This is a genomic window from Petroclostridium sp. X23, from assembly GCF_030013905.1.
Lineage (GTDB): Bacteria > Bacillota > Clostridia > SK-Y3 > SK-Y3 > X23.
Genome location: NZ_CP124862.1, coordinates 3,575,628 through 3,633,298, shown reverse-complemented (window position 1 = coordinate 3,633,298; position 57,671 = coordinate 3,575,628). Strand labels below are relative to the sequence as shown.

The following is a 57,671-nucleotide window of genomic DNA, read 5'->3' as shown; positions in this document are numbered from 1 at the left end:
CTTTCCCATCCATTCACTATCACGCTTTGCAAGATAATCATTTACCGTAACAATGTGTACGCCTTTACCTTCCAACGCATTAAGGTAAGCGGGTAATGTGGCAACCAGTGTTTTACCTTCCCCTGTTTTCATTTCAGAGATTCTGCCCTGGTGTAAAACAATACCTCCAATGAGCTGTACACCAAAGTGTCTCATGCCAAGCACTCTGTATGACGCTTCCCGAACTACCGCAAAAGCTTCGGGTAATATATCATCAAGGGTCTCTCCAGCGGATAATCTTTGTTTGAATTCAAAGGTCTTGTTCTTTAACTCATCATCATTCAATGCTTTAATATCCGGTTCCAAACTGTCTATCTTATCTACAATAGGCATTATACGCTTTATTTCTCTATCACTATAATTCCCGAAAATTTTTTCCAATAACTTCATTTATTCTCACCTCTATAATGAAAGTCTCTCCTAATCTATAACATTTTATCATTAACCTACCTTGTATTCAACAAATAATTTTCAAAACAACAGCCGAGACATTTGTCTCGGCTGCCACACTCTTCTTTAATATTAAAATTCAGGCTCAATTAACCCGTAATCACCATCTTTTCTCTTATATACCACATTTACTTCATCAGTGTCCGCATTGAAGAATACAAAAAACTGATGCCCTAATAAATTCATTTGTAAAATTGCTTCTTCAGTATCCATTGGCTTGATGGCAAATCTTTTAGTTTTTACTACATTAAATTCTTTTTCTTCTTCTACAGGTTTATAATCATTAGGCATACCGCCATTTACAGTTTCAATAATAAATGCGTCATCCTTAAATCTCTTTTCCAATCGAGTCTTATTTTTTCTGATTTGTCTTTCCAAATGATCTACTACTTTATCAATTGACGCATACATATCGTGATTTACTTCTTCAGCTCTAAAAATAATTCCTTTATACGGAACTGTTACTTCTACCATTTGCCTATCTTTTTCAACTTCCAGTGTCACATGTACTTCTGTGTCTTCATCAAAAAACTTATCCAGCTTTCCAAGTTTTTTATTAATCCTGTCTCTCAATCCATCAGTTACATCAATTTTTCTTCCTGTAATAATGAACTTCATAACCTCAGCTCCTTCATATAAGTTAACTGGTAGAGTACTCGTTTTGCTAAGACCGATTGTTAATATTATGACCTAATTTACATTGTAACATTACATCATTCTTAACAAAACTTTATAATATTATATTCGACAAGATTTTTGTCATTCCTGCTGTACTAGCCTAAATTTCCAACAATTTGTCCAAAAAATTTATTAAAATGACAACTTGTCCAATATTTTATATTATAAGTATATTTACCCCTTTATAAAGCCCTTAAACAGGATTAAATATATATTTTTCGTCCATCAATGAATTTTCATTAATTGTACACTATTCATTATTCATTATTCATTATTCACTAAATGGCCGTTTCCGCATGTCTCGTTGCATGACAGCTTACATTTACCGCCACCGGCAGACCGGCAATATGGGTAGGATATACTTCAACATTCACCGCAAGCGCAGTAGTGGTTCCTCCTAATCCTTGAGGCCCGATGCCTAACCCGTTAATTCTATCCAGCAATTCTAACTCTAAATTATTGTAATATTCATCCTTATTATGCTGGTCTATCGGCCGCAGCAGTGCCTTTTTCGCCAGATACGCAGCCTTTTCCATCGTTCCTCCCAGTCCAACGCCTATAATCATCGGCGGACATGGATTCGCACCGGCCTGGTCTATGGTGCTCAAAATAAAGTTCTTCACCCCTTCAATGCCATCCGAAGGCTTTAACATCTTCAAGCCGCTCATGTTCTCACTGCCAAATCCTTTGGGCGCTACGGTTATTTTTATCTTATCCCCTTGGACCATATCATAGTGGATAATGGCAGGTGTATTATCGCCGGTATTTACTCTGTTGATAGGATCTCTTACTACCGAGTTTCTCAGGTAGCCTTCTTTATACCCTCTTCTTACCCCTTCATTGATTGCTTCCGTGATGCTTCCGCCGGTCACATGAGTATCCTGTCCCACTTCTATAAAGACCACCGCCATCCCCGTATCCTGACAGATGGGCATATTTGCTTCCCGAGCCAGCTTCGCATTATCAACTAACTTCTCCAGTATGTCCCTTCCAATGGGCGACTTTTCTTGGGCAGCACTTTTTTCAAGGCCACATTCAATATCATTATTTAAGTAGTAATTCGCATTTATACACAGTTTCTCTACTGCATTTATGATTTCATCAACATGAATCTCACGCAATGTACTCTCTCCTTCACGCTTTTTTAATCATTATATTATAAAGGAGCTATAATCTCAAGAATAAAGTGTTTGCGCAGCGTAAAAGTACTCCATGTATGGAATAAGACATGAGAACCGTCCCCTTGTCTGTGCGTGGCGCACACAAAAGCCCTAGCCTCGCAATGAGACTAGGGCTTTATAACTATTAAATTATTGTACGAATAGTTTGCTTGTATCAAGCATAAAGTCTAACAGATCTAACATTGCACTGATGTCATCATTTTGTTGACCTTCAACAATTTTCTTTAAGTCTATTACTTTTGCACCAGTCAAATTGTCAAATTGGTACACATCTTTAATCAAATCAGCAAGATCGCCCAGCTTAGATGCATAGTAGTCATAAGCTCTATCAAATGCATTAGAAACCACTGTTTCAAGATTAGAATGTTCAGAATTATTTCTTAATACATCTAAAGCTTCATTGTATAGATATTCTTCATAATCTGCATCGCTAACACTTGAAATATTAGGATCTTGCAGCAACGCATCATATACATCTATTGCATAATCATAGATTTCTTCCTGATTAACGCCGTCTTGTATAAGTTTTGTGACCTGATTACTGTAAGCAGCCTTTAAATCAGCAATTTTAGCTGAAATGGTATTTATACTTTCACTTGCATTATCTCTTCCCAAGTCTGCAAACGCTAAGATAAGATTTACCGCAACTCTTGCCTGTTGCTCCGAAATATTATCATTAATAAGCGCTTCAAATGGTCCAACTAGACCGGCTTGCTGCATAGATGCTACGATTTCATCTACTGAAGAACTAGTAAGATTTGCCTGTAACTGTTGTAAGCTATTCCACTCTTCATCTGTCAAGCTGCTAAACGCATCTTCAATTGCGTCTAACAATGCCGGTAATGTATGATCTACCGGTGCAGCTACAAGCGCTCTTTTTACAGTAACAGTAAACTGTTCTGTATCAGTTGTATAATCGGCCTTAGTCGCAGTAACAGTAATGGTAGTTTGACCTGCACTTACACCAGTAATAGTAAGCTTGTTACCAGATACTGAAACAGTAGCTATACCTGTATCAGCAGACTCTGCAGCAATTGTTGCATCTGCAGGCTCTACTGAAGCAGTTACATCTATCGTTTCTTCTGCTCTTACGGAGACATCATTAATACTAGTGATTGTTATACTTTTAGTAGAGCCGCTATTGCTATCACCGCCAGTAGGACCTCCACTGCCAGATGTTGTTCCAGGCCCAGGATTAAATTCCACATTATCTCCCTTCTGTACATTATCCGGCTTCTGTTCCATGGTTACTTCATTAACGTTTACTATCGCAGTTCCAATTTCACCTTTACCTGTAACTGCCACAGCAGCATTAATTGTCATGGTTGTAACTTTTGCGCCAGCACCCAGTGCAACTGTCGCACCTTTTGCTTCTGCCGCTATTTCCATTTTGCCAATTGTCCCGCTTACAACATTTACCTTCACGCCAGGTGCCGCTACTTTAACTTCAGCGAAATCACCTACAAATATTACTTCTTCACCTTCAGGAATATTCAAAGAAAGATCGACATTGCCAAACCCATCTCCGGTTACACCGTCTTCTTCCAATTTTGCACCGGAATTAAGTACTACTCTACCTACAGATGAGTTTCCTTTTGCAACTACTCTAACGGTACCTGTCTTTGTGTTAACAATAACGATTCCTAACTTAGAGTTTAAAACAACAATACTGTTAGGTCCGCCACCTTTTACAAGGGTTTTACCAGCAACTTCAACATTATCCATCGTAAAGTCACCGTCTCCGATTCCTTCGGTGAGGTATAAGTTACCCTTGATTTCCATGTTTTTAAGAACAACGCCGGTAGTTGATATGGTAACGTTTCCTTCAATCACTGTCTTTTCGGATTCGGAACCATATGTACCTGCTGTTTTATATAAAGCTCCTACTACACGGTTCAGCATACTTACTGATTCTGCTCTGGTGATATTTCTTTCGGATTTGAATGTTCCGTCAGGATATCCACCCATGTATCCTTCTTGCGCGATCGCACCAATATATCCTTTGCTCCAATCGGCAAATCTAACTGAATCGCTGAATTTATTCAGTACACTTGCATCTTTTGCTTCGCTTAAATCCATTATTCTTGTAATAATGGCTGCCGCTTCTTCACGGGTGATGTTATTATTAGGCTTTATTGTACCATCGGTATAGCCTGCTACATAGCCAGTCGCTTTTGCTTTCGCGATTTCACTGTAGAACCAATTTTCTTTTGAAACGTCGGAATAGTCTACATCAGCTTTCTCAGTATAGCCGAAAGCTCTATTTACCATCGTAAAGAACTCTGCTCTGGTGATGTTGTTATCAGGTTTGAAAGTGCTATCGGCATACCCTTTAATAAATCCATTTGCCACACCGCTTTCAATCTGAGCCTTTGCCCAGTGTCCGTTAATATCCCCAAACTGTCCGCCGGCTGATAGATCGGCTGCAAACCCAACGGAGATACTGCCTAGAATCATTCCAGCAATAAGAATAATGCTGGTTAGAAAATTTAAATACTTTTTACTCTTCATTCGGACCACACACTCCTCTTTAATAATATTTTTAATACATGCTTAGTTTATAACTTTTGATGCCTAAACTACAATGCGTGTATTCATACACCTCCTAAGATAAAATATCCTATGCCTTAAATCAAAACTTATAATAACTTGGAACTTCATCATCGTTATAATCGATGAGAACCCCATCAAATGTGATTATGGATTTTAGCTCTTTGATGATGCTCATTGAAACTCCATCTTCACCTGTTTTAAAATGTCCAATGCTTGTTTCATGTCTTAATTATATCTCATTACTCGATAGTAAAGGTGATGGATATGGGATATCTATTATTCTGGTCATCTACCAAGTCGCCGTCAACCATCATTAATGATATATAACCTTTTATTTCTGAGAAAGTGATCCCATCATTATTGTTATCTTCTCCACCAAATGCCGCCAAAATATCTCCTGCTGTGATATACGCTTGACCATTTGATAACGTTACGGTTTTAGACCTACTCTCACTTAGTATACTAACCCTTGCTTCAATTTGTTTTGCATTCTGTGTTGCTTCAATAGAAATATGTGTAAATTTATCAGAATCATTTATATTTGACGGAATAGAGATGATAAACGAATTATCGCTACCGTCAACCTTTTGAGCGACTATACTTGTGCTGCCGATCACCGCGCATGCGGAATTAATTCCTGCAGGATTAACAGTTGTTACCGGCGCTGCTACGCCACCTCCTATGCTAGGAGTCTTCTGGGTGATTTGCTCCCCGTTAACAGTGGCTGTAACACCTTCCGCAAATTCTACAGCAGCCGGCATCTTTTCCATTGTCACACCATCTACTTTGATTACCGCATTTGCGATATTTCCCTGTCCTGTGATGGACACGGCCGCATTTAGTATCAGTGTAGATACTTCTGCATCGCTGCCAATATTTAAACCGATGGGCGCATTCAATGTCATATTTGATACCTGCGCCTTATTTGCTACATCTATCTTAGTTCCTTCAATCCCTTCACCTACTTGGAGGTTATTCACTTTGCCTCCCTGCAAGCTGATATTCACATTGCTTGATGCAACATCCATCATTTCGAACTCTCCGTCAAATATAACCTCTTCACCTTCGGGAATATTCAATGAAAGTTCACATTCTTCAAAACCGGTTCCTGTTAGATCGCTTTCTTCCAGTTTCGCACCGGAGTTTAAAGTCACTTTGCCAATTTTCGTGCTTCCCGATGCGAGTACGCGTACATTTCCTGTCTTTGTATCTATAATGGTGATTCCTAACTCTGAATTTGTTACTACTATACTATTAGGTCCGCCACCTTTTATGAAGGTTTTCCCGCTTACTGTTACATCATCCAAACTGACTTCACCATCACCAATGCCTTCAGTTAGATATAAGTTTCCTTTAACGTCCATGTTACGCAACTTGACTCCTGTGGATGCCACGGTTACATTTCCCACAACAGTAACTTGTCCTTTTTCAGGACCGTAGCTGCCCGGCTTATTGTATAAATTGCCCATAACTTTGGATAACAGCGCAATGGACTCTGCTCTTGTGATGGGCTTGGTTGGTTTATAGGATCCATCCGGATATCCTCTCATATACCCTGCCTCAACAATCGCACCGATAAAACCTTTGCTCCAACTGCCCATTCGTACTGCATCTGTAATACTGTCCAACGCTTGAGATTCATCATTCTGCTCAAGTTCGATAATCCTTGAAACCATTACTGCCACTTCTTCACGGGTAATAGAGCTATCGGGTTTGATGGTACCGTCATCATATCCGGTCACATATCCCGCCTCTTCGGCTTTAGCAACCTCACCATAAAACCAATCACCGGTTTTAACATCCGTGAAATCCACTTCGGCTTTTTCGGTATATCCAAAGGTTCTGTTAATCACCGCCATAAACTCTGCTCTGGTAATTTCCTTCTCAGGTTTGAACATCCCGTCCCCATAACCTGATATAATTCCCTGCGCCGCACCGGCAACGATTTGCTGCGCTGCCCAGTGACCCTGTATATCGTCAAAACTCACAGCTGTTTCTGCTTTTACGGCAGGCGTCCCATTCAGCAAACTTATGCCAATAAGAACCGCACTCATGACACAGCCTAGCTTTCTTTTTCTCTTATTATTCAATATACCACTCCTCAACAAATACATTAAAACACATATTAAAAATAATATACCATAATTTAACTAAATCCGCTATATTTTTAGTGATAAAATTATATTACGATTTGATTACTTTACTGTAAAATCCATCTTATATAATTTATTGTAACAACAACTCGTCATATTTATCATATAATTCTTTCAACTGCTGCTTCTTTTCTTCTGTCAACCGTTTGCTCAAAATCTCTTTTGCTTCCCGCTTCTCTTGTTGTGTCACGCCATCCTTAGACATTTCCAGTAATCTTTTGTAATCCTCTTTCGTCAAGCTCCCTAATACAATAGAGAGTGCTTTTGACTTATCGGTAAATGATACTTTCTTCTCAATTTCTTTCATTTTTGTTTCATCTACAACAACTTTTTCAACCGGAAGCGGTTTCTGAGCAGGCTGAACGGAAGGTGTATTCTCCTTGATTTGTGTCGGTTTACTCTGTTGAGGTCCTTTTTCACTTGAAACATCGGTCTGCTTATCGGCACTTTGGGAAGGGGATTTTATAACAGGTTTATTCTCAGCTTCCTGCTTTACATCCGGCGTTTGTTTGCTTTCTTCAATATTCTTGTCAACTGCTTCATCAGTATCAACGGTATTTACTTCAACTTGCTTATCCGATTGTACCATGTCCTCTGCTTGCTGCTTTTTTTGATCGGACTGCTCATCAGTTGCATTGCTTATAGAAAACTCCTGTGTTAAAAGCAAACTGAAAGCGTTATTTAATACAAATACACCAACAGCACCAAGTAAAACGATAATTGCCAGACTAATCAACAATGCTCTTCTTCTCATCTAATTTCCTCAACTTTCTTCCTCAACCGTGTGACCCAAACAACAATGCTCCCAGCTTTTTCAAGTCCCTAAATGTAAAAATACCTTTGTCCGTCTTTCCTTTTAGCGGCTCCAATACGGTTATATCTTCTCCATTTAACAAGGACCGGTTATTATACATCAGCATATCCGCCGTTTTCGCGCCCAGCTGTGTTTGTATCACGTTTAACGCCCTGTTCATCTTCGGTGATCTTCCTCTTGCAGTGTGCGCGTCAGTGGCCATAAAATGCACCATATTGTGCTTTAACAAAAACAAAGCAGTCTCTTTCACCTTTTTACCAAAAATTCCACTGATACTTGTGGAATTAACCTGTGCAAGCGCACCACGGCTGATAAACTCGAATAATTTGTCAGGCTTTTCAGCAACAATCATATTACGCTCCGGATGAGCAATGATAGGTGTATATCCTTCTATTTGCAAGTCATAAAAAATATCCTGGGCATAATCCGGTATGCTCATCATAGGAAACTCGACAAGTATGTATTTCGTGTGATTCAGACTGCTGACATGCCCATCTTTTACAAGCTGCACAAGATTTGGCGTAATAAAGACTTCATTACCGGGATGAATGCCGACATTAATATGCAGCTCTTCCAATACGCCCATGAGTTCCTTCACTTTTTCCTGCACAACTACCTTATCATTATGCAAATCTCCCTCAATGAAGTGGGGTGTTGCAATAATCTCTTTTATGCCTTCTTCTTCGGCGATCCTGCACATTTCCACAGCATGATCCATATCTTTGGCTCCATCGTCAATCCCCGGCAGGATATGACAGTGAATATCTACAAACATGTGTACCTCCCCATTGGCGATCCTTTATCCTATGTTCTCTATTCTTTATCCTTCGGCTCTTTGGGTTTTTTCCTCTTCTTCTTGTCGTTTCCGTCGTCTTCCCCGTAATAATAGTAATAATAATAGTAATAATTCCCTTGCTCATTCTTGCTGAGCTTATTCAATACTACACCGATAATATTTGCATTCACCTTTTCCAATAGCTGCTTTGCTCTCTGTGCCGCCTCTATCTCCACTTGTCCCGAAGCTGCCACCAATATCGTACCATCTACAATGGTTGATAATATCGCCGCATCCGTAACAGTGCCCACAGGAGGTGCGTCGATCAGAACAATCTCGTAGTCCTCACGGAACCTCTCCAACAATTTCTTCATAGAATTAGATGAAAGCAGCTCCGAAGGATTTGGAGGGATCGGCCCCGATGTCAGAATATCTAGATTATCGATATCACACTGCTTTACATACTGCTTGTAATCCGCATGCTGCGCAAGCACATTGGTAAGGCCTGTCTGGTTATGGGTATTAAACGTCTTATGTACCTTCGGTTTTCTCAAATCACCGTCAATCAATAAGACCTTACTCCCTGACTGTGCAAAAGTAATGGCCAGATTGGCAATGGTAGTCGACTTCCCTTCTCCCGGCCCCGCGCTGGTCACAACCATGATCTTCAACGGCTTATCCACACCGGAAAACTGAATATTCGTTCTCAAAACCCTATAGGCCTCGGAAATAGGCGACTTTGGGTTGTTATGCGTAATCAACGACGGACGCTGTTCCTGCATTAATATCTTCCTTTCCTAGTTAATAATTAATAGTGAATAGTGAATAATTAATTTTAAATTAGCAGTATACTCACCATTAATTACTTAGAGTTTGTTTAGCAGTTTTTATACTAGAATGCAATAACTTAAGTATTTCACTTATATCTAGTAGCAATGAATTTCCTGTTTGTTCATCTATATATGTTGTTGCAATCAGTAACTTAATCCAGTACTCTGTCTCAGCTGCTTCTTTAAAAGCGATATAGTATTTACTAACAAAATCTTTTTTACTTTGTGCTTTACTAGCTTCACTTATATTGGCACCTATGCTGGTTCCACAACGCAGGATCTGCTTAGATAAGACATATTCCTTTTTATTCTCACATAGATATTTATATAAATCAACAATCCTAATAGCAAACTTAAAAGCTTTGTCAAATGTAATGCTGCTGTCTACTCTCATAATCTGTCATTCCTTTACATCAACGCTTTACACTATTCATTATTCACTATTAACTATTCACTAAAATGCTTTACTCCGGAAACACCGGTATGGTGCCTATGACCGGCAGCTCCAGATGTCTTTCGACGTCCGTCGGGGTTTTTAGGGTGTTATCCAGATACTCAATCAAGAAGATGATTCCAAATCCCAGCATCAGACCTATAAAAGCCGCAATAGCGACATTTAAGTATTTTTTAGGTTTTATCGGATTGAGAGGTATTTCTGCCTTATCAATCACCTGCACATTTTCCACGTCCATGATTTCAACTACTTTTACCTGAAATACTTCCGCTACTTTATTTGCAATCTGTGCTGCCAACTCAGCCTTTGTATCTTCCGCGGTAATTTCGATCAATCGTGTGTCATTTTTTAAATTAACACCTAATTTTTGAGACATTCTTCCGGTAGTCATATTTTCTAACTTCAATTCACTAATAACCAGGTTGGCAACTAGTCTGCTCTTTACCAGCTCACGATAGTCTTTTACGAGTTGATTGCCTAAAAGCAAATCCTGATATGCAATAGCACTTTGCCCATCTATCTTTTTACCTACATAAAGACTGGTATTGGACTGATAAACAGGCTCTAAAACAAAAAAACTGACAACTGCTGATGCGATTGTAGAAATCAGCGTAATGATTACAACCAGCCAAATTCTTTTTCTGATAATCTGCAAATATTCCCTTAATTCCATAATTAACCTCACTTCTACATTTGTTGGAAATATACCACTTTTTACTGTGCAAATAACACAGCTTTAAGACAAAAAAATTTTAAATTATAAATAAAGATTAAAAAAGCTCAATGGCAATAATCCCGCATCGAGCTCTGTTGACAAAAATATTCGCGGCAACCTGGCAATCATCGCATGATCAGCATTAGACCCATGGCTTTGCGTCCTCACCTTTCGATAAGTTTGCCTATATATTTATAATTATTCTCGTTATGTATCCTACCATAAAATAATAACTTAAATAGTCTATTTCTGTCAAGTATTAAGAAGGTCATTTTGGGTGTGATTATTACTGTAAATCCGTATCAAGCTGTTACTTTCTTTTATTATATATCAAGGTATAAAAGATACCTATACTGCTAATTCTTTTATAATTCACCACAAACCATTATATCCCAAAATTGTATCCAAGTCAACAATTTTACTTCTCTAAAATCACACCCAAAATACTGGCTTTTACGGTATCCAGTATTTCCTTCACCCGCACTGCTGTGGCTACCGGTGTTTTTCCGACTGCCATTACCAGTACGGTTCCATCGGCAGCTGCGGACAATTTTACTCCTTCAGCAACCTGTCCTGCCGGCGGTGCGTCTATTAAAATCAAATCATATGCTTCTTTAATGGTATCTAAAAACACTTCTATCCTTGCAGTATCCAACGTGTATTGTGGGTTTTCTACCTTTGGCCCGCTGGTGAGAACATGCAGTGTAGGTAATTCAGAAAACTTGAAGACAGCCTGCTGATAATCCGCAGCTGCCTTCAAACGTGTAAGTCCGTTATCATTGGAAACTTCGAAGAACTCATGCACCTTAGGGTTCTTTATATCACAGTCCATTAACAGAATCTTTTTCCCTTCTTGTGCCATGGATATGGCAATATTGCACGCATGCTTTGTTTTGCCTTTTCCGTCAATGAGGCCGGTAAATGCGATGACTTTAATCTTTTTATCATGTATCATTGCGTCTACGCTAGCCTGCAGCATACGGTATGTTTCTATGATATTTGCCTTTGTATCTGTACGAATCGTACACCTTTCTTTTATCATTCGCTGACCCCTCTTTTCCTTTGTGTCTATCGTATGTTTAAACTACTTTGCATTTAGTTTGATTTCACAATAATCTTCATAAGAACCGGAAGTGGAATCCTTCACCATTACAATCATACGGTATTCCCCTGTATTTTTAGGATAAATAGGGATGTAATTTGAAAAGGTATATGGAGACACTTGATAATAATGTTCTTTTGCCACCACACATACTTTGTACATGAGCCTATTCCATTTTATAGGAACTCCAAATATAGGTCCCTCCCTCTCCGCATCGATTTCAACAACATTAAGCTCACGTGCACTGATCTGATTATTATTTGGTGCATTGGTGACTTTGCCATTTTGTATCGTCCATTTTTCCCCACCGATCTTTACGTTTCTAATATTTATATATTTGTCTAAATCTCCAATACGTATAGGAATACATACTTCTTTTTCATAAGAATTTTGCAGAATATTTCCTTCACTTCCTGCTTGACGGATACGTGCATAGATTTTGTATTCTCCCGGGTCAGCAGGATGCCATGTGAATTCGGTGCCCGGGGAATAATCCTTCACCCGCCTTTTCCCCCTCGCGTCCTCCAAAAAGAATGCGTACTCACAACCTTCCTGCTCTTCTTCTACATAAAAATTAAACTTCAATGGCTCACAAGAATTAAAGAGATATCTTCCGTCTCCATCCGGCTGCCGATTGGCATCATATTTGACTTTAAAATTTATATTCTCCAGTCCGCTCTTTTTATAATGTACTGAAATCTTATCTTCCGGCTCAATAGAATAATCGGGCTTAATTGCCGCATATATCCTGTAAATCCCGGAACCAAATGAAAAACCGTCCCGCCCTTCTTGGAGTTCATAGGCTCCATACACCTCATTATAAACAATCCCATCATTGTTATAGTCTTTGATGGTTCTAGACCAAACATAGGGCTCGGAAATCACAACCTGCAAACTTTTTTTGATATCTCCATCAAAATCTTTAGGGCGCGTGCCGGCTACCGATAGTCTTACCGATACGGTGTCGTTTTCATTTTGAACGGACAAGTCATCTAACTGAAGATACTTGTTATCCTGGGATTTTACATATACTTTTCTTTTTAAAATCATTTGAGATTTAGAATCATACACTGCAATATAAAACGTACCGCTTTTTTCCGGACTCCATTTAAAAGCTTTCTTGTTTTTAGAGCCTTTTTCTTCTACGGTTTCTTCATAATTATTATCCCCTACTATTTTTACGGTGTACTGCTCTTCCGGATGTGTGATAGCATCCAAATACAGTTCAATATTGCTTCCTTGTTTCGCTACAATGGGAAAATCATAACTAATGGGAGCATACTTTTGTTCTTCATGATTGGTAGTTAACTGTACATCCTGCTTAATGTTGCCCAGATAAAAGGTTTTATACAGCTCGATGATCTCATCATTCAATACCCTCTTATATCGCACATAGAGTTTCAAACGGTCCGTATTTCCCGCTGCATAGGATCTAAGCACTTCACTCTCGTTTCTATCATCCATTGATTTCAGATCCCATACAAATTTATTTCCGCTAAAGCTGATCTCATAGTCCTTGATTAAAAACCATCCTTTGCCGTAATCCCCCCATATCTGGGTTCTATTCATGGTATTGGCTACTTTCTCCATCCATGGACATCCGGCATTCAAGTCTGCCCTTACTATTATATTGTCATTATTCTCCTCATCAAAAGACGCGCTGATAGAAACGATACTATTGGATGAGCTCTCTTTGGCATAACTGGGTGTAATACTGCCCAAAGTCATTAAAAATGAGCAAACTAACATGATTGCTGCTATTTTTTTTAAATTTATTATTGTAATTTTCATAACCCCCTCCCCTTTTTCACCCCGATGATTTTTATATTTTATGCCTTATTATTAAACAACTTATTCGTGATTGTCCTTTTTTATTCCACTTTTATTTGAAATAGTTTATTGCCTTATAATCTCAATATGGCTGTTCCACGCCCCTTCTTCTCCCACTCCTAATCGGTCTGTCAACAGCACACTGGGTTTCAGATTGATGATGGTTCCGTTAGGAATATCCTTAAAATCATAGATCACTCTCCGCCCTTGCGCAGTCTCCTCCGTTTTTGTAGTATAAGGAATATTCGTAATAACACTCAGATGATCCTGCAAATGATCGTTTGAATCACTTCCGGTAATAGTTCCTTTTTTCAAAATTTCAGAAGGGAGGATATCCTTGTCTTGAACAACCTCCGCTAAAATAATATGTGCAGAAGTATCGTTAATATAAAGAATATCTTTAGTTACTATTTTCCCGTTTAATGTTAAGATATATTTCCACTGCTTTTGCGCCAAAAAAGATAACTCCTGCTCACTCATCAATTTTTGTAATTGCTGCGCATAATATGAATCAAGCTGTGCTTTTACTGCTTCATCCATTGAATTTCTGTACTTGTCCAGCTCCACTTGTTTCTGTTCAATATCTTTTTCATATGAATGCGATACTATCCACTGCCTGCAAAGGGCCCCTGCAAGGATAATATTAAAAACCAAGCATGTTATGATCATCACTACTCTAAAATTACTAAATGTATTAACCAGCCACTGCTTTTTCAACATAATATTTCTCCTCACTTTTATTGCGGTACAACACCCAAAACAGGAAGATTCAGATAGTTCTTTACATCCTGTTCCGATTCAATGGACCGATTTATAAATTCCAGTAACATGACAATTCCAATAGAAATCATCATCCCTAACACAGACCCGATGGCAATGTTCAATTTTCGGTTGGGAGAAGAAGGCTGCTCAGGCCGTTCTGCCTTATCCAATATCTTTAACTGCCCGGCCGGCAGTACTTCCCCTGCTACCTGAATAAAATTCTCTGCTAAAGCATTTGCACATACTGCTGCCGCTTCAGCAGAAAAATGAGAGATCGTAATAGTCAGAACCTGAGTACTGGATTTGGATGCCACCTTTATATTTTTGACCTGTTCAAAACTACCGTCTTGCACCGCCTGCTCCGTCCTATAACGTACAGCTCTTGACTTTGCAATTTCCTCGTAGGTTTTTGCCACTTGGAGATATAACGCGATATCACTATTCGTATACTTGTCCTCCAAAAAATACTGCGCCTCTTCCTTACCAATGATGATATTGACATTAGCTTCATAGACAGGTTGTACAACAAAAAAGCTAAAGATTGCAGATATGATTACAGCTATCAGCGTTATAAATATGATGATCCATTTTCTCCTCATCAATATGTGATAAAGTTGAAGCAAATCTATTTCGTTTTCCATATTCACCCCTCCTTGTCTACTCACTACATTTTATTAGCACAAATCGGAAAATATTCCTGACTTGTCCTAATTTTTATATGCTATCAATGCTATTTGTAAAAAAGCTACATCCGTAGCGGCAGGCCTTGTGTCTCCCCACAAGAATATATGAATACTTTATAGAAGGATGTGATAAAGTGCTTCGTCGGTCAGTCGCAAAGCATGGGGACGGAGCTTCAGCTTCACCAAAACCAGGTGCAGCAGTAGCTCCGTCCCCATGCTTCACTCCTTCTATGTGCTAAATTTGACTTTATGACAGTCTCCTATATAGGGCAGACACAAGGCCTGCCACTACAGTAAATAGCCTTATATCATTTAATCCTCTCTTGCATCTTGTATCTTATAAGGGTATAATACCAATAAATCTGACACATTAAGGGATTCAAGGTGACGATATGAATAAAAAAGTATTTATCTTTATTGCAATAATTATAATAGGTATATATAGTTTGTGGTCTTTCAACCCCCACATCAACAACGATAATAGTGATATACCTCAAATGAAAGCAAACCCTCAGCCCGATACTTCAAAAGATTCTAAAAATAGCAATGATATTGTGGTGAACACTCAAGACAATGAGGAAAGTTACGATATATCTGATGATACAAATATGAATGTAGATAAAGATATAAAATCAACCCAGGATGTGAAGGCCGATAATACAAACGAAGATACTATCAGTGATGTAGACAGCAATACAAGTAATAATCTTACAATTTCTTCACCGGATCAAAAAAATTTTTCACCGCAAAAAACTGTGCCTTCCCCTGAACCTTTAGAAAGTGAAATTGTAAGTAGATATAGTACTAAATTTTTAAGCTTAAAAAACGAAAGTATCTCCAAACTAAACACTTTAATCTCTCAAGGAAAAGCAGAATATCAGAACATCTCTGACTCAGAAAAGATGTCCGCTAAAATAAAACTAGGGCTGAAATATCTATCTTTAGGACAGAGCTTGGAAAATGAATGCGACGCTAAATTTAATAGCATCCTTAAAGAAATGGAAACGGAACTGAAAAATAATGATTTGTCGACCACTGCTGTAAAAGAAGCACAAAATCAATATGAGGCAGAAAAAAAAGCAAGACGAAGTGCCTTGTTAAAAAAATTTAAGCAATGACTCAGCACCTGGCTCTTTTCACTCGTATTACGATGATGCTATAAAAGATAGAGGCAACTATCAGCCCCATTACAATACCGGTGTTATCTACAAACACATCTCGGACTTCTCCGCTGCGGCCCGGAATAAATGTCTGATAAAATTCGTCCAGCATCGAGAATAAAGTCCCTGCAACCCAAGGCAGATAATACGACTTATGTCCCTTCACTCCCGATACTTTCCAGCATAAAGTTAATAACATCCCCAAAACGAAATAATTAAAAATATGGGCATTTTTACGAATATAAAAATGAAGACTGTCTTTATCGAAGAATTCCAACTCAAAGTGTCGTTCAACCCGCTCAATGGCCGGCTCAACTTTCTCTAAAATCAAAGCGCTTTTCTGCTTGGAAATCTCAGCAGGATCACTTGAAAAAGAGAGGATCACTACAAACCAGAGGATCGTAAGAAGATAAAGCAAGCTGCGTTTTTTTACCATATTGAATACTCCTTTGTTTATTTCTTCTCTATTGTTACAGCTTATATCTTACCATACCCTCTAGAACATGTAAATATTTTACATATAAACTTTTCAATAACTCAAGAAATCAAGTGCCCGGCACCTTCACTTAATATCCGTTAGGATTTTTCTTTTGCCATCTCCAAGAGTCTCTACACATATCTTCGAGGTTCTTTTCTGCTTTCCATCCTAATTCATTCAGCGCTTTAGTGGCGTCGGCAAAGCATTCATCAATATCTCCCGGTCTGCGGTCCGTTAATATATACGGAACCTTTTGCTCTGTAGCTTTTTCAAAACTATTCACCACATCAAGCACACTGTATCCTATACCTGTACCAAGATTATATGGCTCTATACCTGTAGTATTCATCACTTTTTCAACTGCCTTCAAATGCCCTTTTGCAAGATCTACCACATGGATATAGTCTCTGACCCCAGTACCGTCATGAGTATTATAGTCACTTCCGAAAACATTTAGTCTCTCTCTTTTCCCTACAGCAACTTGCGTGATATAAGGCATTAAGTTATTAGGGATCCCATTCGGATCTTCACCAATTCTGCCGCTTTCATGGGCTCCAATAGGATTAAAGTATCTTAGGAGTGCAATGCTCCAAGATGAATCGGAATTAAAAATATCTTGTAGAATCTGTTCTATCATTAGCTTAGTACTGCCGTAAGGATTAGTTGTACTTAACGGCATATCTTCCGTTAAGGGAGATTTATTGTTCATCCCGTACACTGTAGCGGAAGAACTAAACACTATTTTCTTTACCCCATATTTCTGCATTACTTCACACAGGGTAAGGGTTCCGGTAATATTATTATGATAATATTTCAGTGGAATTTGAACAGATTCTCCTACCGCTTTAAGACCTGCAAAGTGAATAACACCCTCAATACTATTTTCTGCAAATACCTTTTCAAGACCTTCTTTATCTAAAAGGTCTGTTTCATAGAATGTGAGATCTTTGCCTGTGATCTCTTTTACTCTTTCTAGTGCCTCCGTCTTACTATTGGAAAGGTTATCCACTACGATAATCTCATAGCCTTCATTTAATAATTCTACACATGTATGGCTTCCTATGTATCCAGCCCCTCCGGTGACTAAAATACTCATATGATTCATTCCCCTTTTCGATTTATTTCTTAATACGTTATATGTCTATGCTAATGATAATTATCCGGTGATTTGTATTTTATCATGTCTCTCTTATCCTGTAAATCCATTATATTCCACATTCTATACATGCTGATGTACAAATTTTTCTATAATTTAAATTGCTCATTTATTATACAGCTATTATACAGCTTAAATATCGCCAACAACTCAAGTGACTGGCTCTTATGCCTTTCTACTCATATTCAGAAATTAAATCCTGGCACTCATTTTTTGTCATACCGTTTTTTATTGCGATACTGATTTTATTGCTGTTTTTTGTATCACCAATGAGTATAGCACCCATAATCTTATTGTTCTTAAAAAACAGCTTTTGATATAGATAGTCTTCTTCGTTCACACACTGTATAGTCTCATATGCAGATGACATATCTCTTCCAATATCACCGATTGAAAAAATTTTTGTGTCCATAGAATTTAAGAAATATGGAGGTGTTTCCAATTTATATTCCATTTGACCCCCAGCAGCATTTGTACCGGCGATTTTCCCTTGACTCATCGCAGCAGACCATAAACCGAGCCACTTATTATTGTATTCCGCTACATCTCCGGCAGCGTAGATATCGGCATCACTCGTTCGCATGAACTGATCTACTATGATTCTTTTATTTATATTTACATGTGTACTTTTAACCATACTGAGATTTGGGCGAACTCCGGCTGCGGAAAACACAAGCTGTGCATCAATGATTTTACCTGTATTAAGAACTACTTTTTCTACTCTTTCAGTTCCGATTATAGACTGCACCGTACTTCCAGTTATGATGTCTATTCCCAGGCTCTTTACTTTACTTGCAAAGATTCGAGACCCATGCTCATCCAGCTGGTTAGGCAGCAAACGGGGCATAAACTCAATGATGGTAGTCTTTATACCTTGTTTGTTCATGTGATAAGCCGCCTCCAATCCTAATAATCCACCGCCAACAATCGCTGCATGTCGTATATGTTCTACCTCATCGTTCAAGCCATACACATCATCCATATTCCAAAGTGACATGATCACATTCTGAGGTGTATCCGCCACAGGTGGAATGAAACTAAAGCTTCCGCTGGCAATAATAAGCTTATGATACGACAATTGTAACCCATCATGCAATTGAATAAGCTTTTCAGCCGCGTTCACCAGCATTACGGTTTTATTCAACAGCACTTCTATATTTCTATCTTCATACCAACTTAAAGGATGAACATTTAGACTGTTTGAATCCAACGCTTTACCGATAAATTCACATAAACGGAGGCGATAATACGTTAAATACTTCTCGTTTGAAATGATAGTGATAGGGATATTCTCATCCTGCTTTCTCGCCGCTTCCGCAGCTGACAGGCCTGCAATGCCGTTTCCGATAATAACGATGCCCTTTACTTCCGTTTGCATATAAGATGCCCTCCCGATTGATTATTAACACTATATTCATACCTTTGCTCAATAAAAATCACTAATTGCTTCGGAATGTAGATTACCGTTTCATCTATTCCTTCATATTTTGCCAACTCTTTTGCTTTCTTAAATCCATATTCAAAAAGTCGAATCACCATTGTCGCATCATTTAGTGTCTGCAACTCTATATGATAGTGATAAGGTTTTTCATCTTGTGAAATCTTCAAAAATACATCTCCCCGGATAATATCATATTCATTGGATATAAATTCATTATTTTCAAATGTCACTTCTGTCGTATCCACATCAAAGTCTTCATGAAACAAGCTATTCATCATCGTGACTAATACCTTCTTTGATACCGCAAACAATGATTTTAAAATCTCATCCAATTTGACTCTTTGTTCATTTACTTCCACCCTATCACCACCTACTACCTATGTCTTAATTATATCAGAGCTGTTCTTTATTTACAATAAATTATGGAGTGACGAGCATCAGTTCGTGTAAACATAAAAAAATAATCAGCTATCATGCTTACTCTGTAATCTATCTCAAACAACCGTTTGATAGAGTTAAGCTAAGTGACCGATACAGACTGCGATAAATAAGTTAATAACTCAAGCGACTGGCACATTTGCTTTGAAAAGGTATATTCAACAAGGAGTTACTATTCATGGTAACAATATAATACGCTTATTCATATTATGTAAATATGTGCATACACTTACAGCGTTTTCACATTCATATATCATTCGTATTGTATGGAAGTTATTGATTACGTTTTGATTTGCAATGTAGTGATTCACTCACTCATTATAAACTTATTTAGATAGGCAATTGTTAAATGGGAGAAAAAACAGATGGATAATTCTAAAATAGAAAAATGCAAATCTGACCTGCCTGTAACATTAGAGGATTTGAGCAAATTCATTTTGGTTGGAAGAGAGAAACTGGCCTCCGTCCGGGCAGAAATAAGAGCTATAGAAAAATTGAAATTGGCTCAGGCGGTAAGGGATCAAAAAAAAGAAGAATGCAGGATGCTAGCCGAAGCATTATTGGATGCTGAAGTTAAGATTGGTGAATTATTAAAAAACATCCCCACTGCCCAAGGAACCAGAAACGATTTAACTTCAGTGCACCGGTGCACCGAAGTTGGAAATGCCTCGAATCATACCTGTGAAAATCTATCCCCACCTCAGAAAACCAAATCACAGATTGTGAAAAACCTTAACTTTACTACAGATCAACAAAAACGCTTTGAAATTTTGGCAGATAATAAGGACTTGGTTGAGCAGGTAAAAGCAGAAGCCAGAGAAAACAATAAGCTTCCAACCAGATCCAAAGTATTAGACTTAGCGCAGGAGAGAAAGAAAAACGAACAGGAAAGAAGACTTAATGTCGCGGCTAGCCATGATTATCACACATTTTGCACAGCAGCCGCAAAAAAATTCAGTAATATATTATCGGAGATTCGAAAGCTAGAGGTGGATGACAAACACCTTAAGGCTTGGGCTGATCATCTTAATGATCCTCTTAATCTCAAAAATGAACAAAGAAAATCCAATGAAGCGGTAGCAAAGATAATGAAAATAAATAATTTTCTGAAAGGACTGAGTATATGAGCAAAACCATCACATTGGAGAAACAAGCAAGGAACGAAATCCTGAAGCAAATGGCAGGGCTAAATGAAATTACAACAGATGCTGTTGTTGACCTTATAGAACCATATTTTCAATTCGACGTTACCAATGCCAGAGAGCAAGCATTAAGACGAAAAGCGAATAGCCTGATGGCTCAATTCAAGGATGAATGTGGTCAAAGAACCTGCTTCAGCTATAAAGACAATGGTCAATCAAAATATATCAACATTGATGAAACCACCGATTCTGAAATACTAAACCGCTTGGATGACCAACTCTACAAGAAACTTGATACCATGCTCATGATCAGAAAGAAACAGGCTTGAATTATTCATTCTTGAATAATGTTGATGTATTCCTGTTTTCCTTTTCCCGATTCAAATACTTTTTCTCCATTGTTTCCTCTCACCATTACATGATATAAAGCACCTTCATAATGTATCCTTGGTTTTCTTGGTATCTTATCACCTATTACTATTTTTACCTACTATATTCTTATTTTGTCAATTTGTCAATCCTGACCCCTTTTTCCGAATTTTTATAGGCTTTTTTCGGTGGTTTCACTGGCACCCACCCTTTCATTCAATGTTTTATTGCTTTTTTCAACTCTTCAATTTGCTCTGGGATTAACTTTGTATATTTCATTATTTTTTCAATTGGTTCACCATCTGCTAACATTTCCTTTGCTGTTTCAATCTTTCCCTTTTCTATTCCTTTCTCCTCAACTACTGGATCATATAAAGATTTAGTCATCTTCCGAACCTCCTCTTCTAACAATTCATTATCTCCATACCTTTGATTTAGATATTCAAATAAATTGGAAATGGCCAGCAATATTCTATGTAGATCATCTCCATTTATTTCCTTATTATCATATAACTGTTTGCCTGCTCTTGCTATAACCTCTGCCACTTGCTTTGCTTCTAGAACGGCTTCTTTCATATCCTCTTCATTGTTCCCCTGCTTTCTCCTTAAACTTTCCATTTTATATCTAAGCTTAAATACTTGCAGCGGCAACAACGGATACATCTTACACTCTATAATTTTCTGGTCATCATACTCCCAATATTTCATTACTGGAACAGTGTATTTTACTTCCTGTCCATCTGGGAATACCAATCTCATTTTTAATTCATCTTTGATATTTTGATTCTGTTCAACAAAAATAACCAACTGCTTGGGAATATAGATTACTGTTTCATCTATTCCTTCATATTTTGCCAGTTCTTTTGCTTTCTTAAAGCCATATTCAAAAAGGCGGATTACCATGGTAGCATCATTCAGTGTTTGAAGTTCTATGTGGTAATGATATGGCTTGTCATTCTGTGAGATCTTAAGAAACAAATCCCCACGGATAATATCATATTCATCTGATATAAATTCATTATTTTCAAATGTCACTTCTACCATATCCACATCAAAATTTTCATAAAACAAACTGTTCATCATTTCAATCAGTACTTTCTTTGAAACTGCAAAAAGTGACTTTAGAATCTCATCTAACTTGACTCTTTGATCATTGTCCTGCCCCATACCACTACCGCCTTCCTTATACCTTATTATATCAAATGCCTCTTTGATTTACAATGAACTAAAAAACAATCTTCCAAGAATATCTTCTCAAAAGATTGCTCTGTATGGAATATTTTAGTAGGACGCTTCACCTGTCCCCATGTCTCTCAAAGACATGTCCGGTTCTCCTGTTTTTATGATTATAGTACTTACTGTATTTATTATTGATTCTATGCATGGTTTTCTGTAAGGGTTAATCTATTATTTGTATTATGAAATCATAGTGATTATCCATTATAACGAAACCATATACTTTATACCCCATCATTTCTTTATACTCTTCTACTAATTTTATTAGACACCTTTTATCTTCGTCTCTTTTAAATATGTATTCCTTATTATTTCCCCTCCGAATAACTCAAGTAACTGGGAAACCTCTGAAAAAAGCCTATAAAAATAGGTGATCGTGTTCGCCAAGCTCGTTATAAATCTAAGCCTAAAGTCACTCAAATAGACTTGCTGGCCCGTCTTGCTGTCCGTGGAATTGAACTGGAAAAAACCACAATATCCAAAATTGAAGCAAAGACAAGGCCGGTAACTGATATAGAGCTTGCCGTCATAGCTGATGCTTTGGGAGTAAGTGTGCTTTGGTTGCTGGGTATGGAATGATGTATATATGACGGACATCCGAATACATGTTCTATCAAAAGACAAAAAATACCCACTAGACTAAACTATATCTAATGGATATCATATATTATCATAATAACTCAAGAACTCGAATATGCCTACTTCACTCTATAGTATTCAACATACCAATCCGCAAATTTCTGTAATCCTTCCTGTATCGGTGTTTTAAGCTTAAACCCTACTGCGCTTGGTCTGTACTCTCTAAAAACATTCATAATCATATCCTTGTCCGAAATAGCGCCTTGAATAAAGGTAAACTTCTCAAAGGGCTTAAGCAAATCCAAACGTGAATACTTAAGATTCACATCATAATAATCATTAATATTATCCATCCCAATCACTCGGCAGCCTTGCTCCAGAAGTTTCTTAGACAAGAAGTATCCAACTTCGGGGTCAAACTTCGGGGTCAGGCTTGAATTATTCATTCTTTAATAATGCTGATGTATTCCTGTTTTCCTTTTCCCGATTCAAATACTTTTTCTCCATTATTTCCTCTCACCATTATATAATATAAAGCACCTACACCTTAAAATATTATACTTCAAACACGCTAAACATATTAACAAACTTATAGTTTCTTGTTATAATAATTATAGTTTTTGCCAAAATTAAAGTTTTTGTCTGGAGTAGAAGCATGTTATTTAATTCATTCGAGTTTATTTTCTTATTCTTGCCTATAGCTGTGAGCATCTATTTCTATCTTAATAAAAAGAAGCTAGTTGTTCTTTCTAAGGTTTGGTTAGTATTAAGTTCATTATTCTATTATTCTTGGTGGAATGTTATATATCTACCCCTGATGTTATCTTCAATAATTATTAATTATGGGATTGGCTTACTATTGAGTTGTGGACACTTTAAGTTCAATAAAAAATTTGTTTTATTTATTGGAATCTGTATCAATATAGGACTATTAGGATATTTTAAATATGCTGATTTTTTTATTTCAAATATAAATAGTTTAACCAAGAGTAATATTCCTTTTTTGAATATAAGCTTCCCCTTAGCAATTAGCTTTTTTACATTTCAGCAAATTGCTTATATTGTAGATTCTTATAGAAAAGAAACTAGTGAGTTTGATTTTTTAAATTATGCATTGTTCGTTACTTTTTTTCCACAGTTAATTGCCGGACCTATTGTTCATCATAAAGAAATGATGCCGCAGTTTGGAGATATCAAAAACAAAATAGTGAAATATAAGAACCAAGCTTTAGGGATATTCATTTTTTCTATTGGATTATTCAAGAAAGTGATACTGGCCGATACATTTGCTGCATGGGCAACACAAGGCTTTGACCACTTAAATATTTTATCGCTAATTGAAGGGTGGGTTGTATCATTATCGTATACCTTTCAAATATATTTCGATTTTAGTGGTTATACGGATATGGCTATGGGAGCAGCCTTGTTATTCAATATTATTTTGCCAATGAATTTTAATTCTCCTTATAAATCACTAAATATTCAAGAGGTATGGGATAGATGGCACATTACATTAGGTAGGTTTTTATATAGATATATTTATATTCCCTTAAATAAGTTTATGCTGAGGAAAGTTTTTATGCCTTTTGGTTTAAAACGCTATATGATGCTGAGAACGAATTTATGTTTATTATTATTATTTCTTATAAGTGGTTTCTGGCATGGAGCAGGATGGACATTTATCTTCTGGGGATTTTTACATGGAGCAGCAACAATAACACATAGATACTGGAAATCTACAAATTTTAAAATGAATAAAATATTGGCATGGATATTAACTTTTAATTTTATAAACTTTTCACTTGTATTTTTTAGAGCAGTTCATTTTGGCGATGCAATAAAAGTGTTAAAAGGGATGTTTGGATTTAATGGGATTATTCTACCTTCCAAATTTATTAACATTTTCCCAAGCATAACTTCAGAAGTAGTAACTTTTAGCACTTTGCCGCTTAAAAATGTAACATCTGCTGTTAAGTATATTTTATTAGGTTTTTTTATTATACTTTGCCTTAAAAACACAGTTCAATTAAAAGAGAAATTTCATCCTACTTGGTATACATTATTATTTACTTTTGTACTATTCTTATATTCAATTTTGCACTTAACAAGGATAACTGAGTTTTTATATTTTAATTTCTAGAGGGTGTTTATATGAAAAGTTGTAAAATATGGTATTTTACTGTACTAGTGTTGATTGCTTTATCTATTTCGCTAATAGTTGTAGTTAATTATCTAATTGATCCATATAACGTTTTTAAAACACCTACTGTTAATGGATTTAATCTTAAAAAAATAGAAACTAAAGAGTATTTAATGAAAGCTAGAGAAATTGTTCTTTACAAACCAGACATAATTTTTTTAGGTTCGTCAAGGACTCGAAATGGCCTTGACCCAAGCTATTACTTTGAAAGTACCGGTGAAAGGGCTTATAATTGTGGCCTTTCCAGTGCTGGTATTTATGAACAAATGCGGTATTTAGAATATGCATTATTAAATAATAACTCCTTGAAAAAAGTAATAGTTGGTGTTGATTTTGCGGCATTTAATGAACTAAAAAATGATAATAAGAAATTTGATGAGAAACAATTAAACTCCAGTTTTTTTGCCAAGGATGATATGATACGAATTTTGTTAACAAAACAATCTATTAAAGATAGCATACATGTATTACTTGACAACAGTATGAATGAAAATAAATATACTGCAAATAAATATTTGCAGAATGGAAGTGCAAATGAAGAAGAAATCATTCTCCAAAGTGAAAAGATGATGAAACAAGGGAAGAACCGTTTTTTTGAGCACTTGAAAGATTATCTTAAAGAAGAAGGTAATTACGGGAAATTTGCACTTTCTAAACAGAAGATAAGCTACTTCGAAAAGATTATTTCTATATGTGAAGAAAATAGTATAGAATTAACAGTTTTAATACATCCCGCTCATGCTTTACAATGGGAAGGGATTAAAAAAGCGGGTCTCTGGAGTGAATTTGAAGAATGGAAAAAAGAAATTGTGAACATATATCCTGTATGGGATTTTTCCGGATACAATTCAATTACGACAAGCCCACCTGATAATTTTATAAATTACACCGATCAGTCTCACTATCGGAAGAAAATAGGTAACTATGTATTTAATAGAATATTACATGTGAATGAAGAAAGCATTCCTGACGATTTCGGCGTATTTTTAACAAAAGACAATATGCAAGAACACTTAATAAAGATAAGAAAAGAGCAAGAAACATGGGAAATGAATAATCCAGATATTTTGGAAAAAATAAAGGATTTATAACATTAAACATCACTTGCATCTATTCCTAAACAAAATACTTGTAAAATCAATATTAGTATATTAAAATTAAATTACTATATAAGTCCCATTAAGTATTTTACATTCTAAGGTATAACCTTTTTATGGTATTTTCTATTAGCACTAATAACTCAATAACTCAAGTAGCTGGGAAACCTCCGAAAAACTGACACTATACAAACACCTTAAACCCCTTAGGTCGTACAAAAACGTGATCGCCTTCTGCTACCTTCAATTCCCGGTAGATTTCCTTATTTAATTCTACTTCTATATATTCTTGCGTGTCCAATCTCTGCAGTTCCATATGTACAATCGGTCCAACGGATCTAATAAAGCTAATCTTTGATTGAATAAAATTCTCATCGCCGGGGTCCCGTCTTACCTCTATATCATGCGGACGGGCATAACTTGTCGCTTTTTTGTCCATAATATTGCGATGCTCCGGCACATCCATCTGAATAGACCCTATGTGTATTTTTCCACTTTGAATCCTTCCATGGAACAGATTTACATTTCCTAAAAAGTTATATACAAAAGGATTTACAGGATTATCATATACCTCTTCCGAAGTGCCTACTTGTTCGATTCTTCCATCATTCAATATAACGATCCGGTCGGCTACATCTAAGGCTTCTTCCTGATCGTGGGTAACAAAAACGCTTGTAACGGGATATTCATCATGAAGCCTTCTAATCCATCGACGAAGCTCTTTCCGGACTTTGGCGTCCAACGCTCCAAACGGCTCATCCAACAGCAGAACTCTCGGCTCTACGGCAAGCGCTCTGGCAAGTGCAACTCTTTGCCTTTGTCCCCCGGATAGCTGCGCCGGGAAACGATTTGCCAATTCTTGCAGCTTGATCAGTTCAAGCAGTTCCATAACCTTTTTATGAATTTGCTCCTTACCGGGGCGGTATTTACGTGGGCGTACCCTTAATCCAAAAGCAATATTCTCAAAAACAGTCATATGTTTGAATAAAGCATAATGTTGAAAAACAAATCCGACTTTTCTATCTCTAACATGTTTTTCCGTATTGTCCTGTCCATCAAAAAAAATACTGCCTGAATCAGCTGTCTCAAGCCCTGCGATGATCCTCAAAAGCGTTGTCTTTCCAGACCCGGAAGGACCTAATAGAGCAACTAATTCTCCGGTTTCAATCTTTAATTGAATATTATCTAATACAGTGAACATATCAAATTTTTTAGAAACATTTATCACTTCAATACTCATGTTACCCTCCTATACGCTTATACTTTCTACTAATTTGCTGATTAATTTTCCACTCCACCATATTCTTAATAATTAAGTTGATTACGGCTAAAAATGTTAAAATAGAAGCTACCCCAAAAGCACTTACAAATTGATATTCATTATATAGGATCTCTACATGAAGCGGCAGTGTGTTGGTCAAACCTCGTATATGCCCCGACACCACTGATACGGCACCGAACTCTCCTGCCGCTCTGGCTGCGGTTAAGATCATCCCATATAAAAGAGCCCATTTTATATTAGGCAAAGTAACAAACAAAAAAGTTTTCCAACCGCTTGCTCCAAGAGTTAAAGCTGCCTCTTCCTCCGATGACCCTTGTGATTGCATCAATGGGATAATTTCACGTGCAACAAAAGGGAGTGTAACAAAAGCAGTGGCGATAATAATCCCCGGCGGAGCAAAAATAATTTTAAACCCATAATCGGATAGCCATTGGCCAAGCACACCATGGGTCGTACTGAATAGCAGCACAAAAATCAACCCTGCCACAACCGGTGATATCGCAAAAGGTAAATCTATCACCGTGATTAAAATATTCTTTCCTTTAAAGTCGTATTTCGCAATCGCCCATGCTGCAGCAACACCGAACAAAGTATTGACAGGTACGACAATCAATATGGTGAGCAATGTTAGCCTTAATGCCGCTATTGCGTCAGGCTCACTAATAGATGCGATGTATACCGAAATTCCTTGTTCAAATGCTTTAGCAAAAACTGCAACAAGAGGTATCAGCAGTATTATTGCTAAAAAAAACAATGCGATCATTGTGAGCGCCCATTGCGCTATCGGCAATTCTCCTTTCACATTCTTACGTAAGGAATGATTTTTTTGACAATTCATCGATGCAGTTCCAGCCATTTTCCCCCTCCTATCAGCCTCTATTTCTATCGAAACTCCACCACTGCAATATATTAATCGTTAGCAACATAAAAAAAGAAATCATCAGCATTACCGCGGCAATCGCCGTTGCTCCCGAATAATCGTACTGCTCAAGCTTTGTTAGTATAAGCAGCGGAGTTATTTCCGTCTTCATAGGCATATTACCCGAAATAAAAACAACCGACCCGTATTCTCCTAAAGACCTTGCAAAGGCTAGTGCAAATCCCGTTAGCAATGCCGGTAAAATTTCAGGCAGGATGATTTTGAAAAATATTGTTAACCTTGTCGCACCAAGGCTTGCTGCAGCCTCCTCTACTTCTTGCTCAAGTCCTATCAGTACAGGCTGGACAGTTCTAACCACAAAAGGCAGTCCTACAAACACAAGAGCAATAATGATGCCTAGTGAAGTATAGGCAGCCTTGATCCCGAATAAAGCCAAATATCTGCCCATCCACCCATTTTGGGCATACAATGTAGTGAGTGAAATACCCGCCACCGCGGTCGGCAATGCAAAGGGAAGATCAACTAACCCATCTATGATCTTATGCCCTTTGAAAGGATACCGTACCAAAACCCACGCAACCAACAATCCAAAAACCGCATTCACGGCAGCTGCCATAAAAGCAGCACTAAACGTGACGCGATAAGAAGCTAAAACCCGCTCTGCTGTGACAATACTCCAGAAGCGGCTCCATCCCATTGTAGAAGAATTGATAAAAACCATTGACACCGGTATTACTGTCAAAAAACTCAGATAAAATATTGTAAATCCCATGGTTAACCCAAATCCCGGAATGATACTCTTTTGTTTTATCATAAAAGGTTTTAAAGATAGGTACATACAACACCTCTTTTTTATGCTTGACATTGCATATAAAATGTAAAAAATCCTTTTTCAACTCAAGAAATTATTTAGTATATATCCGATCAAAAATACCGCCATCGTCGAAATGCTCTTTCTGGGCTTTTGACCATCCACCAAACACTTCATCAATCGTAAATAACTCCATCTTAGGGAATTGATTTGCATATTTTTCTGCAACCTCTTCATTTCTGGGACGGTAATAATTTTTGGCTGCAATTTCCTGTCCCTGATCCGAATAAAGATACTCAAGGTAAGCTTCCGCAATCTTACGCGTTCCCTTTTTATCCACTACAGAATCTACAACCGCTACCGGCGGTTCAGCAAGAATGCTGATTGAGGGAACCACGATTTCAAACTTTCCTTCACCAAATTCTCTCTTCGCTAAAAACGCTTCATTTTCCCATGTAATCAAAACATCTCCGATACCACGTTCAACAAAAGTGGTAGTAGCTCCCCGGGCTCCCGAATCCAGAACCGGGACATTGTTGTAAATCGCCTTTACAAAATCCTCCGCTGCATCTTGATTTTGATTATTCTTCTTCAATGCATATCCCCATGCTGCAAGATAGTTCCAGCGCGCCCCTCCTGAAGTTTTAGGATTAGGAGTGATCACAGATATGCCGGACTTCGCCAAATCATCCCAGTCTTTTACGTTTTTCGGGTTACCCTCACGCACAAGAAATACGATGGTAGAAGTGTATGGTGTTGAATTGTGCGGCAACCGGTTCTGCCAATCTTTTCGGATCAGCTCTTTTATACTATTGATTGAATCAATATCATAGGCTAATGCCAAAGTCACCATATCCGCTTCCAAACCATCTACTACTGCTCTGGCCTGCTTTCCCGAACCACCATGCGACTGCTTTATCACCACATCCTGCCCCTCTTTTTCCTTCCAGTACTTAGCAAAAGCCTGATTAAATTCCTGATACAACTCACGGGTAGGGTCATATGAAACATTCAGAAGTGTAATGGATTGGGCGGCTGCATTCTGATTTAAAATATCTTGTTGCCCGTCTGAAGCATTCTGCTTTTCAGAAGTATCGGCACCGCAACCGACTAAGGCGGCTAACGTGATGAATAAACTTATAACAAGTATACGGTTCTTTAAACTACTTCCCTGTAACCTCATTTTTGCTTTTTTAAACATAAGATCTCTCCTTTTTGAATAAGATAATGAGTTATATGTCAACTCAACGTTGATCCCCTTAAGAATCCTAATTTCCAAAACACTATATTCATTATATTCTATATATACTTAGTATACATTATGGGAATTTTTTATATTTCTTCATTGCTAAAGCTCCCCGATAACCTCATCAATATCTGCAAGTATTCTTTTTATATCTTGCTTTTCAAAAACACTACTTTTTGTATATTTCTTTATTTTTTGAACTTTTTGCTCCACTTCCGGATCATCAAAACGATATTTGAGGCTGGAATACAAAAAATAATACAGTGCTATATTTTCACCGAAATTAGAATGCAGGCAATCATTTCTTAATTGGGTGTACTTTTCTTTAAATCGATTGGTCCATTCCTGAGTATTCTCCAAAGGCAGTATTGCTTCATCTTGATTTTTCTTACCTATAAAACCGGATAAAACCATTCTTCCCCCATCCTTTCATTCTTAAATAAGCAAGCAGTTTTAAATACCCGCTACATGTTCTTAAAATAAAAACTCATTAACATACATTAACAAATAAGCTATGATAAATGCGATAATCGGCGCAATAATCCACACTACAAATATTCTTTTTACTGTTTTCTTGGTAAACATATTTTTAAATCCGACTTTATATACGCCAAGACCAATGATCGAACCAATATTCAGCTGCGCCAAGGCCGCCGGTATGCCTCCGTTAACTGAAGCATAAATTAATAAACTCCCTGTAATGACCGATATGACCAAAGCACCTAAAGGGCCAAAACTAATAATTTCTTTTCCTGTTGATTCCAACACACGGCTGCTAAAAATAGAACCGCCTATTCCGAACCAAGGTGCAATCAGCAATGTAGCCATCACGATTAAAAGAATTGAATTCCCATCATTGTCTATATTCATTATGTTTGCAAATAAAGATAAAATCGGCCCACTTGCATTTGCCACATTATTAGCTCCTATTGCATAGGCCACATAGCAAGAACCGAGTATTACCGCATATTTAATCACCGGGTGGTCCTTAATGGTACCAAAGTCAATGAATCCCTGGTCACGGATAGGTTTATATATGAATTTTCCAACTATAAATGTAATAAGAAAGGAAAACACCGGTAAGTAGAACCACGTCGGAATAATTTCTAGAAAGAGTTTTTTTGTATTAATATCATTCAAGTAGGCGCCTATTCCCAATATAGCAAAAACAGTTGATTGGCTGGTAGACTGAGGAACCTTTAAGATATTCGCAAGCAGCATAGATAAGCCAATAGATAAAAGTAATATTGTGGTGACTTGAATATTAAGATACGTTTCGTTAATAATATCATTTCCAATGGTAAGCGTTACTTCCATCCCGGAAAATACAGCACCTAATAAGACAAAAGCTCCGAATAGGCCGGGTATTAAATCCTTACGTATTAAATTGGCCCCATAAGAAGATGAAAACGCAGCAGCTATACCACTTCCACCCATATTCACTGCTAAAAAAACAGCTGCAACTAATGGAATTAAAATAATATGTATCATATCGTTTTTCCTCACTCAAATTATTAGAATAAAACCGCCAGCTTTACTTAAAACTTTAATATTTACTTCTATAGTTATTATATACTATTATAAATATATTGTCTATATACTTAGTATACATTTTGGTAATTTTATGGAATCTATAGTAATTTATCAAATGTAGTATTTTCTAATTTCTCAGATATATAATCTCTGATCTCTCTAAAGCATCCTATTAACTTCTCACTTTGCTCGATAGGCGTATGCTCAAAAAAGTATTTGCTAACGGATTCCACAGGTGCAAGCGGTCCATCTATAAGCCGTATAATCTCTGCCACATTGATTTGATCAGCCGGTTTTGCCAGCTTATATCCTCCCGCCGCGCCTCTGACACTTTTTACATATCCGCTGCCTTTGAGCAGTATCAATATCTGTTCCAGATATTTTTTAGGAATATTCTTACGAATACATATGTCTATAATCTTTACCGGTCCTTCATTATATCTTTGAGCTAAATCTATTAGAGCTAAACAAGCATATTCACTTTTTCTAGACAATTTCATTACTACACCTCATTGGGTTCATAACTGATAACTATATTTATTCGTTATTGTATCATTTATTTATCATGAATACAACACCGGGATCCCAATACTAATATCATATAATGATCATTGCTAAAAGTATCCTTTGGGGGTTTATAGTAAATTCAAAAATATTATACTGTCTAAAGCTGCTAAATTATCATTAAGAGTTTAGCAGCTTTAGACCTTGTTACTATAAAATTGTTAATCCATATATTTCAGTATTTGCTTCACAAGGATATCTGTCGCTTCCTCGATCGAATGCTTGCTCGTATCTATCTCAATAGCCGGATTATCCGGTTTTTCATACGGGCTCGATATACCGGTAAATTCAGGGATCTCCCCGGCTCTAGCTTTCTTATATAACCCTTTTATATCTCTTCTTTCACATTCTTCCAAAGGTGTACTCACAAAAACTTCAATGAACTCATCCCCAATAATTTCTTTTGCATTTTCTCTATCATTCTTATAAGGAGAAATAAACGAAGTAATTGCTATAATCCCCGCATCATTCATGAGTTTAGATACTTCTGCTATCCTTCGGATGTTTTCAACTCTATCCACTTCTTTGAACCCTAAATTTTTATTAAGCCCATGCCGGATATTGTCACCATCCAACAGCATGGTATGCTTGCCCATCGCAACCAGCCGCTTCTCTACTTCATTGGCAAGGGTTGATTTTCCTGATCCCGAAAGCCCTGTAAACCAAAGCGTCAACGGTTTCTGTCCTTTTTGCCTTGAACGTATTTCCCGTGTTATATCGGTATCTTGCCATACTACATTGGTTGACCTGCGAAGGGAATGCTCGATAACACCGCAGGCAGACGTCATATTGGTTACCCGGTCTATTAAGATCAATTCACCTAAGGCTTTATTCCTGTCAAACTTATCAAATACCATTTTTTCTGAAAGCGCAATATCACAGACTGCCATTTCGTTCTTAAATAGTCTTTCGGCCGCAATATGCTTTCCGGAATTAATGTCTATTTTATGCTTGATTGACATTACCATCGCGGGGAGTATTTTAGTACCACATTTAATGAGATAGTTTCTGCCTGCAACAAGTTCAGTGTCATCCATCCATAGTAATGCTGCCGTAAACATATCCGCCAATTCCAGCGTTTCATCTTTAACTAAGACACAACCCCTGGATACATCCACTTCCCTGTCAAGCTGGATAGTAACCGGCTGACCCACAAACGCCTCATTTCTTTCAGTATCTGTAACATAAATACTTTTAATCTTCGCTTTCTCATTACTTGGTAATGTGATGATCTCTTCTCCAACACAAATACTGCCGGACTCAATTTGCCCTTGGAATCCTCTAAAGGTATGATTCGGCCTGCATACTCTCTGAACAGGCATTATAAATCCGCTATTATCAGTATTACTACTCACATCTCTTTGCTCGAGATAAGCAAGTAACGGCAAATCATTATACCAAGGCGTATGTAACGACGGTTTTGTAATATTATCTCCTTCTGTTGCTGAAACAGGTATAACTTGTATTGTTTCCAGATTGAAGTTGGCTGTAAGACTTAAAAAATCTTGTTTGATCTCATCAAATCTATGTTTATCATAATCAATTAAATCCATCTTGTTCACCGCAAGAACAAAATGTTTTATTCCCATTAAAGCGCATATCCTGGCATGACGTCTTGTCTGAGTCAAAACCCCTTGTGATGCGTCCACCAGAATCACTGCAAGATCCGCAAAAGAAGCGCCTACCGCCATATTTCTGGTATATTGCTCATGACCGGGACAATCTGCTACTATAAATGAACGATGATCTGTTGTAAAATAACGGTAAGCAACGTCAATGGTGATTCCTTGCTCTCTTTCGGCCATCAATCCATCTAATAAAAGAGAATAATCTATCTTGCCCTCACGGCTTCCTATCTTACTATCAAGCTCTAATGCCTTCTCTTGATCGGCAAAAAGCAATTTAGCGTCATAGAGCATATGCCCTATGAGCGTTGATTTTCCATCATCCACAGAACCACAGGTAATAAATTTTAATAAACTCTTCATTTTAGAAATACCCCTCTCTCTTACGTCTTTCCATACTGGCAGCTGCTTCTTGGTCTATTACCCTGCTTGTTCTTTCAGAAGTAATAGAACCTAGTGTTTCTTCAATAATTTCATCCAGTGTGCTGGCAGTTGACTCGCAACCGCCTGTGAGGGGATAGCAGCCTAACGTTCTAAAACGAACCATCTTCATCTCCACTTTTTCACCCGGCAGCAGCCTCATCCTATCATCATCTACCATAATGATATTGTTATCTCTGCAAACAACAGGTCTTTCTTTCGCAAAGTATAAAGGCACAATATCAATATTTTCACGTCTGATATACTGCCAAATATCTTTCTCTGTCCAGTTAGACAAAGGGAACACTCTCATGCTTTCACCTTTATTAATGCCGGTATTATATAATTTCCACATTTCAGGCCGTTGGTTTTTTGGATCCCATGCATGGGCTGAATTACGGAAAGAGAAAATCCTTTCCTTTGCCCGTGATTTTTCCTCATCACGCCTTCCCCCACCAAAGGCGGCAGTAAACTTATACTTATCCAGCGCATCCTTCAATGCCTGCGTTTTCATAATGTCCGTATACGCGGGGCCATGGTCAAAAGGATTCATCTCCTGTTTGACACCTTCCATATTTGTATAAACAATCATTTCGATGCCTAGCTCTTTTGCTTTTCTATCGCGAAACGCTATCATTTCTTTAAACTTCCATGTCGTATCAATATGCATAAATGGAAACGGCGGCTTTTCAGGATAAAAAGCCTTCATTGCAAGATGCAGCATAACTGAACTGTCTTTACCTATCGAATAAAGCATCACAGGTTTTTCACATTCTGCTGCAACTTCCCTGATTATATAGATTGCTTCAGCTTCAAGCTGATCTAAATGTGTTAGTTCTTTCACAGATATCTCCCCCTCAGACCCATATGTTTTCTTTTTTATTGACTATATAAAAACCCTTTTCATTTAGGTTATTTTGTCGATTATAAAGCATATCGGTACCATCCATTTGTTTGAAGATACCGCCGGCTTCTTCAGCAATGCATTGCATAGCGCCTGTATCCCATTCGCATGTGTAACCAAAACGATAATATATATCTGCCTCTCCTTTTGCCACCATACAACCTTTTAAAGAACTTCCTGCCGACTTTGTCTCTTTAATTTTTTCTTTGTTATCTTCTATTAATTTAGCTTCCTTTTCTGTAGAGTGAGACTTGCTTCCAACCATGATCAGATCTGTTACTTTATTTGTAACTTGAAGGCGTTGATTCTCACTTCTAGTCTCACCATTCTCAACTACTGCTAAATAAGCACCTTGTCCCTTACTTGCGTAATAGAGCTCTTTCGTAACAGGAACATAGATGACTCCCATAACAACTTTATTCGTATACGCTAATGCAATGTTAACCGTGAATTGTCCGTTTCTTTTAATAAACTCTTTGGTGCCGTCAAGGGGGTCAACGATGAAGCAAAAATCATTCTCCATCCGGCTTTTATCATCTTTAGATTCCTCCGATAGAATCGCGTAATCCGAGAAGTGGTCTTTTAATCCTTTAACTATAATTTCGTTTGCGTTGCGGTCAGCTAAAGTCAGAGGTGAGTTATCCTCTTTTTTTTCAATATTAAAGTCAGTCTCATAGATTTCTAAAATAGCAATCCCGGCTTGTACCGCTAAGTGTTTTGATATATCCAACTCCTTATTATACATGGGTTCTCCTTCCAACATTAAAATATAATTCGGCAATATCCCTATCTCCGCAGCTTTTTTTACTTCTTCAGAAATTAATTGCCTGACATCAATGTCTTTACTCTTTCAGCAGATAATTTTGTTGCCTGAGCTACCATTTCAACAGTCATTCCCATTGAAAGTAAATTCTTAGCTACTTCTTCTCTTCCTTCTTTCCTCCCTTTATTTAAAGCAGTTTTAATAGCAAGCCTCTTCATCACGAAGCCATTTTAACTTGGCTTCGTAGAAATCTCTTTCCTCTGCCAGTATAGCATTAAGAAAATCAATGAGGATATCCTTACTTTCTTCTTTTCCGAATAATAATTCAAATGCAAAATCTACTCTCGGATTTACTTTGCACACTGTAATCACCTCCATAGAAGCTAACTATCTTTTCTTGTATTGCGCATATCATTCTGCAAAATCCATTATATTCCATATTCTCATCCCAGTCAATGTAAAGATATGCCTATGCTCTTAATCATTCATCTACTATACATCTTAAATACAGCCGATTCACTTACCTAAATCAAGCGACTGGCACCTATGCCTTGTCTCTTAGTGCCTTTACTTTTTCAATAGAAAGTGCCGTTTTTAATGAAATAAGTTCATCATCTAGAATATCCAGCAAATTTTTAGCAATTTCTATCGCCTTTTCTTCTCTTCCTTCTTCTCTTCCTTCTTCTTTTGCTGTCTCTAGAATCCCTAGTTCCTGACCTAAATAAGCTAAATAATCATCATATGCGCGTCTTTCTTTTTCACCCATCATCATATAATCCAACTTTTTTGCAGCCAGCAAGATTCCAGGCGATTTAAAATCATCACGTATTTCTCCATGCTTGAAGAAATAAACCCATTCATCTATATCTTCATTGACCATATCATTGAATTTCTCTACATAAATCATGTAGTACTCCGGAAATACATCCTTACTTGTAACCAGCGGCACTTTCTCTCCTTTTGCGATGGACTCATGAAGTACCAATGGTTTTTTTGTATGCAGTCCAACAAGTTCTGTGGAACCATAATAAATAAAATCCGTGTTTTCTTTCTCATCAAGCCTCATAGTATGGTACAGAATACTTATGGATATTACTTTTACAACCCCGCTGAACTTTTCCCCTAATTCGATACTCTCTACAACTGCTTTCGATGTTCCCCAAAGCAGCCTTTGCAGGTAATCCGCTTCACGTTGGTTTTGTACTTCTATGATAATCTGTTCCCCTTTAGAATCTTTACACTTTAGATCAACGCGGTTAAATTTACGGTTTTCCGCCTCCTGATTACTTTCACTCTCTAAAATTTCTTCTATAATAATTTTTTCTCTTAGTAAGTTCGAAAGAAAAGCTTCCAATACATCAAAATTAACTTTATTGCGAAGCATATACTTAATGGCCCAATCAAAACGTATCAGCTTTTTAGTACCCATGTCTTGTCCACCCTTTCCACAATTACTTTATAAATATAGTCTATCACTTTTCTTTTCATTATTCCATCGAATTTTGTTTGAGAAGTGTAATTACCACAGGAAAAATACCGGATCATTCAAAACATATATTTGACGGAACCATTAATATTCTGTAGCTTTGCACTCAATGTTAATAAGTCAATAACTCAAGTAACTGGCACCTTTGCCTTTGACGGACATCCGAATAGATGTTCTATCAAAAGACAAAAAATACCCACTAGACTAAACTATATCTACTGGATATTATATATTATCATAGTAACTCAAAAACTCGAATGTGCCTACTTCACTCTATAGTATTCAACATACCAATCCGCAAATTTCTGTAAGCCTTCCTGTATCGGTGTTTTAGGCTTAAACCCTACTGCTTCCTGAAGTAAATCAGTAGACGCGTAGGTAGCTGGTACATCTCCTGGCTTAATGGGCTCAAATATCTTATCAAAAACTATTTGTCTGCCTGCAGCTTTACTCAGACATCTTTCCAGTGTTTCAATAAATACCATCAATCTCTCTGGGCTGTTATTTCCAATATTAAAAACTTTATGCGGTACATCATCATTAGATGGATTGCTCAGAAGTTTCTCAATACCTTCCACAATATCATGAACGTATGTAAAGTCTCGATAAAGGTCGCGATCAAAATCTCCGTTATTGAAGATCTTAATAGCTTCGCCCGCAAAATATTTGTCAGTAAATCCAAAGTACGCCATATCCGGCCTCCCCATAGGACCATAGACTGTAAAAAACCGAAGCCCTGTAGCCGGAATTTTGTAAAGATGGCTATAAGTATATGCCATTAGTTCATTTGATTTCTTGGTTGCCGCATAAAGCGAAACCGGCGTATCTACAAAGTCTGACTCTTCAAATGGAACTTCTTTATTAGCTCCATATACAGAGCTTGATGATGCATAAACGAGGTGGTCTACCGGATGATATCTACACGCCTCAAGGATATTAAAAAAGCCAATAATATTGCTTTGCATATATACATCCGGATTCTCTATCGAGTACCGTACCCCTGCTTGGGCCGCCAGATTTACTACGATGCTTGGTCTGTATTCTCTAAAAACATTCATAACCATATCCTTATCCGAAATATCGCCTTGAATAAAGGTGAACTTCTCGAAGGGCTTAAGCAAATCCAAACGTGAATACTTAAGATTCACATCATAATAATCATTAATATTATCCATCCCAATCACCCGGCAACCTTGCTCCAGAAGTTTCTTAGACAAGAAGTATCCAATGAACCCGGCAGCTCCAGTGATGAGATATGTTTTTCTCATATCTAAGGGCTTACAACTCAACTCCAAACATCTCCTTTCACCTATCTGCCAATGGAATAATACTCTACACCTGCTTGTTTCATATCTTCCACTCCATATATATTTCTTCCGTCATATACCAAGGGTGTTCGCATTAGCTTTTTATAATCTTCCGGCTTCACGTCTTTTATCTGTCCCCATTCGGTTAAGATAAAGCAAACATTAGCACCTTCCAAAGCATCCTCGATATTCTCAACATATGTTATACTTCCATTGCTGTTTAATCCCTGGGGATACTTCTTCATAAAATTATCAGCCCCTACAGGGTCATAAGCATAAATATCTGCTCCTTGCTGCAATAGTAAAGGTACATTCTCAAGAGACGCAGCTTCTCTTAAGTCATCGGTTCCCGGTTTGAATGTCAATCCAAGTACTGCAACTTTCAAGCCGTTAAAAGTAATGAGTCTTTTGCAAGCTTTCTTATATAATATTGTCTTTTGATCTTTATTTACATCAATAGCTGCTTTGACAGTTCGCAATTGATATCCATGCTGTTTTGCCAGATACTCCAGTGCTTTTGTATCTTTAGGAAAGCAGCTGCCACCATATCCAATACCTGCATTTAAAAACTTGCTGCCGATGCGTTCATCAAAGCTCATGCCTTTAGCCACATCCTGAATATCAGCACCTACTAGTTCACAGAGATTTGCTATATCATTCATATAAGATATTTTGAGTGCAAGGAAATCATTAGACGCATATTTAATCATCTCGGCTGATCTTCTGCTTACAGATACAATAGGAAGATTAAACGGCTCATATATCTTCTTCAGTATTTGTTCAGCCCATTCGCTTTCAGTTCCAATAATGATTCTTGCCGCACGTAATGTATCTCGAACCGCTGTACCTTGAGCCAAAAACTCGGGATTAGACGCTACTTCTACTCTAATCTTTTTACCTGCACCATTTCCGTTGCCGGTACAATTTTCCCCGTCATGGGGTAAAAAGTCTTTTATAAACTGTTCTACCTTATCATTGGTACCGACAGGAACTGTTGATTTAACCACAACAAGACAGTCCTTTTCTATCGTCTCAGCTATTTGTCTTGCCACTGTGGCTATATAGCAAAGATTCGCAGAACCGTCAGGTTGTTCCGGAGTACCAACACCAATAAAGATAGCATCTGCAGCTTTGTAAGCTGCTTCATAGTCAGTAGTATAATCAAGCCTGCCCGCAGCATAATTCTTCTGCATGAGTTCTTCCAAATCAGCTTCATAAATTGGTGAAATCCCCTGTTTCAGTAAATTAATTTTACTTTCATCAATGTCTATGCATGTAACCTGATGGCCGACTTCAGCAAAACATACCCCTGCTACCAGACCAACATAACCCGTTCCCGCTACTGCTATTTTATACACCTTAACACCATCCTTTAACCAAATATTTTTTGAGCTTGTTCATAGCTCTCTAGAGTTCCAATATCGTATCTCTTGCCTTCGAATTTGTACACATAAACATCCCCATGCTGAATTAGCCAAGGGATAAAATTCCCCGGTGCATCAGGATTATTTCCTTCTTGAAGATATTTGTCTACTAGTTTTAATGTATCTTTTGCATATATGTAAAAAGGTGGTACTGCTAGATTGGATTTTGGATTCTGCGGTTTTTCTTCAAATGATATGACTCTGTACTCTTCATCTATTTCAATCACACCGGTTCTTTTTAATTCATTAGTATCAGTGAGTTCATGAGCAGTGATACAGTCGCTTGCTACCGTCCGGTAAAAATTCCAAAAGTCTGTCAACTTAAAATCAAATAAGTTATCTCCTGCCATTACAAGAATGTCATCAAAAATATTCTCTCGCTCAATAACATATTGTATATCTGCAATCGCCCCCAGACGATTATCATTGTTCGTGGTTCCATCATTTAATATTTTTATTTTTTTTAACGATCTATGCTGCTCCATCCAATCTAAAAACTGATGATAAAATCTATCATTTGTTACAATATAGATATCCTCTACAGTATCTATTCTCTCAACTTTATTAATGATATGTTCCAGAATTGTCTTTCCACCAACCGGCAGCAATGACTTCGGTTTGTCCTTGGTCAAAGGATACAACCTCGTAGCATAGCCGGCCGCTAATAATATACATTTCACGCATCGCACCCCCCAACACCCATTACTCATCGGTAATAATCCTTGTTCCATCATCAGTCTTGCAGAAATAAACTTTATATACCTCTGCATATTCCGAATGCTTGACCGGATATTCTGCATTAATTCTACTCTGAATCTCATCTTTATAAGCAGGATCAACTAAACCAATACAGCAACCCCTATAGCCGGCGCCACTAAAACGCGCACCATATATTCCCGGGCAATCTCTCAATATATTAAATATAGTGATTAACTCAGGACATCCACATTCATATTGATGGATAGAACTTTCTCCCGACTCAAACATTAATTGTCCAAAAGTCTGGAGATCGCCCTTCCTCCATGCCTCTACACCTCTTTGAACTCTATCATTTTCACAAAAAAATGATCCGCTCTTCGCCTGAATCTTCTGGGCAATTGTTCTCTATATTTTTTATATGCGTCTATATCTACATCACGCAGTCTTACATCCTTAATTCCCGATATTTTACCGTAAGCCAACTCTTCTAAGATACATGCTGCAATCTTGCATTCATCCACCCTGTTATTATAGTCAGTACCGATTAATGCCGTACTTAATCCCGAATAAACAACTACCACTTCAAAATCCGGCATATCATATGATTTTTCAATCATCTTATATCCACCAGTCTTACAATCCATATACATTAAATATCCATCTTGACTTAGAATATTAGCTGATTGATCTAATATACCGTTTTTCAAATGAATATTTCGGTGCGGCAGAGCCATCCGTACGCACTTCGCTGAGCCATAGTCACGCTAAAAATGAGCCACGCTCTTGCTTGCTGAGCCACTAATTTACAAGTAGCAGTCAGTATAAAATGTATTTTGAAGGTCTAGCCGCGCGGCAATGAGCGCCGGGGCTTGGGGCAGCGCCCCAAGGTTTACCTACTAACTTATCAGTAATCTACTCTGACAAAAGGTTAGTATGCCTGCAAATTTCCCAATGGCTTACCATGCGTAACTGCGGCTCAATTCAAGCGTCTCAATGGCTCTGAAAGAGCACATTATTCATCAAACCAATGAAGTCTTTTTCTACCCAATGACTGTATTGAATCATCTGTTCTTTTGAAATGTGTAAACTATATCCATAATTCTCTTATAAGTTTAGGTTATTCCAGTAAATTATTGCTATTGATTTTTCTTAAACTTTTTTATGTAACACTAATGATTATCAGTAATAAGTTAATAGCTCACGAATAACTTATTCAAGTACCCGACACCTATGCCTCTAACTTCTATAGTTTCTTTAATTTTTTATTAATTTTACTTTTAAATATAATTAATTCTTTTTCACTCATTACGAATCTATAAACTAATATCAAAAAAATAGTACTATATATAACACAACAAATAATTAGCCTAACAAAATAATTAGTATGAATAATATTGGATATGAAAAAAATGCTAACCACTGATATTACAAAAACTCCCACCAACTTTAAATAACTAAGATCGTACGGCTGCAATCGTAAGTTCTTATACATAAAGATAAAATTCATAACATTTTTTATAAGAAGAGCAACCGCTGTTGCTATAGCTGCTCCATTAATCCCATAACGAATAATCAAAAATAAGTTTAGAATTACATTTAAAATCATTGCCGTACTTCCAGAAATTAAATCAAAGCGTGGATGTCCTGTCATGATATTAATATAGCCTACCGAACCAACTAGAGAGTTTATAACTTGTCCTACTGAGATAAAAATAAGAGCCGCTCCACCAATGATGAACTCTTCTCCAGCAACATGCATAATGTCTTTAGAAAATACCAATATCATTCCAAATATCATTAAATTAATTATCGTTATCCATTTTGTTGTTAATCGGTACATTTTTTCAAGGTCATTTAGACGATTATCATGATATAAATTAGAAATCAATGGTGCAAATATTGTATTCACTGATACCAAAGCAATACTAGATATTGTGCCAAATTGAACTGCAATCTTATATATACCAACATCCTTAGAACCTAATAAATACCCAATCATATACCGATCTGTGCTCTGGGTCATAATAGATACGATTCCAGTAAATAATAAAGGTATTGAAAACTTGATTATCTGGCTATTATCTAAGTCTTTGATAACTTTACCGAGTAGACCTAAATTTTTTAATTTAACTATATAGTAGGTAATTGTAATAAATTCACTAACATATGCCGGTATCACTAGACTATAGTAATTTTTTAAATTGAACACTATTACTAATCCAATAACTAGTATTGCTTTACTTATCGGATTGAATAGATTATCCATAAAAGTGATTTCTTTAATATTTCTCGTAGCTCTTAATGAACTTCTTAGAATTGCTTTTACCGGATCCAAAATGACCGTTGGTAAAAGTAATAGAAATAGATCTCTAAATTCTACTCCATTTAGTAACTTTTTGTATATAAAATTTATATTTAGATAACTTATAACAATAATTATTATACTTAGTACTCCTGCAATAATTAAACTATAGGTTAAAATACTTTTTTTTTCTTCTAAACTAAATGTATTTCTAGATAGGAATGATATAATACCATTTTCCATTCCTAGTTTTGGAATGACCGTGAAGAATAGTAAGAAACTTGTTATATAAACAAACTGTCCATATATTTCTGCTCCTAGTAATCTTCCTATGACTATAACAGAAATAAACGAAATAAACTGTCCAATCATACTTCCAGTAAAAACCAATGTGGATTTTTTGCCCAATTCTCGAATCTCATTGCCCATAAAATATTCCTTTTCTAAATTTATTTGAAATTGGTAGTTATTATGGATATTCTCTATATGCACTATTCTAGCTAATAAAATTGCTTATTAGCAGTTTTAAGGATTGCCCATATCTTTTTAATAGATATACTTACAAAGAAATTAAGCTCTTGATTTTATCCGAAACTTATGAAGTTTTCTAACCAGATTTCATAAATAATATTATAAATTCAAAATAAATATAGTTTCACTTTACTAACAGTCTAATATAATATGCCAAAATATTAATTCCATCTATTTTTAAATAAAATTACTTTTATCACTCAAGTAATTAAGTAATTGTTGATATTCAATTTTATATTCAAACACTTCTATATCTTTTGTATACTTATCATAAACTAGTTTTGCTGTCTCTAAATTATAATAGTCCATCCAATTATTTTTAGTGGTTTTGTTGAAGTGTGGTAAATTTCCTAAATTATACTTCTTCTGAATGTCACTAAAGTCCTTAGACAGGTTTTCATATTTCCCAACAAAATCTACTAAACATCTATTTTTTTTATCATAAATCAACTTATACTGCGATTGAAAATGTCTATCTGCTAAAAAATCTGGGATTAGTATGACCTTTTTAAGAAATATTTCAAATCCTTTGTCTTCTCTTAAATAACCAAACAAGTAATCATCGAAATGCAGCTTTTTTTTTCCCAATTTCCTATCTTGCTTGTATTTACTCTCATAGCATGATACTAATCTATCAAATGGATTCCTAACAAACGTAAACTTAAAATACTCTCTTTCTTCATGCGCATAATATTCTCTACTTAGATCCTTAACTTTACTATGAATACTATAGTCATCAGGAGTTTCATCCAATATAAATGTGCTTTTTATTGATGAACATGCAACTTTTGAATTATTTAAATAAACTATTTTTTTATTTGGGACAATAATATATTCTTTTTTTTCAATGGCCCCAAATAAAATTAAATTCTTCATGTCTACGAAGAAAAATCGATAGATATAACTTAACATTTGATATATTTTAGGTTTTTTCTTTATAAATTTTTTCATCTTTTTAATCATTTATATAACCATTCCTTTCGCTACACTCAAGACACAAAACGGTATGAAACCGTTAGGCTTAGTGCGTATTTTTTATATAATATCTGTATTGAAATGACAGACCACTACAAATCACGCCGTGGTGCGTGTGCTACTCCATTTGGAGTTGACCGGATTTATATATGTGTAGATTGTTCTTTCGTGAGTAAGCAGAGCCGTTACCGACTTTGCTCCTCTTTGAACCGTACGTGCGCAACTAACGCATACGGCTCCCCAACAACTTTACGCGTTATTTGCAATTAGGCTTACATATATCTTTGGATTAGCTATTGGGAAGGTTTTTAACAATCCATCCCGAAATGCATCCCAAGTATAGCTTTTCCTCTCGCTTCTTCGGTTCAGCCACTTAAACAGTAGATTAACTATCATGAATCGGAATTTCGCAATACTTTCAAAGTTATCTGTAACTCCGTAGTAATGATAGTGCCCCAGCAGCGATTGGTTAAATCTGGTAATTATATCTTTGACAGACCAATCTCGGTGCTCCTTTAACCACAGATTCAGCTTTTTCAGTTTTGCTGTAGTTTTCTTGCGGCACGATATCACCTTGACACGAAAGAATCTTTTCTTAGTGTCCATGCTACAATAGAAAGTAAAACCAAGGAAATCAAACGTTTCTGGTTTTCCCTCGCTCCTTGCTGCCCGGTCTTTTTCCGCAAACCTACCAAATTCCAATATCCGTGTCTTTTCTTCCGCTAATTCAAGTCCGAACTTCGTAAACCGTTTCGGTAGCTCCTTGTAGAACTTTTCTGCATCCTCTTTGTATTGAAAGCAACATACAAAATCATCACAATATCGGATAATATATGCATCCCCTCGGCACTCTTTGCTTATCTTTATGGTAAACCACAAGTCAAGTACATAGTGTAAATAGATGTTTGCAAAGATTGGAGATGCAGCTGAGCCCTGCGGGCTGCCGACTTCATGTTCCAGTAATTCCCCTCCATCTAGCACATCTGCTTTCAGCATCTTCTTGATAAGATCGATAAATTTTCTGTCAGCTATGTCATGTTCCAGAAATTGAATCATCCACTCATGGTCTATGGTGTCAAAGAATGACCGAATATCTGCCTCTACTACATAACCTACATTCTTGCGGATACATTCTATCAGCTTCCGTACTGCCTGATGGCAATTCTTTTCAGGTCGGAATCCATAGGAAAATTCATAGAACTTTGGCTCATATATTACAGATAAAATTTCGGCAACCCGATTTTCCACTAACTTATCCTCGTAGCAAGAAATTCCCAATGGTCTCTTTTTCTTGCTTCCCGGCTTATCTATATAGACCCTTCGTGTGGGTTGCGGTTGGTACGCTTGTCTTTTCATACGCAAAACTAGCTGTTCAATATTTTCCTCCAGGTTCTTAGCATACTCATCCTTGCTCACTTTGTCGATGCCTTTAGCCTTCTTGCCATCCATTCTTCGATGAATTTGTTTTAGACTAGCTTCGTCAATAAAATGTGCTAGATTTTGTACTTTTACGTTCCTTTTTGCAATTTCGCTTATCCTGTGCAGTTCTATTGTCATTCTTGTTCAGCTCCTGTCTGGAATAAAATTTCATTGCACAGTTCAGTTGTTGCTACCCCCTTCCCTCTATCCGCTTTCACGGACTTCTACAGTACTATGAGGTAGTCGGACTCCCTGTTGAGCGTCTGGTTGGCTCATCTTTGTAGGATTTGCTTCTCCATACTGCCAATGGCAGACTCAGCAGGGTCTCATCTGTTCTCCTGAATCCCTCTACATCCTCGCCGAGCTTTTAAACCCCGGAAGAGCCAACATACACTCACCATTTCGTATATGTTGATGCTGCCTGCTGTCTGCTTGACGACATCGGCCTCTTCGTCATTTTATTTATTTCGTGGCTAAATCGCTTCAACTTTCGCTTTCGGCTCGGTCTGTTTCCTGTCCTACGCTTAATACTGACGTTACCGTTTTGCATCCAAGGACTAGGTACAGGCTGCTGGTTAGACTTTACCTGGTGGATATTTCCACTGTGATTCAGAAGCTTACAATTGCTTCCTTGTTATATTCAAAAGCAAGTGGAACGCTTGCGGAGTATCCCCCCCGCTGCATTCGCAGCTCGCACCAAGCACAAATAAGTATATCACCGTGCATGTAGACTTATCTTTGTATAAACAATACTCGTTTATAGCTAAATAATCAGCCAATGTCTGTTTATCTCTATAATTTTCGATAAAGCTTAGCGAACATCTTTGAGAAAATACTCAAAAACACACTTGACACAAAATTTGATATTGCATCTTTAATTCATGGTTCTATACTTGATAAAGTCCTAGGTTTAGAGCTTGCTATTGATGGACTGATTATCAATAAATAAGACGAAAAGCTTAAAATTATCAAGCAGCATCACAACCATCTTGGGTTATGCAAAACAAAGCTTAAATCTGTTATTCTTTCTCTAACTACTTCCTATGCGAAAGAGCAAAATCTAATCTCAACCGTCCCTCCTTCAAAAATCCACTTCCCTACCACTATTTCTGTTATCTCGAAAATCGGGATAAATATGTGAACGGGTTCCCGACGACTAAGAATTTATGCTCTTAGGTAGGATTAACTCGATAAAACAGCGGAAATGCCAGTAAGAAAAAGTCAGTGGGAATTTCAAGAACAGGTTGCTATATCACCCTCCTATTGGTATAATGTCCAAATGCTGTAATTAAAAGTGAAAAGCACCCTGAAATCCGAAAACGCTATCTAGTTCTCAAAAGCGTTATGATCATTATAGGTTTTGTGCTCAAACAATTTTAGACTTATCACCTTTCACCTTATCTTTTACTTTGATTAATACAAAGATAAATTTTGCTACAAAATCTATACCTAATAATTTGTATAAAAAATATACAATTTGATATGGAATTCTAGTTAAATATTTGAACAAATGACTATTTTTACATATTGCATTATTTGCAATTATTTTGTATTTTGAATTTGTAATATTCTTGTATAGGATTAGACTTCTAATAATAAAAGACCCAAAATACTCTTTCATAACATATGCTAACTGACTATTTTTCAAATGCAACTCTGAGTATTGTATCATCTGGTTTGCAATAGATAACAAATCATTAATCCTTTTTAAAATTCTTTCTTCACTTTTCGTTGTCATTATGGAATCTCTTCTGTATCGTCTCTTATAAAACCTTTTATCATATATATGTATTTTTTTACTATTCAAAATAACTCTTGGCGTCCATTCTTCATCTTCATGAAATATATCTTGTTTGAATCTTATTCTGTTTTTATCTAAAATATCTCTCTTATATATTTTAGTAGCAGCAGAGCTTATATAACTTTTTTTCCTAAATAATAATAATAATACACCTTGTGAATCTTTATTTTCTATTTCAGGATTAATTAATTCTATTTTCCTGTCTGTAATATTCATAATTATATCTTCCGAGTCTTTCTCTAAAAAACCTGAGTAAGTCCCATATATCAAATCGCAGCATGTCGAATGAAATATATTCACAAAATTATCTATCGCAAAAGCGTCGCAAATATAGTCATCGCTATCTAAAAACATTATGAATTTACCAGTAGCATTATCTAAGCCTGTATTTCTAGCTGATGATAATCCTCCATTTTTCTTACTAATTACTTTAATCCTAGAATCTAACTTTCTATAACTATTACAAATCTGCAAACTATTATCCTGTGAACCATCATCAATTAAAATTATTTCTAGATTTATATACGATTGTTTAATCACACTATCAAGGCATTCTTTCAAATAATTTTCAACGTTATATACTGGAATTATAATCGTAAACAAGTCCATCTTATCCCCTACCCTTTATAAAAACTTTTCATCAATTTGTTGTTCGTCTATTGAATTGTTTTGTTTCCTCAACCTTTGATTAAAAAAGAGGATTAACATGTATATAGGTAATCCCATATAAAAAATTGCTCTTACATTGCCTATAAAGGTATCTCTTATATAAAATAACGATGAGTTAAAGAACACTAATACGAAACAACCAATTTCAGGGTAGTACTTGGCTGTAGTCTTATTTAACATCCCTAATATCCTGACAATAAATCCTCCAAGAAAAATGAAAACTGACCATCCCCACCAAGCAAAATTCAAATATGATTCTGCTGCCAAAGAAAATCCGGGACCATAAGACAACCCTAATCTCAACTTGAGCCATTGTCCTAGAGATGCTACTTCAGCTGCTGGATGCAAATCCCAAAAACCTAAATTTGGAATTATCGATAATACTGAAAACAAATATGTTTTGCCATATCTAAGTGGTTCCCCGCTATTAACAAACTCCATAATAGCAATCGTTGGCATCATTGAGCTTCCTAACTCACTAAAAATTTCTGTCAAAACGCTGATACTGAATCCATTATCTAACATATACTTAAAATAATCTAAAAGACTTCTGTTTTCTAACCCTCTAGTATCAGCAATAACGCTTAAAAGAATCAATAAGATAGCCCCAAAAACAATATATTTATAGCTTGTTTTTATAGTTATTTCTTTTACAAAATAATGCTGTATTAGAATAAGTGCTAGAATAAAAACTAGTGCATCATTTCTCTCCCCTATATATAAAATTAGAGCTATAACTACACAACTTAGTATTTGGACTACTTTTCTTAATCCAGTACTTTTTCTAACCCCTATAGCAAGGCATATTAAACTGGGTATAAAGTATAAGGCTATCTTGCTTATTAGGCTGCTAATCCCTGTCTGTGCTTCCATTTGGGCATATCCTTTATATCCATACATTTTAACAATAATTAAGGACTGTACCATTTCGTATAGAAAAGGAATTATTGAAATTAAAAGCAAAATAATTCCTACCATTACAATAGGCTTATCACTTACAACTCCCGTCAAATATTTATTTCCTTTTTTTCCTAGTATTTTTGCGTTCTTATAAAAAATTAGTGCACCTAAATGAAAACTCGCCAAGCAAAGAATCGAATAAATCTGCGCATTATATAGATTTATCCCATTGACAAATCTGTGTCTTATTAATAAATTCCTACTAGGAGTAATCAAATCAAAAGGCATTAATAAGCTTTGCCCAAAGAAGAACAAATATAATACACCTAAAAAAAAGATGTATGCGGAAGCTATTTCTCCCGAAATAATTTTCCAAGTAACTAAGCTAATCGAAAGCAATCCCCATCCTAAAAGCCCTATAAGCTCCATTTTAGGTCCTATCGAATATTCAAAACTAATCGCTATAATAAATGCTCCGATTAAATATGTTATATATATACATATACTTTTCATTCTTTTTACACTAATATCCATAAGATTGGTCACAATCCCTCCAAAACATATTGTATAAATATTCACTATAATAAATCATAGAATAACAATATTCATTATCTAATTTGAAGATTATTCGTTTATACACACATATCTTTTTATAAACAGATTTTATATGTTCTTCGTCTACTATACTAGATAGTACCATGATAACTATCTATAAGTTTCTTAAATTTGCTATATTTAATTTTTATTTGCCAAATCAAATATTACGAAATCTTATTTTACATACTAACCATCCTATAGGATAGTATAATACTGTCATAATTTTGTGCGGTGAATTATTAATACAGCCTTTATCTCTACTTAAAATACAACCTGCAATATACATAATTGCATGTTTACTTTTTGGAATAAACCCCTTGGCTAATTCATAAGACTGACGTTTAATCAGAGTATATCCTTTTGGGTTTTTTTTAATTACAGAACGTTTATTTCTTGTTAATCCGTCATGTAAATATTCGCAAATACATAGACTGTCTTGTGAAACTTTAAACTTATATTTTCTATTTATTTCTCTCGCAATATATTCTGGCGATATAAATTTTTCTCTTGGTAATTGAGGAAACCTATACTGTGAGATCACATTTGTTTTATAAAATTGAATAAACTCAGAACGTATTTTATACTTATCAGTTATATCCATAATGGTGGACTCCGTAACTTCACTAGGTATTCTTTTTCTACCAATTACTTCCCCACTCACTGTATTTCTTAACGCTAAAATTCCACAAAACTTACTACTTTCTTTAACTTCTTGTAATTGATTCAACGCCAGCTCTATCGCGTTAGGAGTAAAAGTATCGTCTGAATCTAAACAAACAAAATAGTCCGTATGCACTTTATCTAAAGCCATATTAAGTGCCGATGCTTTGCCACCATTATCTTTCTTATAATAAACTATATTTACTACTTGTTCATTCTTCCATTTTCCAACTAATTCTTCGGTATTATCTGTGGAGCCATCATCTATAATCATCCATGTAAATGATTTATTTGTTTGTAGTTTCAAACATTCATAGCAATTATTCAAGATATAAGCTCTATTGTATGTTGGTGTTACTATAGTAACAAAATCTTTTATCCACATTATTCATACTCCTACTCAAAATGTACTTTGTATCTCTTCTATATAATTATCTATCACTATCTGCCTATCAAATTCTCTTTCAATTTTTTCTCTACCAGCTAGCCCCATCCGTTTCTTTTCCTTATAATCTAACGCTAGAAACTTCTCTATTTTTTTAATAAGATCCTTACTACTTTGCTGCTCCACTATATAGCCATTAACTCCATCATCAATAATTTCTCTACATCCACTTCTATTGGTGGCGATTATTGGTCTACCACATGCAGCGCTCTCTAATAGCACATTTGACATTCCTTCTGGGTAAAATGTAGGATGAATTGTACAATGGGATATCTTATGAAATCTTCTTACATCGCTTTGCATTCCATGGTACTTAATAATGGCTCTAGCCTGCATTTCAACTAATTTATCTTCATATGCGCCTTCACAAAACCCTAAAACATGAAATTCGATATTTGGATATTTGCTTTTGATATATTCAGCCGCTTCTAAGTACTGTTCTATACCCTTTTGCCTCATAACTCTTGAAATAAATAAAAAATTAATTATATCATCACTCGGGTAATCTAGAACCTTATAATAATTTAAGTTGACACCTGAACCGGGAATCAATCTTTGTTTTCCTTTTACGATTCCCATACTATTTGAGTTAATTTCATAATTTCTAATCCTTGAAAACACAAGGTTAGAAAAAAGCATAAAAAATAGTTTACCCCAATCCGATAAATAATTCGTCCAAACAATCCACAGAAAGGAGTAAACGTTGTACGAATTATGAATCGGCAAACAACATTATTTACTTTAGAGCAAATTATAGAAATTCAACCATTAACAAAATTACAAGCTGTTTTAACATTTATTGATTATTCAATTATGCTTGAAACTTTTAAAATTGATGTCAGCAAACGTGGTCCTAAAGGATTTGCGTATACCAGCTTGCTCAATGCTTTACTTGCAATGCAAATAGATCAAATACCTACTATTAAAGCATTAGTTAAAAGGTTGAAAACAGACCCCGTTTTAAGAGTAACCTGCGGGTTTGATACTATTGGCAAAACGCCTAGTGCTTCAACTTTCTCTAGGTTTATAGAAAAGCTCTCTAAAACCGATGTACTTGAAAAAACTTTTCAGAGAATGGTTCGTAGAGCCAAAACCTTGGGACTTATTAATGGTTCCCATGTCTCAATAGATGCATCGAAAATTGATGCCTTTGAGCATGCTGTACCAAAATCAAAAATACCAGAAAACAATCCAGAGTTTCCTCACTGGGGTGCCAAGCAAGATACCAATGGCAATATGATAAAATGGTTTGGTTGGAAGATGCATGCTGTAGTAGATACAACAAGCGGAATCCCATTAGGGTACATCATAACCCCTGCAAATGTTGCAGATATGGTAATGGCAATACCACTAATGAATAAGCTTAAGGCAGATTATGAAGACTTATTCAAACCATCTTACTACATTATGGATACAGGCTATGATATACCATCTATCTATCAACATGCTGTATCATTTGGTGCTCAAGCTATTATGCCAATTAACTGGAGAAATACGAAAACTCCACCTGAAGGCATTAACTGGGAAGGTCAACTTGTTTGCACCATGAATTATCCGTATGTGAATGGTGGAAATGATAATGGAACCATTCGGTTATTATGTCCCCACGCTTGCGGAAAAGCCAATTGTCCTATGGGTTCAAGTTGGTGTACGAGTACAAAATCAGGATACATTGGCAAAGTTAAAATTAAGGATAATCCACGGTTTATATCTTATCCATTACGAGGAACAGAAGCATGGGACAATCTATATGATGAAAGAACATCCGTTGAACGCTTTTTTGGTGATGGAAAAGAAAACTATGCTTTAAACAATCTGCGTGTAGCAGGGCTAAAAAAAGCAAAAGTATTCATGGATTTAGCCTGCATTGCAATTATTGCTACAAGAATTACAAAAGCAGAACAATCAAAAAATATTGCAGCTTAGTATTTTAATTATCAAGGAACAGGAGATGATATTTCTTAATTTCAAAACTATATAGTTGTGGATAACTATCTATTGTAAGGATAGTCTAACCTTTTTTTGCACAATTTCAAAAATATCAGTAGGAATTATCCACATTCTTGATTTTTGAATTATGAAATATCCTCATTTATAAAATCGGCGTTATCTTTATTTTGAAAAAATACACATGCTGCATCTTTTAAAGCTACTTTATACAAAAACAAAGTGATAATTTGCAAAACTCCACCATTTTCTACCGCTGTACCAAGACCTGTAATATTTGCTATATATGGCACATTCACCAATCTGCATATCATTCCTCCATAAACATTGGGTTTTATTGTGTATGTTAAGACTACATCAGGTTTAACCTGCTTGATTACTTTCTTATAATGAATCATTAGCTTAAAATCAGTAATTGGATTAGTACCTCTTCTACTAATTTTTGTCTCTATAAACTCACATCCTAAGTCAATAAGCTGAGGCACGAAATCTCCATTGGGGAGTGAGATATGTACTTCATCATTTTTTAACAATACTTCAATTAATTCTTTCCTAAATTTATATAAACCAATATCATTATTTGCTAGTATCAGTATTTTTGCCATTGCTAACTCTCCTCACTGGAACCCCAACATAAGTCCCGGATTCAGTTATATTTTTAACCACCACAGCACCTGCACCAACTTTGCAACCACTGCAGATATCTATGTTATTGCTTACAGTACTTCCAATACCTATCCAAGACCTTCGGCCGATTTTAACAGTACCGGCTAAGTTAACACCTGGTGAAATATGAACATAATCCTCAATTATATTATCATGATCTAGAGTGCATCCAGTGTTGATAATACAACCTTTTCCAACTCTACTAGAACTGTTAATCACAACGCCTGCCATTACAGCAGTTCCAATTCCTAGTTGGACCAGTGTACCAATCATGGCATTCGGATGTATTAAGGTAGCTACGGACGCCTTAGCAACTTCAAGCTTCTCTTGTAGCTGCTCTCTTATTGCATTATTCCCAATTGCGACAAAAATGTCCGCTCTATCTATATACGTAAAAGCATCAGATGATTTTCCGATGACTTTTAGTCCCATACATGATTTAACAAGTATGTTATCATCAAGAAAAGCAATGCTTTGCCACTTATTCATTTTTATCGCAATGTCAGCCACTACTTTTCCATGTCCACTGGCACCGATAATCAAAAGCTTATCCTTCATAACAACACTCTTTCTTCGAAGAAAATTACCTACAAAAATAAAAACCTACAATTACTTAAACTTCATCTAATCTAACACAATATGGTTTTATATTTTAGTATTATTATTGATTAAGTTCTGTTCCTCTGAAAGGTTCCATCGTTACTACTGTATGTGAGCTAATTCCATCCCGCATAACAACTTTCTTTAAAGTAAGAAATATAATCTTCCAGTCTCCAATTAAAGAAATATTATCGATGTATTTCACATCTAGGTTGAACTTGTCTTCCCAGTTAATTGCATTTCTGCCATTCACTTGAGCATAGCCAGAAAGACCTGGTCTTACTTCATGTCTTCGTTTTTGATGCTCGCTATATAGTGGTAAGTACTGTACCAGCAACGGTCTCGGACCTACAATGCTCATATCACCCCTAAGTATATTGAAAAGTTCCGGAAGTTCATCCAAGCTTGTAGCCCTTAGCATCTTACCAAAGTTAGTCAATCTAACTGAGTCTGGAAGCAACTCTCCATATTCGTCTTTCTCATCAGTCATAGTTCTGAACTTATACATAGTAAAGACTTTCTCATTCAGCCCTGGCCTTTTCTGCTTAAACAAAACAGGACTACCAAGTTTTAATCTAACTAATATGGCTACGACCAATAGAACTGGGCTCAACACAGTAATTGCTATCAATGACAGAATAAAGTCCATTGGCCTTTTCAGAAATTTCTTATAAATCATCTAATTCCACAATCCCTTTATGATTCTAACTATTTTTTCAAGATCCCCATCTTCCATTTTTGTATCAGAAGGAAGACAGACACCATTCTCAAACAAATTCCGACTTACATGTCCACCGACATAATCATATTCCGCAAAAAATGGCTGCATATGCATCGGTTTCCAGATCGGTCTTGACTCTATATTTTCCTCTTCAAGAGCTTCCATAATATCAAGTGGCTTAACCCTACCGGATAAAGCCAAACAACTTAGCCAGTAGTTTGGTTCATTCCACTCATTGATTGGCATGAACTGAACACCTTCTAATCCACCAATCTCCCTCTTATAAAACTCAAATATATTTTTTTTCTTGGCCACTCTCTGATCTAATATTTTAAGTTGCCCTCTTCCAATCCCTGCAACGATATTACTCATACGATAATTGAATCCTAACTCGCTATGTTGATAGTGTCTTGCTGGATCTCTACTTTGAGTGGCCCAGAATCTTACCTTTGCAATCTTCTCTTGATTATTACTTATAAGCATTCCTCCACCTGAAGTGGTAATAATTTTATTACCGTTAAATGAAAAAACACCGTAATCACCCAATGTGCCTGTATGTCTACCTTTATATAAAGACCCTAAGCTCTCAGCAGAGTCCTCTATTACCGGTACACAACGCTTTCTACATATCTCTAAAATCTTATCCATATTCGCAGATAATCCATATAAGTGAACCACTATCACAGCCTTTGGCCTTTTATCCATGCTTTCATACTTTTCAAAAGCCTTCTCTAAAGCCTCTGGATCCATATTCCAAGTTTTATAATCACTATCGATAAATACCGGTATCGCCTTTTGGTATATAATTGGATTAGCTGTAGCAGAAAACGTAAGACTGGGACAAAAAACTATATCTCCCTCTCCTACTTCAGCAGCTTTAAGCGCCAAGTGAATAGCCGCCGTCCCCGAAGATAATGCTGCAGCTGACTTAGCCCCTACCTTAGCAGCAAGCTCATTCTCAAATTCATCAACATTATTTCCAAGAGGAGCAATCCAATTTGTATCAAAGGCCTCTTTTATATATTGCATTTCATAACCTTCATCACTCATATGTGGTGATGACAGATAGATTTTATTCTTATCCAAATTCAAGTGACCCCCCACTCTTGTATTTTAATATCACTACTATTTTTTTATACTAAGCCTAAACTCTCAAAAACGCTTTTTATGTCAATATTGTAAATTAATCTTTATCCTCAGTTGAATTTTTTCGCCTATATATAACTGTTTACGCTATAAGAAGCATTTAAAAGTCAATTTGAAACAATCTCTCATAGAATTTAAGCAACTACATTTTATCCTATATATTCAGATTCTAAAACAAAAAACTATCGTACATTATATATGGCAACAGCTATAACCTATAGTTGCTGCCATATATAAATACTACCCTACCTTGCTATAAGTAGGCACAATCCGTTCAATATACTCCCCTATGTCTTCCCCACTACCAAACACCAGCGCTTTCAACGCATTAATTTCATGCACCAATGTCTTATGATCTATATGTATCGGTTTCCCTACGAATATTTTTTCATGCTTGGTGGCAGTCAGTCCTTCTTCCGCCATCAGTAGTTCTTCATACAACTTCTCCCCCGGCCTCAGCCCGGTAACCTTTACTTCAATATCCGTTCCAGGCTCCAACCCCGACAACCTAATCAAATCAGTCGCCAGGTCCATAATCTTCACAGGCTGTCCCATATCCAATATGAATATTTCCCCACCTTTGGCTATTGCCCCAGCTTGAAGTACCAGCTGGGATGCCTCGGGGATAGTCATGAAAAACCTTGTAATATCCGGATGCGTAATAGTCACCGGTCCCCCCTGAGCAATCTGTTTCTTAAATAAAGGAATAACGCTTCCATTACTTCCTAGCACATTCCCAAACCTTACTGCCACAAATTCCGTATTGCTGTGTCTGCTCATATTCTGAACGATCATCTCCGCTACCCTCTTGGTAGCACCCATGATATTGGTTGGATTTACCGCCTTATCGGTGGAGATAAGTACAAATTTCTTCACACTATATTTATCGGCACATTCTGCTGTATTTAAAGTACCAAACACATTATTTTTAATTGCTTCGGTAGGGTTGGCTTCCATCAGCGGCACATGCTTATGTGCTGCAGCATGGAACACTACGCCTGGATGATATGTATCAAAGATATGCTCTAATCGT

General features: G+C 36.4%; 56 protein-coding genes and 1 riboswitch (2 of these 57 cut by a window edge). Of the genes, 6 read left to right on the top strand and 50 right to left on the bottom strand.

Translation table 11 applies throughout. From position 1 onward, the window contains the following. The 14 genes from secA to QKW49_RS16980 form a co-directional block, all read right to left on the bottom strand. Nucleotides 1-429: the 5' end (the start) of a preprotein translocase subunit SecA gene (gene secA, locus QKW49_RS17045; protein ID WP_282863863.1), read on the bottom strand. It extends 2,289 nt beyond the left edge of the window; only the first 429 of its 2,718 coding nucleotides appear in the window; it begins with the start codon at nucleotides 427-429; its stop codon lies off the left edge, out of view. Nucleotides 430-561: 132 nt separating this feature from the next. Then, a complete protein-coding gene (gene raiA / locus QKW49_RS17040) occupies nucleotides 562-1,107 on the bottom strand; it encodes a ribosome-associated translation inhibitor RaiA (RefSeq protein ID WP_282863862.1) in 546 nt (181 codons plus the stop codon). A 338-nt stretch (nucleotides 1,108-1,445) separates the two neighbouring features. Beyond that, on the bottom strand, nucleotides 1,446-2,288 hold the full coding sequence (locus tag QKW49_RS17035; protein WP_282863861.1) for a fumarate hydratase: 843 nt from the start codon (nucleotides 2,286-2,288) through the stop codon (nucleotides 1,446-1,448). Between the two features lie 189 nt (nucleotides 2,289-2,477). Further along, nucleotides 2,478-4,859, bottom strand: a complete 2,382-nt coding sequence (locus tag QKW49_RS17030; protein ID WP_282863860.1) for an S-layer homology domain-containing protein — start codon at nucleotides 4,857-4,859, stop codon at nucleotides 2,478-2,480. A gap of 281 nt (nucleotides 4,860-5,140) precedes the next feature. After that, nucleotides 5,141-6,991 carry an S-layer homology domain-containing protein gene (locus QKW49_RS17025; RefSeq protein ID WP_282863859.1) on the bottom strand — a complete coding sequence of 617 codons (1,851 nt, stop codon included), beginning with the start codon at nucleotides 6,989-6,991 and terminating at the stop codon, nucleotides 5,141-5,143. Nucleotides 6,992-7,127: 136 nt separating this feature from the next. Continuing rightward, entirely contained in the window at nucleotides 7,128-7,808 is a 681-nt protein-coding gene (locus QKW49_RS17020) for a hypothetical protein (protein WP_282863858.1), read from the bottom strand. 22 nt (nucleotides 7,809-7,830) lie between these two features. Further along, nucleotides 7,831-8,643, bottom strand: a complete 813-nt coding sequence (locus QKW49_RS17015) for a CpsB/CapC family capsule biosynthesis tyrosine phosphatase (RefSeq protein ID WP_282863857.1) — start codon at nucleotides 8,641-8,643, stop codon at nucleotides 7,831-7,833. Between the two features lie 38 nt (nucleotides 8,644-8,681). Continuing rightward, nucleotides 8,682-9,425, bottom strand: a complete 744-nt coding sequence (locus QKW49_RS17010) for a CpsD/CapB family tyrosine-protein kinase (RefSeq protein ID WP_282863856.1) — start codon at nucleotides 9,423-9,425, stop codon at nucleotides 8,682-8,684. A gap of 76 nt (nucleotides 9,426-9,501) precedes the next feature. Beyond that, nucleotides 9,502-9,867, bottom strand: coding sequence for a four helix bundle protein (locus tag QKW49_RS17005; protein WP_282863855.1), 366 nt, complete (start codon nucleotides 9,865-9,867; stop codon nucleotides 9,502-9,504). Nucleotides 9,868-9,937: 70 nt separating this feature from the next. Then, the gene (locus tag QKW49_RS17000; protein WP_282863854.1) at nucleotides 9,938-10,600 is read right to left on the bottom strand and encodes a Wzz/FepE/Etk N-terminal domain-containing protein; all 663 of its coding nucleotides are present in this window, start codon (nucleotides 10,598-10,600) and stop codon (nucleotides 9,938-9,940) included. 151 nt (nucleotides 10,601-10,751) lie between these two features. Beyond that, nucleotides 10,752-10,837, bottom strand: a riboswitch (cyclic di-GMP riboswitch). Nucleotides 10,838-11,060: 223 nt separating this feature from the next. Next, nucleotides 11,061-11,684: a CpsD/CapB family tyrosine-protein kinase gene (locus QKW49_RS16995; RefSeq protein WP_282863853.1), complete on the bottom strand. Its 624-nt coding sequence runs from the start codon at nucleotides 11,682-11,684 to the stop codon at nucleotides 11,061-11,063. A gap of 42 nt (nucleotides 11,685-11,726) precedes the next feature. Further along, a complete protein-coding gene (locus tag QKW49_RS16990) occupies nucleotides 11,727-13,535 on the bottom strand; it encodes a hypothetical protein (RefSeq protein ID WP_282863852.1) in 1,809 nt (602 codons plus the stop codon). Nucleotides 13,536-13,640: 105 nt separating this feature from the next. Continuing rightward, the gene (locus tag QKW49_RS16985; protein ID WP_282863851.1) at nucleotides 13,641-14,294 is read right to left on the bottom strand and encodes a hypothetical protein; all 654 of its coding nucleotides are present in this window, start codon (nucleotides 14,292-14,294) and stop codon (nucleotides 13,641-13,643) included. A gap of 17 nt (nucleotides 14,295-14,311) precedes the next feature. After that, nucleotides 14,312-14,977 carry a Wzz/FepE/Etk N-terminal domain-containing protein gene (locus QKW49_RS16980; protein ID WP_282863850.1) on the bottom strand — a complete coding sequence of 222 codons (666 nt, stop codon included), beginning with the start codon at nucleotides 14,975-14,977 and terminating at the stop codon, nucleotides 14,312-14,314. A gap of 434 nt (nucleotides 14,978-15,411) precedes the next feature. Between QKW49_RS16980 and QKW49_RS16975 the strand changes: the two genes are divergently transcribed. Beyond that, entirely contained in the window at nucleotides 15,412-16,137 is a 726-nt protein-coding gene (locus QKW49_RS16975) for a hypothetical protein (RefSeq protein WP_282863849.1), read from the top strand. A 1-nt stretch (nucleotide 16,138) separates the two neighbouring features. Here QKW49_RS16975 and QKW49_RS16970 read toward each other — a convergent pair whose 3' ends face one another. The 4 genes from QKW49_RS16970 to QKW49_RS16955 form a co-directional block, all read right to left on the bottom strand. Beyond that, nucleotides 16,139-16,615: a VanZ family protein gene (locus tag QKW49_RS16970; RefSeq protein ID WP_282863848.1), complete on the bottom strand. Its 477-nt coding sequence runs from the start codon at nucleotides 16,613-16,615 to the stop codon at nucleotides 16,139-16,141. A 130-nt stretch (nucleotides 16,616-16,745) separates the two neighbouring features. Beyond that, the gene (gene galE / locus QKW49_RS16965; RefSeq protein ID WP_282863847.1) at nucleotides 16,746-17,753 is read right to left on the bottom strand and encodes a UDP-glucose 4-epimerase GalE; all 1,008 of its coding nucleotides are present in this window, start codon (nucleotides 17,751-17,753) and stop codon (nucleotides 16,746-16,748) included. A gap of 235 nt (nucleotides 17,754-17,988) precedes the next feature. Beyond that, entirely contained in the window at nucleotides 17,989-19,191 is a 1,203-nt protein-coding gene (locus QKW49_RS16960; RefSeq protein WP_282863846.1) for an FAD-dependent oxidoreductase, read from the bottom strand. After that, nucleotides 19,176-19,613, bottom strand: coding sequence for a hypothetical protein (locus QKW49_RS16955; RefSeq protein WP_282863845.1), 438 nt, complete (start codon nucleotides 19,611-19,613; stop codon nucleotides 19,176-19,178). The genes QKW49_RS16960 and QKW49_RS16955 overlap by 16 nt, the downstream gene beginning before the upstream one ends. 444 nt (nucleotides 19,614-20,057) lie before the next feature. Here QKW49_RS16955 and QKW49_RS16950 point away from each other — a divergent pair, with 444 nt between their 5' ends. Both QKW49_RS16950 and QKW49_RS16945 read left to right on the top strand, forming a co-directional pair. Continuing rightward, nucleotides 20,058-20,819 carry a hypothetical protein gene (locus tag QKW49_RS16950; RefSeq protein ID WP_282863844.1) on the top strand — a complete coding sequence of 254 codons (762 nt, stop codon included), beginning with the start codon at nucleotides 20,058-20,060 and terminating at the stop codon, nucleotides 20,817-20,819. Next, entirely contained in the window at nucleotides 20,816-21,163 is a 348-nt protein-coding gene (locus tag QKW49_RS16945) for a hypothetical protein (protein WP_282863843.1), read from the top strand. The genes QKW49_RS16950 and QKW49_RS16945 overlap by 4 nt, the downstream gene beginning before the upstream one ends. Before the next feature lie 256 nt (nucleotides 21,164-21,419). Here QKW49_RS16945 and QKW49_RS16940 read toward each other — a convergent pair whose 3' ends face one another. Both QKW49_RS16940 and QKW49_RS16935 read right to left on the bottom strand, forming a co-directional pair. Beyond that, entirely contained in the window at nucleotides 21,420-22,370 is a 951-nt protein-coding gene (locus tag QKW49_RS16940) for a hypothetical protein (protein ID WP_282863842.1), read from the bottom strand. A gap of 767 nt (nucleotides 22,371-23,137) precedes the next feature. Then, the gene (locus QKW49_RS16935; RefSeq protein ID WP_282863841.1) at nucleotides 23,138-23,464 is read right to left on the bottom strand and encodes a hypothetical protein; all 327 of its coding nucleotides are present in this window, start codon (nucleotides 23,462-23,464) and stop codon (nucleotides 23,138-23,140) included. A gap of 209 nt (nucleotides 23,465-23,673) precedes the next feature. Between QKW49_RS16935 and QKW49_RS16930 the strand changes: the two genes are divergently transcribed. After that, nucleotides 23,674-25,158 (top strand): MBOAT family O-acyltransferase, encoded by a 1,485-nt coding sequence (locus QKW49_RS16930; protein ID WP_282863840.1) that lies wholly within the window; start codon nucleotides 23,674-23,676, stop codon nucleotides 25,156-25,158. A gap of 11 nt (nucleotides 25,159-25,169) precedes the next feature. After that, complete coding sequence (locus QKW49_RS16925) at nucleotides 25,170-26,309, top strand: hypothetical protein (RefSeq protein WP_282863839.1); 1,140 nt, start codon at nucleotides 25,170-25,172, stop codon at nucleotides 26,307-26,309. 190 nt (nucleotides 26,310-26,499) lie between these two features. Here the strand turns inward: QKW49_RS16925 and QKW49_RS16920 are convergent, their stop codons facing one another. The 25 genes from QKW49_RS16920 to QKW49_RS16800 form a co-directional block, all read right to left on the bottom strand. Further along, nucleotides 26,500-27,555, bottom strand: coding sequence for a sulfate/molybdate ABC transporter ATP-binding protein (locus QKW49_RS16920; protein ID WP_282863838.1), 1,056 nt, complete (start codon nucleotides 27,553-27,555; stop codon nucleotides 26,500-26,502). A 1-nt stretch (nucleotide 27,556) separates the two neighbouring features. Continuing rightward, entirely contained in the window at nucleotides 27,557-28,435 is an 879-nt protein-coding gene (gene cysW, locus QKW49_RS16915) for a sulfate ABC transporter permease subunit CysW (protein ID WP_282868166.1), read from the bottom strand. Nucleotides 28,436-28,466: 31 nt separating this feature from the next. Then, the gene (gene cysT / locus QKW49_RS16910; RefSeq protein WP_282863837.1) at nucleotides 28,467-29,315 is read right to left on the bottom strand and encodes a sulfate ABC transporter permease subunit CysT; all 849 of its coding nucleotides are present in this window, start codon (nucleotides 29,313-29,315) and stop codon (nucleotides 28,467-28,469) included. Nucleotides 29,316-29,382: 67 nt separating this feature from the next. Continuing rightward, nucleotides 29,383-30,489: a sulfate ABC transporter substrate-binding protein gene (locus QKW49_RS16905; protein WP_282863836.1), complete on the bottom strand. Its 1,107-nt coding sequence runs from the start codon at nucleotides 30,487-30,489 to the stop codon at nucleotides 29,383-29,385. Nucleotides 30,490-30,636: 147 nt separating this feature from the next. After that, a complete protein-coding gene (locus QKW49_RS16900) occupies nucleotides 30,637-30,948 on the bottom strand; it encodes a hypothetical protein (protein ID WP_282863835.1) in 312 nt (103 codons plus the stop codon). Between the two features lie 60 nt (nucleotides 30,949-31,008). After that, nucleotides 31,009-32,025 (bottom strand): inorganic phosphate transporter, encoded by a 1,017-nt coding sequence (locus QKW49_RS16895; RefSeq protein ID WP_282863834.1) that lies wholly within the window; start codon nucleotides 32,023-32,025, stop codon nucleotides 31,009-31,011. A 140-nt stretch (nucleotides 32,026-32,165) separates the two neighbouring features. After that, entirely contained in the window at nucleotides 32,166-32,567 is a 402-nt protein-coding gene (locus QKW49_RS16890) for an Rrf2 family transcriptional regulator (RefSeq protein WP_282863833.1), read from the bottom strand. Nucleotides 32,568-32,792: 225 nt separating this feature from the next. Then, nucleotides 32,793-34,619, bottom strand: coding sequence for an adenylyl-sulfate kinase (gene cysC, locus QKW49_RS16885; RefSeq protein WP_282863832.1), 1,827 nt, complete (start codon nucleotides 34,617-34,619; stop codon nucleotides 32,793-32,795). 1 nt (nucleotide 34,620) lies between these two features. Beyond that, nucleotides 34,621-35,520 (bottom strand): sulfate adenylyltransferase subunit CysD, encoded by a 900-nt coding sequence (gene cysD, locus QKW49_RS16880; RefSeq protein ID WP_282863831.1) that lies wholly within the window; start codon nucleotides 35,518-35,520, stop codon nucleotides 34,621-34,623. 13 nt (nucleotides 35,521-35,533) lie between these two features. Continuing rightward, nucleotides 35,534-36,361 carry a 3'(2'),5'-bisphosphate nucleotidase CysQ gene (gene cysQ, locus QKW49_RS16875; RefSeq protein WP_282863830.1) on the bottom strand — a complete coding sequence of 276 codons (828 nt, stop codon included), beginning with the start codon at nucleotides 36,359-36,361 and terminating at the stop codon, nucleotides 35,534-35,536. A 38-nt stretch (nucleotides 36,362-36,399) separates the two neighbouring features. Further along, nucleotides 36,400-36,561, bottom strand: a complete 162-nt coding sequence (locus QKW49_RS16870) for a hypothetical protein (protein ID WP_282863829.1) — start codon at nucleotides 36,559-36,561, stop codon at nucleotides 36,400-36,402. Beyond that, nucleotides 36,542-36,706, bottom strand: coding sequence for a PD-(D/E)XK nuclease family transposase (locus QKW49_RS16865; RefSeq protein WP_282863828.1), 165 nt, complete (start codon nucleotides 36,704-36,706; stop codon nucleotides 36,542-36,544). Before QKW49_RS16865 ends, QKW49_RS16870 begins: the two co-directional genes overlap by 20 nt. A 181-nt stretch (nucleotides 36,707-36,887) precedes the next feature. Further along, nucleotides 36,888-37,772 carry an Rpn family recombination-promoting nuclease/putative transposase gene (locus QKW49_RS16860; RefSeq protein WP_282863827.1) on the bottom strand — a complete coding sequence of 295 codons (885 nt, stop codon included), beginning with the start codon at nucleotides 37,770-37,772 and terminating at the stop codon, nucleotides 36,888-36,890. A gap of 320 nt (nucleotides 37,773-38,092) precedes the next feature. After that, on the bottom strand, nucleotides 38,093-39,118 hold the full coding sequence (locus QKW49_RS16855) for a GDP-mannose 4,6-dehydratase (protein ID WP_282863826.1): 1,026 nt from the start codon (nucleotides 39,116-39,118) through the stop codon (nucleotides 38,093-38,095). Between the two features lie 20 nt (nucleotides 39,119-39,138). After that, complete coding sequence (locus QKW49_RS16850; RefSeq protein WP_282863825.1) at nucleotides 39,139-40,494, bottom strand: UDP-glucose/GDP-mannose dehydrogenase family protein; 1,356 nt, start codon at nucleotides 40,492-40,494, stop codon at nucleotides 39,139-39,141. Between the two features lie 14 nt (nucleotides 40,495-40,508). Beyond that, complete coding sequence (locus QKW49_RS16845; RefSeq protein ID WP_282863824.1) at nucleotides 40,509-41,240, bottom strand: nucleotidyltransferase family protein; 732 nt, start codon at nucleotides 41,238-41,240, stop codon at nucleotides 40,509-40,511. A 22-nt stretch (nucleotides 41,241-41,262) separates the two neighbouring features. After that, entirely contained in the window at nucleotides 41,263-41,646 is a 384-nt protein-coding gene (locus QKW49_RS16840; protein ID WP_282868165.1) for a hypothetical protein, read from the bottom strand. Then, the gene (locus tag QKW49_RS16835; RefSeq protein WP_282863823.1) at nucleotides 41,589-41,876 is read right to left on the bottom strand and encodes a hypothetical protein; all 288 of its coding nucleotides are present in this window, start codon (nucleotides 41,874-41,876) and stop codon (nucleotides 41,589-41,591) included. The genes QKW49_RS16840 and QKW49_RS16835 overlap by 58 nt, the downstream gene beginning before the upstream one ends. A 626-nt stretch (nucleotides 41,877-42,502) precedes the next feature. Next, nucleotides 42,503-43,990, bottom strand: a complete 1,488-nt coding sequence (locus tag QKW49_RS16830) for a flippase (RefSeq protein ID WP_282863822.1) — start codon at nucleotides 43,988-43,990, stop codon at nucleotides 42,503-42,505. A 279-nt stretch (nucleotides 43,991-44,269) separates the two neighbouring features. Next, nucleotides 44,270-45,055 (bottom strand): sulfotransferase family 2 domain-containing protein, encoded by a 786-nt coding sequence (locus tag QKW49_RS16825; protein WP_282863821.1) that lies wholly within the window; start codon nucleotides 45,053-45,055, stop codon nucleotides 44,270-44,272. A gap of 261 nt (nucleotides 45,056-45,316) precedes the next feature. Further along, complete coding sequence (gene ltrA / locus QKW49_RS16820; protein WP_282863095.1) at nucleotides 45,317-46,624, bottom strand: group II intron reverse transcriptase/maturase; 1,308 nt, start codon at nucleotides 46,622-46,624, stop codon at nucleotides 45,317-45,319. A 1,228-nt stretch (nucleotides 46,625-47,852) separates the two neighbouring features. Continuing rightward, nucleotides 47,853-48,896 carry a glycosyltransferase gene (locus QKW49_RS16815; RefSeq protein WP_282863820.1) on the bottom strand — a complete coding sequence of 348 codons (1,044 nt, stop codon included), beginning with the start codon at nucleotides 48,894-48,896 and terminating at the stop codon, nucleotides 47,853-47,855. 15 nt (nucleotides 48,897-48,911) lie between these two features. Further along, nucleotides 48,912-50,402, bottom strand: a complete 1,491-nt coding sequence (wzy, locus tag QKW49_RS16810) for an O-antigen polysaccharide polymerase Wzy (RefSeq protein WP_282863819.1) — start codon at nucleotides 50,400-50,402, stop codon at nucleotides 48,912-48,914. Between the two features lie 208 nt (nucleotides 50,403-50,610). Beyond that, nucleotides 50,611-51,498 (bottom strand): glycosyltransferase family A protein, encoded by an 888-nt coding sequence (locus tag QKW49_RS16805; RefSeq protein ID WP_282863818.1) that lies wholly within the window; start codon nucleotides 51,496-51,498, stop codon nucleotides 50,611-50,613. Nucleotides 51,499-51,513: 15 nt separating this feature from the next. Next, entirely contained in the window at nucleotides 51,514-52,197 is a 684-nt protein-coding gene (locus tag QKW49_RS16800; RefSeq protein WP_282863817.1) for a glycosyltransferase, read from the bottom strand. A gap of 75 nt (nucleotides 52,198-52,272) precedes the next feature. On the opposite strand from QKW49_RS16800, the gene QKW49_RS16795 reads away from it, so the two are divergent. Beyond that, nucleotides 52,273-53,484, top strand: coding sequence for a transposase (locus QKW49_RS16795; protein ID WP_282863267.1), 1,212 nt, complete (start codon nucleotides 52,273-52,275; stop codon nucleotides 53,482-53,484). A 149-nt stretch (nucleotides 53,485-53,633) separates the two neighbouring features. Here QKW49_RS16795 and QKW49_RS16790 read toward each other — a convergent pair whose 3' ends face one another. The 5 genes from QKW49_RS16790 to QKW49_RS16770 form a co-directional block, all read right to left on the bottom strand. Further along, on the bottom strand, nucleotides 53,634-54,110 hold the full coding sequence (locus tag QKW49_RS16790) for a glycosyltransferase (RefSeq protein WP_282863816.1): 477 nt from the start codon (nucleotides 54,108-54,110) through the stop codon (nucleotides 53,634-53,636). Continuing rightward, nucleotides 54,082-54,729, bottom strand: coding sequence for an acetyltransferase (locus tag QKW49_RS16785; protein WP_282863815.1), 648 nt, complete (start codon nucleotides 54,727-54,729; stop codon nucleotides 54,082-54,084). The genes QKW49_RS16790 and QKW49_RS16785 overlap by 29 nt, the downstream gene beginning before the upstream one ends. A gap of 103 nt (nucleotides 54,730-54,832) precedes the next feature. Then, nucleotides 54,833-55,450, bottom strand: coding sequence for a sugar transferase (locus tag QKW49_RS16780; RefSeq protein WP_282863814.1), 618 nt, complete (start codon nucleotides 55,448-55,450; stop codon nucleotides 54,833-54,835). After that, on the bottom strand, nucleotides 55,451-56,542 hold the full coding sequence (locus QKW49_RS16775; RefSeq protein WP_282868164.1) for an aminotransferase class I/II-fold pyridoxal phosphate-dependent enzyme: 1,092 nt from the start codon (nucleotides 56,540-56,542) through the stop codon (nucleotides 55,451-55,453). It abuts the gene before it with no gap. 336 nt (nucleotides 56,543-56,878) lie between these two features. Then, nucleotides 56,879-57,671 carry the 3' end of a nucleoside-diphosphate sugar epimerase/dehydratase gene (locus QKW49_RS16770; protein WP_282868163.1) on the bottom strand. 1,025 nt of this gene lie beyond the right edge of the window, so the window shows 793 of its 1,818 coding nt (coding positions 1,026-1,818); its start codon lies off the right edge, out of view; it ends in the stop codon at nucleotides 56,879-56,881.

Bases quoted from the DNA above. Each gene is read 5' to 3' on its own strand.
- raiA (WP_282863862.1), bottom strand. From the start codon at position 1,107: ATGAAGTTCATTATTACAGGAAGAAAAATTGATGTAACTGATGGATTG.
- QKW49_RS17030 (WP_282863860.1), bottom strand. From the start codon at position 4,859: ATGAAGAGTAAAAAGTATTTAAATTTTCTAACCAGCATTATTCTTATT.
- QKW49_RS17020 (WP_282863858.1), bottom strand. From the start codon at position 7,808: ATGAGAAGAAGAGCATTGTTGATTAGTCTGGCAATTATCGTTTTACTT.
- QKW49_RS17015 (WP_282863857.1), bottom strand. From the start codon at position 8,643: ATGTTTGTAGATATTCACTGTCATATCCTGCCGGGGATTGACGATGGA.
- QKW49_RS17010 (WP_282863856.1), bottom strand. From the start codon at position 9,425: ATGCAGGAACAGCGTCCGTCGTTGATTACGCATAACAACCCAAAGTCG.
- QKW49_RS17005 (WP_282863855.1), bottom strand. From the start codon at position 9,867: ATGAGAGTAGACAGCAGCATTACATTTGACAAAGCTTTTAAGTTTGCT.
- QKW49_RS17000 (WP_282863854.1), bottom strand. From the start codon at position 10,600: ATGGAATTAAGGGAATATTTGCAGATTATCAGAAAAAGAATTTGGCTG.
- QKW49_RS16995 (WP_282863853.1), bottom strand. From the start codon at position 11,684: ATGATAAAAGAAAGGTGTACGATTCGTACAGATACAAAGGCAAATATC.
- QKW49_RS16990 (WP_282863852.1), bottom strand. From the start codon at position 13,535: ATGAAAATTACAATAATAAATTTAAAAAAAATAGCAGCAATCATGTTA.
- QKW49_RS16985 (WP_282863851.1), bottom strand. From the start codon at position 14,294: ATGTTGAAAAAGCAGTGGCTGGTTAATACATTTAGTAATTTTAGAGTA.
- QKW49_RS16980 (WP_282863850.1), bottom strand. From the start codon at position 14,977: ATGGAAAACGAAATAGATTTGCTTCAACTTTATCACATATTGATGAGG.
- QKW49_RS16975 (WP_282863849.1), top strand. From the start codon at position 15,412: ATGAATAAAAAAGTATTTATCTTTATTGCAATAATTATAATAGGTATA.
- QKW49_RS16970 (WP_282863848.1), bottom strand. From the start codon at position 16,615: ATGGTAAAAAAACGCAGCTTGCTTTATCTTCTTACGATCCTCTGGTTT.
- galE (WP_282863847.1), bottom strand. From the start codon at position 17,753: ATGAGTATTTTAGTCACCGGAGGGGCTGGATACATAGGAAGCCATACA.
- QKW49_RS16960 (WP_282863846.1), bottom strand. From the start codon at position 19,191: ATGCAAACGGAAGTAAAGGGCATCGTTATTATCGGAAACGGCATTGCA.
- QKW49_RS16950 (WP_282863844.1), top strand. From the start codon at position 20,058: ATGGATAATTCTAAAATAGAAAAATGCAAATCTGACCTGCCTGTAACA.
- QKW49_RS16945 (WP_282863843.1), top strand. From the start codon at position 20,816: ATGAGCAAAACCATCACATTGGAGAAACAAGCAAGGAACGAAATCCTG.
- QKW49_RS16940 (WP_282863842.1), bottom strand. From the start codon at position 22,370: ATGGGGCAGGACAATGATCAAAGAGTCAAGTTAGATGAGATTCTAAAG.
- QKW49_RS16935 (WP_282863841.1), bottom strand. From the start codon at position 23,464: ATGAATAATTCAAGCCTGACCCCGAAGTTTGACCCCGAAGTTGGATAC.
- QKW49_RS16930 (WP_282863840.1), top strand. From the start codon at position 23,674: ATGTTATTTAATTCATTCGAGTTTATTTTCTTATTCTTGCCTATAGCT.
- QKW49_RS16925 (WP_282863839.1), top strand. From the start codon at position 25,170: ATGAAAAGTTGTAAAATATGGTATTTTACTGTACTAGTGTTGATTGCT.
- QKW49_RS16920 (WP_282863838.1), bottom strand. From the start codon at position 27,555: ATGAGTATTGAAGTGATAAATGTTTCTAAAAAATTTGATATGTTCACT.
- cysW (WP_282868166.1), bottom strand. From the start codon at position 28,435: ATGAATTGTCAAAAAAATCATTCCTTACGTAAGAATGTGAAAGGAGAA.
- cysT (WP_282863837.1), bottom strand. From the start codon at position 29,315: ATGTACCTATCTTTAAAACCTTTTATGATAAAACAAAAGAGTATCATT.
- QKW49_RS16905 (WP_282863836.1), bottom strand. From the start codon at position 30,489: ATGTTTAAAAAAGCAAAAATGAGGTTACAGGGAAGTAGTTTAAAGAAC.
- QKW49_RS16900 (WP_282863835.1), bottom strand. From the start codon at position 30,948: ATGGTTTTATCCGGTTTTATAGGTAAGAAAAATCAAGATGAAGCAATA.
- QKW49_RS16895 (WP_282863834.1), bottom strand. From the start codon at position 32,025: ATGATACATATTATTTTAATTCCATTAGTTGCAGCTGTTTTTTTAGCA.
- QKW49_RS16890 (WP_282863833.1), bottom strand. From the start codon at position 32,567: ATGAAATTGTCTAGAAAAAGTGAATATGCTTGTTTAGCTCTAATAGAT.
- cysC (WP_282863832.1), bottom strand. From the start codon at position 34,619: ATGAAGAGTTTATTAAAATTTATTACCTGTGGTTCTGTGGATGATGGA.
- QKW49_RS16870 (WP_282863829.1), bottom strand. From the start codon at position 36,561: ATGAAGAGGCTTGCTATTAAAACTGCTTTAAATAAAGGGAGGAAAGAA.
- QKW49_RS16860 (WP_282863827.1), bottom strand. From the start codon at position 37,772: ATGGGTACTAAAAAGCTGATACGTTTTGATTGGGCCATTAAGTATATG.
- QKW49_RS16835 (WP_282863823.1), bottom strand. From the start codon at position 41,876: ATGATTGAAAAATCATATGATATGCCGGATTTTGAAGTGGTAGTTGTT.
- QKW49_RS16830 (WP_282863822.1), bottom strand. From the start codon at position 43,990: ATGGGCAATGAGATTCGAGAATTGGGCAAAAAATCCACATTGGTTTTT.
- QKW49_RS16825 (WP_282863821.1), bottom strand. From the start codon at position 45,055: ATGATTAAAAAGATGAAAAAATTTATAAAGAAAAAACCTAAAATATAT.
- ltrA (WP_282863095.1), bottom strand. From the start codon at position 46,624: ATGACAATAGAACTGCACAGGATAAGCGAAATTGCAAAAAGGAACGTA.
- QKW49_RS16815 (WP_282863820.1), bottom strand. From the start codon at position 48,896: ATGGACTTGTTTACGATTATAATTCCAGTATATAACGTTGAAAATTAT.
- QKW49_RS16805 (WP_282863818.1), bottom strand. From the start codon at position 51,498: ATGTGGATAAAAGATTTTGTTACTATAGTAACACCAACATACAATAGA.
- QKW49_RS16800 (WP_282863817.1), bottom strand. From the start codon at position 52,197: ATGCTTTTTTCTAACCTTGTGTTTTCAAGGATTAGAAATTATGAAATT.
- QKW49_RS16795 (WP_282863267.1), top strand. From the start codon at position 52,273: ATGAATCGGCAAACAACATTATTTACTTTAGAGCAAATTATAGAAATT.
- QKW49_RS16790 (WP_282863816.1), bottom strand. From the start codon at position 54,110: ATGGCAAAAATACTGATACTAGCAAATAATGATATTGGTTTATATAAA.
- QKW49_RS16785 (WP_282863815.1), bottom strand. From the start codon at position 54,729: ATGAAGGATAAGCTTTTGATTATCGGTGCCAGTGGACATGGAAAAGTA.
- QKW49_RS16780 (WP_282863814.1), bottom strand. From the start codon at position 55,450: ATGATTTATAAGAAATTTCTGAAAAGGCCAATGGACTTTATTCTGTCA.
- QKW49_RS16775 (WP_282868164.1), bottom strand. From the start codon at position 56,542: ATGAGTGATGAAGGTTATGAAATGCAATATATAAAAGAGGCCTTTGAT.